This window comes from Halomonas bluephagenesis (assembly GCF_054790765.1).
Map to the genome: position 1 here is coordinate 3,915,480 of NZ_CP133631.1, position 57,318 is coordinate 3,972,797.

General features: G+C 50.3%; 53 protein-coding genes and 1 tRNA gene. 30 read left to right on the top strand and 24 right to left on the bottom strand.

All coding sequences use genetic code 11. The features are described from left to right. The first annotated feature begins 40 nt into the window (after positions 1–40). Together REH51_RS17810 and REH51_RS17815 are read left to right on the top strand one after the other, a co-directional pair. Positions 41–313: a non-specific DNA-binding protein Hbs gene (locus tag REH51_RS17810; protein WP_009724302.1), complete on the top strand. Its 273-nt coding sequence runs from the start codon at positions 41–43 to the stop codon at positions 311–313. A 112-nt stretch (positions 314–425) separates the two neighbouring features. Continuing rightward, positions 426–2,243 (top strand): SurA N-terminal domain-containing protein, encoded by a 1,818-nt coding sequence (locus REH51_RS17815; protein ID WP_009724303.1) that lies wholly within the window; start codon positions 426–428, stop codon positions 2,241–2,243. A gap of 92 nt (positions 2,244–2,335) precedes the next feature. Here REH51_RS17815 and REH51_RS17820 read toward each other — a convergent pair whose 3' ends face one another. Together REH51_RS17820 and REH51_RS17825 are read right to left on the bottom strand one after the other, a co-directional pair. Next, complete coding sequence (locus REH51_RS17820) at positions 2,336–3,106, bottom strand: UDP-2,3-diacylglucosamine diphosphatase (protein WP_009724304.1); 771 nt, start codon at positions 3,104–3,106, stop codon at positions 2,336–2,338. A gap of 13 nt (positions 3,107–3,119) precedes the next feature. Beyond that, positions 3,120–3,620: a peptidylprolyl isomerase gene (locus REH51_RS17825; protein ID WP_009724305.1), complete on the bottom strand. Its 501-nt coding sequence runs from the start codon at positions 3,618–3,620 to the stop codon at positions 3,120–3,122. Between the two features lie 156 nt (positions 3,621–3,776). Here REH51_RS17825 and REH51_RS17830 point away from each other — a divergent pair, with 156 nt between their 5' ends. The 10 genes from REH51_RS17830 to REH51_RS17875 all read left to right on the top strand — a co-directional run bounded on the left by REH51_RS17830 (position 3,777) and on the right by REH51_RS17875 (position 16,362). Further along, positions 3,777–5,456 carry a glutamine--tRNA ligase/YqeY domain fusion protein gene (locus REH51_RS17830; RefSeq protein ID WP_498936482.1) on the top strand — a complete coding sequence of 560 codons (1,680 nt, stop codon included), beginning with the start codon at positions 3,777–3,779 and terminating at the stop codon, positions 5,454–5,456. 11 nt (positions 5,457–5,467) lie between these two features. Then, a complete protein-coding gene (cysS, locus tag REH51_RS17835; RefSeq protein WP_009724308.1) occupies positions 5,468–6,859 on the top strand; it encodes a cysteine--tRNA ligase in 1,392 nt (463 codons plus the stop codon). Positions 6,860–7,009: 150 nt separating this feature from the next. After that, positions 7,010–7,918: a glycine betaine ABC transporter substrate-binding protein OsmF gene (gene osmF, locus REH51_RS17840; RefSeq protein WP_498936484.1), complete on the top strand. Its 909-nt coding sequence runs from the start codon at positions 7,010–7,012 to the stop codon at positions 7,916–7,918. Between the two features lie 3 nt (positions 7,919–7,921). After that, positions 7,922–9,115 carry an ABC transporter permease gene (locus REH51_RS17845; RefSeq protein WP_498936486.1) on the top strand — a complete coding sequence of 398 codons (1,194 nt, stop codon included), beginning with the start codon at positions 7,922–7,924 and terminating at the stop codon, positions 9,113–9,115. Continuing rightward, on the top strand, positions 9,112–10,077 hold the full coding sequence (locus REH51_RS17850) for an ABC transporter ATP-binding protein (protein ID WP_009724311.1): 966 nt from the start codon (positions 9,112–9,114) through the stop codon (positions 10,075–10,077). The genes REH51_RS17845 and REH51_RS17850 overlap by 4 nt, the downstream gene beginning before the upstream one ends. Positions 10,078–10,099: 22 nt before the next feature. Beyond that, positions 10,100–10,843 carry an ABC transporter permease gene (locus tag REH51_RS17855; protein WP_498937769.1) on the top strand — a complete coding sequence of 248 codons (744 nt, stop codon included), beginning with the start codon at positions 10,100–10,102 and terminating at the stop codon, positions 10,841–10,843. 164 nt (positions 10,844–11,007) lie between these two features. Continuing rightward, entirely contained in the window at positions 11,008–12,207 is a 1,200-nt protein-coding gene (locus tag REH51_RS17860) for a thiamine pyrophosphate-dependent dehydrogenase E1 component subunit alpha (protein ID WP_498936487.1), read from the top strand. Between the two features lies 1 nt (position 12,208). Further along, positions 12,209–13,186 carry an alpha-ketoacid dehydrogenase subunit beta gene (locus REH51_RS17865; RefSeq protein WP_009724314.1) on the top strand — a complete coding sequence of 326 codons (978 nt, stop codon included), beginning with the start codon at positions 12,209–12,211 and terminating at the stop codon, positions 13,184–13,186. A gap of 17 nt (positions 13,187–13,203) precedes the next feature. Beyond that, on the top strand, positions 13,204–14,448 hold the full coding sequence (locus REH51_RS17870; protein ID WP_009724315.1) for a 2-oxo acid dehydrogenase subunit E2: 1,245 nt from the start codon (positions 13,204–13,206) through the stop codon (positions 14,446–14,448). 48 nt (positions 14,449–14,496) lie between these two features. Then, entirely contained in the window at positions 14,497–16,362 is a 1,866-nt protein-coding gene (locus tag REH51_RS17875; RefSeq protein WP_009724316.1) for a serine/threonine protein kinase, read from the top strand. Here the strand turns inward: REH51_RS17875 and REH51_RS17880 are convergent. The 5 genes from REH51_RS17880 to REH51_RS17900 form a co-directional block, all read right to left on the bottom strand. Next, positions 16,336–16,956: an ABC-type transport auxiliary lipoprotein family protein gene (locus REH51_RS17880; RefSeq protein ID WP_009724317.1), complete on the bottom strand. Its 621-nt coding sequence runs from the start codon at positions 16,954–16,956 to the stop codon at positions 16,336–16,338. The genes REH51_RS17875 and REH51_RS17880 overlap by 27 nt on opposite strands. After that, positions 16,953–17,894 (bottom strand): MlaD family protein, encoded by a 942-nt coding sequence (locus REH51_RS17885; RefSeq protein ID WP_009724319.1) that lies wholly within the window; start codon positions 17,892–17,894, stop codon positions 16,953–16,955. The genes REH51_RS17880 and REH51_RS17885 overlap by 4 nt, the downstream gene beginning before the upstream one ends. 7 nt (positions 17,895–17,901) lie before the next feature. Continuing rightward, positions 17,902–18,726: an ABC transporter ATP-binding protein gene (locus tag REH51_RS17890; protein WP_009724320.1), complete on the bottom strand. Its 825-nt coding sequence runs from the start codon at positions 18,724–18,726 to the stop codon at positions 17,902–17,904. Then, positions 18,720–19,829 (bottom strand): MlaE family ABC transporter permease, encoded by a 1,110-nt coding sequence (locus tag REH51_RS17895; RefSeq protein ID WP_009724321.1) that lies wholly within the window; start codon positions 19,827–19,829, stop codon positions 18,720–18,722. Before REH51_RS17895 ends, REH51_RS17890 begins: the two co-directional genes overlap by 7 nt. A 91-nt stretch (positions 19,830–19,920) precedes the next feature. Further along, a complete protein-coding gene (locus REH51_RS17900) occupies positions 19,921–21,627 on the bottom strand; it encodes a SulP family inorganic anion transporter (RefSeq protein WP_498936489.1) in 1,707 nt (568 codons plus the stop codon). Between the two features lie 230 nt (positions 21,628–21,857). Between REH51_RS17900 and REH51_RS17905 the strand changes: the two genes are divergently transcribed. Next, positions 21,858–23,516: a methyl-accepting chemotaxis protein gene (locus REH51_RS17905; protein ID WP_009724323.1), complete on the top strand. Its 1,659-nt coding sequence runs from the start codon at positions 21,858–21,860 to the stop codon at positions 23,514–23,516. Here REH51_RS17905 and rarD read toward each other — a convergent pair. Beyond that, positions 23,487–24,395, bottom strand: coding sequence for an EamA family transporter RarD (rarD, locus tag REH51_RS17910; RefSeq protein WP_009724324.1), 909 nt, complete (start codon positions 24,393–24,395; stop codon positions 23,487–23,489). The genes REH51_RS17905 and rarD overlap by 30 nt on opposite strands. Before the next feature lie 72 nt (positions 24,396–24,467). On the opposite strand from rarD, the gene REH51_RS17915 reads away from it, so the two are divergent. Together REH51_RS17915 and REH51_RS17920 are read left to right on the top strand one after the other, a co-directional pair. Continuing rightward, complete coding sequence (locus REH51_RS17915) at positions 24,468–25,283, top strand: amidohydrolase (protein ID WP_009724325.1); 816 nt, start codon at positions 24,468–24,470, stop codon at positions 25,281–25,283. Beyond that, a complete protein-coding gene (locus tag REH51_RS17920) occupies positions 25,283–25,987 on the top strand; it encodes a pseudouridine synthase (protein WP_009724326.1) in 705 nt (234 codons plus the stop codon). Before REH51_RS17915 ends, REH51_RS17920 begins: the two co-directional genes overlap by 1 nt. A gap of 200 nt (positions 25,988–26,187) precedes the next feature. Here the strand turns inward: REH51_RS17920 and REH51_RS17925 are convergent, their stop codons facing one another. The 6 genes from REH51_RS17925 to gloB form a co-directional block, all read right to left on the bottom strand. Then, positions 26,188–27,786 (bottom strand): ABC transporter ATP-binding protein, encoded by a 1,599-nt coding sequence (locus REH51_RS17925; RefSeq protein WP_009724327.1) that lies wholly within the window; start codon positions 27,784–27,786, stop codon positions 26,188–26,190. Next, on the bottom strand, positions 27,779–28,852 hold the full coding sequence (locus REH51_RS17930) for an ABC transporter permease (protein ID WP_009724328.1): 1,074 nt from the start codon (positions 28,850–28,852) through the stop codon (positions 27,779–27,781). Before REH51_RS17930 ends, REH51_RS17925 begins: the two co-directional genes overlap by 8 nt. 2 nt (positions 28,853–28,854) lie before the next feature. Beyond that, positions 28,855–29,928, bottom strand: a complete 1,074-nt coding sequence (locus REH51_RS17935) for a microcin C ABC transporter permease YejB (RefSeq protein ID WP_498936491.1) — start codon at positions 29,926–29,928, stop codon at positions 28,855–28,857. A gap of 69 nt (positions 29,929–29,997) precedes the next feature. Continuing rightward, positions 29,998–31,878, bottom strand: a complete 1,881-nt coding sequence (locus REH51_RS17940) for an extracellular solute-binding protein (RefSeq protein WP_009724330.1) — start codon at positions 31,876–31,878, stop codon at positions 29,998–30,000. 205 nt (positions 31,879–32,083) lie between these two features. Then, entirely contained in the window at positions 32,084–33,289 is a 1,206-nt protein-coding gene (locus tag REH51_RS17945) for a transglycosylase SLT domain-containing protein (protein WP_009724331.1), read from the bottom strand. A gap of 29 nt (positions 33,290–33,318) precedes the next feature. Then, complete coding sequence (gene gloB / locus REH51_RS17950) at positions 33,319–34,086, bottom strand: hydroxyacylglutathione hydrolase (protein WP_009724332.1); 768 nt, start codon at positions 34,084–34,086, stop codon at positions 33,319–33,321. A 112-nt stretch (positions 34,087–34,198) separates the two neighbouring features. Between gloB and REH51_RS17955 the strand changes: the two genes are divergently transcribed. The 4 genes from REH51_RS17955 to nudC are packed head-to-tail and all read left to right on the top strand — an operon-like array spanning position 34,199 to position 36,980. Next, positions 34,199–34,996: a methyltransferase domain-containing protein gene (locus REH51_RS17955; RefSeq protein WP_498936493.1), complete on the top strand. Its 798-nt coding sequence runs from the start codon at positions 34,199–34,201 to the stop codon at positions 34,994–34,996. Continuing rightward, positions 34,989–35,468 carry a ribonuclease HI gene (gene rnhA, locus REH51_RS17960; RefSeq protein WP_498936495.1) on the top strand — a complete coding sequence of 160 codons (480 nt, stop codon included), beginning with the start codon at positions 34,989–34,991 and terminating at the stop codon, positions 35,466–35,468. Before REH51_RS17955 ends, rnhA begins: the two co-directional genes overlap by 8 nt. Continuing rightward, positions 35,456–36,208 (top strand): DNA polymerase III subunit epsilon, encoded by a 753-nt coding sequence (gene dnaQ / locus REH51_RS17965; protein WP_009724335.1) that lies wholly within the window; start codon positions 35,456–35,458, stop codon positions 36,206–36,208. The genes rnhA and dnaQ overlap by 13 nt, the downstream gene beginning before the upstream one ends. After that, complete coding sequence (gene nudC, locus REH51_RS17970; protein ID WP_009724336.1) at positions 36,201–36,980, top strand: NAD(+) diphosphatase; 780 nt, start codon at positions 36,201–36,203, stop codon at positions 36,978–36,980. The genes dnaQ and nudC overlap by 8 nt, the downstream gene beginning before the upstream one ends. A gap of 23 nt (positions 36,981–37,003) precedes the next feature. On the opposite strand, the gene REH51_RS17975 is transcribed toward nudC, so the two are convergent. Then, positions 37,004–37,315, bottom strand: a complete 312-nt coding sequence (locus tag REH51_RS17975; RefSeq protein WP_009724337.1) for an SCP2 sterol-binding domain-containing protein — start codon at positions 37,313–37,315, stop codon at positions 37,004–37,006. Positions 37,316–37,448: 133 nt separating this feature from the next. On the opposite strand from REH51_RS17975, the gene sohB reads away from it, so the two are divergent. Continuing rightward, positions 37,449–38,495 carry a protease SohB gene (gene sohB, locus REH51_RS17980; RefSeq protein ID WP_498936496.1) on the top strand — a complete coding sequence of 349 codons (1,047 nt, stop codon included), beginning with the start codon at positions 37,449–37,451 and terminating at the stop codon, positions 38,493–38,495. A 40-nt stretch (positions 38,496–38,535) separates the two neighbouring features. Here sohB and REH51_RS17985 read toward each other — a convergent pair whose 3' ends face one another. After that, positions 38,536–38,856, bottom strand: coding sequence for an ArsR/SmtB family transcription factor (locus REH51_RS17985; RefSeq protein ID WP_009724339.1), 321 nt, complete (start codon positions 38,854–38,856; stop codon positions 38,536–38,538). Positions 38,857–39,142: 286 nt separating this feature from the next. On the opposite strand from REH51_RS17985, the gene REH51_RS17990 reads away from it, so the two are divergent. The 3 genes from REH51_RS17990 (at position 39,143) to REH51_RS18000 (ending at position 42,710) form a co-directional block, all read left to right on the top strand. Then, a complete protein-coding gene (locus tag REH51_RS17990) occupies positions 39,143–41,059 on the top strand; it encodes a propionyl-CoA synthetase (protein ID WP_498936498.1) in 1,917 nt (638 codons plus the stop codon). 159 nt (positions 41,060–41,218) lie between these two features. Then, entirely contained in the window at positions 41,219–41,887 is a 669-nt protein-coding gene (locus REH51_RS17995) for a 7-cyano-7-deazaguanine/7-aminomethyl-7-deazaguanine transporter (RefSeq protein WP_009724341.1), read from the top strand. A gap of 16 nt (positions 41,888–41,903) precedes the next feature. Then, positions 41,904–42,710 (top strand): alpha/beta fold hydrolase, encoded by an 807-nt coding sequence (locus tag REH51_RS18000; protein ID WP_009724342.1) that lies wholly within the window; start codon positions 41,904–41,906, stop codon positions 42,708–42,710. 13 nt (positions 42,711–42,723) lie between these two features. Here REH51_RS18000 and REH51_RS18005 read toward each other — a convergent pair whose 3' ends face one another. Together REH51_RS18005 and REH51_RS18010 are read right to left on the bottom strand one after the other, a co-directional pair. Continuing rightward, positions 42,724–44,109 carry a 3'-5' exonuclease family protein gene (locus REH51_RS18005; protein ID WP_498936500.1) on the bottom strand — a complete coding sequence of 462 codons (1,386 nt, stop codon included), beginning with the start codon at positions 44,107–44,109 and terminating at the stop codon, positions 42,724–42,726. A 27-nt stretch (positions 44,110–44,136) separates the two neighbouring features. Then, on the bottom strand, positions 44,137–45,297 hold the full coding sequence (locus REH51_RS18010) for an ABC transporter substrate-binding protein (RefSeq protein ID WP_009724344.1): 1,161 nt from the start codon (positions 45,295–45,297) through the stop codon (positions 44,137–44,139). Between the two features lie 147 nt (positions 45,298–45,444). Between REH51_RS18010 and REH51_RS18015 the strand changes: the two genes are divergently transcribed. The 6 genes from REH51_RS18015 to REH51_RS18040 all read left to right on the top strand — a co-directional run bounded on the left by REH51_RS18015 (position 45,445) and on the right by REH51_RS18040 (position 50,746). Then, the gene (locus REH51_RS18015) at positions 45,445–47,151 is read left to right on the top strand and encodes a potassium/proton antiporter (RefSeq protein WP_009724345.1); all 1,707 of its coding nucleotides are present in this window, start codon (positions 45,445–45,447) and stop codon (positions 47,149–47,151) included. A 58-nt stretch (positions 47,152–47,209) separates the two neighbouring features. Then, positions 47,210–47,300 (top strand) — tRNA-Ser (locus tag REH51_RS18020). 206 nt (positions 47,301–47,506) lie between these two features. Further along, positions 47,507–48,676 (top strand): DNA cytosine methyltransferase, encoded by a 1,170-nt coding sequence (locus REH51_RS18025; RefSeq protein WP_498936502.1) that lies wholly within the window; start codon positions 47,507–47,509, stop codon positions 48,674–48,676. Continuing rightward, complete coding sequence (locus tag REH51_RS18030) at positions 48,676–49,581, top strand: NotI family restriction endonuclease (RefSeq protein ID WP_221927893.1); 906 nt, start codon at positions 48,676–48,678, stop codon at positions 49,579–49,581. The genes REH51_RS18025 and REH51_RS18030 overlap by 1 nt, the downstream gene beginning before the upstream one ends. A 359-nt stretch (positions 49,582–49,940) precedes the next feature. After that, a complete protein-coding gene (locus REH51_RS18035) occupies positions 49,941–50,558 on the top strand; it encodes a hypothetical protein (RefSeq protein ID WP_009724348.1) in 618 nt (205 codons plus the stop codon). 8 nt (positions 50,559–50,566) lie between these two features. After that, positions 50,567–50,746: a hypothetical protein gene (locus REH51_RS18040; RefSeq protein ID WP_009724349.1), complete on the top strand. Its 180-nt coding sequence runs from the start codon at positions 50,567–50,569 to the stop codon at positions 50,744–50,746. An 8-nt stretch (positions 50,747–50,754) separates the two neighbouring features. Here REH51_RS18040 and REH51_RS18045 read toward each other — a convergent pair whose 3' ends face one another. Beyond that, the gene (locus tag REH51_RS18045; protein ID WP_143759773.1) at positions 50,755–51,198 is read right to left on the bottom strand and encodes a hypothetical protein; all 444 of its coding nucleotides are present in this window, start codon (positions 51,196–51,198) and stop codon (positions 50,755–50,757) included. Positions 51,199–51,320: 122 nt separating this feature from the next. Between REH51_RS18045 and REH51_RS18050 the strand changes: the two genes are divergently transcribed. Further along, positions 51,321–52,474, top strand: a protein-coding gene (locus REH51_RS18050; RefSeq protein ID WP_143759676.1) for an IS3 family transposase whose coding sequence is annotated in 2 segments (ribosomal slippage) — positions 51,321–51,564 and positions 51,564–52,474 — 1,155 coding nt in all. Because the reading frame shifts where the segments join, the coding sequence is not laid out codon by codon here. Positions 52,475–52,489: 15 nt separating this feature from the next. Here the strand turns inward: REH51_RS18050 and REH51_RS18055 are convergent. The 5 genes from REH51_RS18055 to REH51_RS18075 form a co-directional block, all read right to left on the bottom strand. Beyond that, positions 52,490–53,278, bottom strand: coding sequence for a relaxase/mobilization nuclease domain-containing protein (locus tag REH51_RS18055; RefSeq protein WP_009724351.1), 789 nt, complete (start codon positions 53,276–53,278; stop codon positions 52,490–52,492). Further along, the gene (locus REH51_RS18060) at positions 53,268–53,648 is read right to left on the bottom strand and encodes a plasmid mobilization protein (RefSeq protein WP_009724352.1); all 381 of its coding nucleotides are present in this window, start codon (positions 53,646–53,648) and stop codon (positions 53,268–53,270) included. Before REH51_RS18060 ends, REH51_RS18055 begins: the two co-directional genes overlap by 11 nt. Before the next feature lie 153 nt (positions 53,649–53,801). Then, complete coding sequence (locus REH51_RS18065; protein ID WP_009724353.1) at positions 53,802–55,310, bottom strand: tyrosine-type recombinase/integrase; 1,509 nt, start codon at positions 55,308–55,310, stop codon at positions 53,802–53,804. Between the two features lie 246 nt (positions 55,311–55,556). Continuing rightward, positions 55,557–56,576, bottom strand: coding sequence for a tyrosine-type recombinase/integrase (locus REH51_RS18070; protein ID WP_009724354.1), 1,020 nt, complete (start codon positions 56,574–56,576; stop codon positions 55,557–55,559). Further along, complete coding sequence (locus REH51_RS18075; RefSeq protein WP_498936504.1) at positions 56,573–56,794, bottom strand: DUF4224 domain-containing protein; 222 nt, start codon at positions 56,792–56,794, stop codon at positions 56,573–56,575. The genes REH51_RS18070 and REH51_RS18075 overlap by 4 nt, the downstream gene beginning before the upstream one ends. Between the last annotated feature and the right edge of the window lie 524 nt (positions 56,795–57,318).

Below are 57,318 nucleotides of genomic sequence, written 5' to 3' on the forward strand. Positions count from 1 at the left end.
CGTTCAGAGCCATTTTTTTGAAACAGTTAAGGGGTGAAGTGTGAATAAGTCCGAGCTGATTGAAGCTATTGCCGCATCTGCTGATATTCCGAAAGCAGCGGCAACCCGCGCATTGGATGCCATGGTGGAGTCTGTCACCGATAGCCTCAAAAAAGGCGAAAGTGTTTCCCTGGTAGGTTTTGGTACTTTCGCAATTAAAGAGCGTGCCGCACGTACTGGCCGTAACCCGCAGACGGGTCAGCCGATTGAAATTAGCGCTGCAAAAGTTCCCAGCTTCAAAGCCGGTAAAGCGCTGAAAGACGCCGTCAACTAATTGGCTCGCGTTTGCTGTAAGCTAATGGGCGCATCGCATCCGCGATGCGCCCATGTTTTTTTCTGGCCCGCTAGGTTGGGGCGATAGATAGCTGTGATGATCTGAGGCTAGCATGCTGCAAAGTATTCGAGATGGCTCCAGAAGCTGGGGTGCCAAAATAATTATCGGTGTTATGGTTGCTGCCATGGCGCTTTTTGGCGTGGAGTCGCTGTTTAGTGTTTTCGGCGATGACCCGAATGAAGTGGCGAGCGTTAATGGCGAGCCAATTATGCGACAGCAGGTTGAGCTTGAGGTGCAACGTGCACTTCGCTCTGGGCAAGTGCCACCAGAGCAAGAGCGGGCGCTTCGCAATGACGTGCTTGATCAGCTGATAACTCAGCAGCTGCTAACGCAGTATGCTGAAGATGGCGGTGTGTTCGTCTCCGATGCCCAGCTAGATCAAATGATTGTTGGTTTACCAGAATTTCATGATCAAGATGGTCGGTTTTCAGCTGAGATATTCCGGAATCGTCTCGCTGGTGCGGGATATACCCCAGTGGCGTTTCGGGAAGAGCTACGGGCTGATATCAAGCGTCAGCATTTGCAGCAAGGCCTTGCTTTTAGCGACTTCAGTTTGGAAAGCGAGCAGGAGCGTTTAGCTGAGCTACAGCGTCAGCAGCGCAGTTTTCGCTATGTTTTATTAGATGCTAACGATGTAAGCGTTGATGTGGATGTTACTGAAACGCATATGCAGGATTACTTCGACGCAAATCAAGAACGTTTCGAGCGCCCTGAGCAGGTGCGTGTTGAATATGTGCTAGTTGACCGTCAAACCATGGCGGAAAACGTTGAGGTTGACGAACAGCAGTTGCGCGATGCGTGGCGCGAACAGAATCGCAATGCTGATCGACGTGTTTCTCATATCATGGTGACGTTTGGCGACGAGCGCAGCCGCGAAGAAGCGCAAGCACACGCTAACGAGGCCCTAGAAGCCTTGAACAGTGGTGAGTCGTTTGCCGATACAGCACTGCGTTACTCAGATGACACGGCAAGTGCTGAAGAAGGCGGTGACTTAGGAGTTATCAGTCGTGGTTTCTTCGGTGAAGCCTTTGATGAAGCAGCTTTTGCTCTTAATGAGGGTGAGACATCACAACTGGTGGAAATGGATGGTGCATTTCATATCCTTCAGGTAACTGAGCTTGCAGCACCCGCCTTTGAGGAGCAGCGCGAGGCACTTCAGCAAGATGTTGCTCTGCGTGACGTCAGTGATGAGTTCAATCAGCAAGTGCAGCGCTTAATTGATGAGAGTTTTGCTGCCGATGATCTACAAAGCGTAGCGGATGACCTCGGTCTAACGCTTAACCAGACTGACTGGTTAGCACGTGGTGAAGGCGAGGGCGTACTTTCAGAGCCAGGTGTGCTTGATGAGGCCTTTAGTGCTGACGTATTACAGGAAGGCTATAACAGCGAAGTGATCGAGCTTGATGATGATCGGCGTCTCGTGCTGCGTGTTGCGGAGCATCGCGAAGCGACTCAGCTGGCATTAGACGATGTGCGTGATGAGGTCGCGAGTGCGGTTGTTGTTCAACAACGCCAGGAGGCGATTAAGCAAGAGGCATCTCGTATAATAGCGTCTTTGGAAGCTGGTGAGGCCAACGACATTGATTGGCTTGAAGCTAGCAATATCTCACGCCAGTCTGAAAGTGTGCTTCCCCAAACGGTTGTACAGGAGGTGTTTCGTATGCCGCGTCCGCAGGAGGGCGCTAGCATTTATCGCTCTGTGTCACTGCCGGAAAGCGTTGCTATCATAGCGCTTGATAGCGTGTCAGTAGGCGAAGTTGACGAACAGCTTACCTCTTTTGTAGCACAAATGGCTGAGCAACTCCGCGCGCAGTCTGTCATTCAGGGCTTGGTAGACGACCTGCGTAGTGATGCGGAAATTGAACGTTAATTAACGCGTCATCATCACTCCAAGAAAAAGCCGGCCAAGTTAATTTGGTCGGCTTTTTTGATGGCTTTTTCGTGATGTCGCAGCGTTAGGTATTAGGGTGGGTTAGCTAAGGTAAATTGGCGCAGAATAGGCATGGTGTTATGTTCTGTCGTGCGCTCAACCACAATGTCCCAGCCATGTTTGTCATCCCAATCACCAAGAACAAATCGTTTTGCGGGCACATCCTCGACCGTCAAATCATGTACCTTAGGCCGGTGGGTGTGACCATGAATCATGGTAGTGACACCGGAGCGCGCCATCAGCGTTACTACTTCTTCAGGTGTCACGTCCATGATTGCTTCCGCTTTATTCGCGTTAGCATCGCCTGACTGCATGCGCAGGCTCTTGGCAAGTTCCAGCCGCTGATCAAGGGGTAAAGATAAGATCTGCGTTTGCCACTGAGGATCTCTCGACTGTTGGCGGAACGCCATATATGCATCATCTCTGGTGCAAAGGCTGTCGCCGTGCAGAATAACGGCTGGCACGCCCTGGAGTTCCACTGTTTGGCTTTCGGGTAGCAAAGAGGCTTGGCACTCATGGATGAAGCGCTCGCCAATCAGAAAGTCGCGATTGCCGTGCAGGAAGTAAATGGAGGTTCCGTTGCTGCTTAATTTACGCAACCGTTTGATCACTTCCCAGGCAATGCCGCTAAGAGGATGTGGTGTATCAAGGAGGTCATCCCCAATCCAGGCGTCAAATAAGTCGCCTAGAAGATACAGGGCATCAGCCCCTGCAGCGGTGCGCTCTAAGTAACGATAAAACCCCTGATTAATCTCAGGGGTATCACTGCTTAGATGCGTATCAGCTATCAGCAGAGTGCGCATAGAACTCCCAAAATTAGTCGGCTTCTTTAACGTAAGCGCGCTCAATGATGACATCGTCTGCGGGCACGTCAGCATGCATTCCTCGGCGCGTGGTGCTTACACCACGGATGGCGTCTACCACGTCCATGCCTTCGATAACCTCTCCAAACACAGCGTAACCCCAGCCTTGTAGGCTTTTACCACTATGATTCAAGAAGCTATTGTTTCCAACGTTGATAAAGAACTGTGCCGTGGCAGAGTGAGGGTCTTGGGTGCGCGCCATCGCAAGTGTGCCAACAGTGTTTTGTAATCCATTGTCGGCTTCGTTTTCGATTGGGTCACGCGTCGGCTTTTGGTTGAAATCTTGATCGAAGCCACCGCCCTGAACCATGAAGCCATCGATAACACGATGGAACAAAGTGCCATCATAAAAACCATCGCGGACATATTGCTCAAAATTGGCGGCAGTTTTGGGCGCTTTTTCATGATTAAGCGCAATAGTGATGTCACCGTGGTTGGTCTGTAATACGATCATAGATAAATTCCTGTTCAATAAAGGCGTTCGCCTTGGCGCTGTGCATCGGCGTCACGTTATAATAGCGGTTTTGCTTGGCACCGCGAAGCGCAAACCCTAATAGCGTAGGCATTCGTTGCCTAGCCCGCCATCCACCATGAGGTTATCAACACCACCATGACCAACGAGACCACCCCAGCGCCGAACTTTATTCGCAACCAAGTACGCGACGAAATAGAGGGCGGCCAGGTCAGCAAAATTGTGACGCGCTTTCCTCCCGAGCCCAATGGCTTTTTGCATATCGGTCATGCAAAGTCGATATGTTTGAACTTCGGGTTGGCGGAGCAGCTAGGTGGTGAGTGTCATCTGCGCTTTGACGACACCAACCCAGCGAAGGAAGAGCAAGCGTATATTGACGCTATCAAAGAGGATGTCAGCTGGTTAGGCTTTAACTGGGCAGGTCCAGTTCGCTTTGCTTCTGATTATTTCGACCAGCTTTATGCGTGGGCACAGCATTTAATTCGTGAAGACAAAGCCTACGTTGATGACCTTTCACCGGATGAAATTCGTGAATATCGTGGCACACTCACAGCGCCAGGCAAGCCTAGTCCATACCGTGAGCGCAGCGTTGACGAGAACCTCAACCTGCTTGAGCGGATGAAAAACGGCGAGTTTGGCGAAGGTGAAAAAGTGCTTCGGGCTAAAATTGATATGGCATCGCCCAATATCAATCTTCGTGACCCGATCCTTTACCGGATTCGCCATGCCAGCCACCATCAAACAGGCGACAAGTGGAAAATCTACCCGTCGTACGATTTTACCCATGGCCAGTCTGATGCCATTGAAGGCATTACCCATTCAATTTGTACGCTGGAGTTTGAAGACCACCGCCCGCTTTACGAGTGGTTTTTGAATAACTTGCCGGTTCCCGCTAAACCGCGCCAAATCGAGTTTGCTCGACTTAACCTGGACTACACGCTGACCTCGAAGCGCAAGCTAAAGCTGCTAGTTGACGAGCAGATTGTCGATGGCTGGGACGATCCGCGTATGCCAACCATTTCTGGTATGCGCCGCCGCGGCTATACGCCGGCATCCATTCGCAAATTCTGTGAGATGATTGGTGTTACTCGCGCCGATGGCGGCTTAGTGGATATTTCCATGCTAACGCATGCAATTCGCTCTGATCTTGAGGACAATGCGCCGCGAGCAATGTGCGTATTGAAACCGCTTAAGGTGGTACTGACGAACGTTCCTGAAGATCATGAAGAAGTGTATGACGTGCCTGGGCACCCTGCGCGTGACGACATGGCTGTACGTAAGGTGCCGTTTAGTCGCGAGCTGTATATCGACCAAGACGACTTCATGGAAGACGCGCCCAAAAAGTTTTTCCGTTTAGCGCCTGGCAAAGAAGTCCGTCTGCGTAATAGCTATGTGATTCGTTGTGATGACGTTATTAAGAACGAAGCTGGTGACGTGACGGAACTGCATTGTTCAGTGGATTTCGATACCCTGGGTAAAAATCCTGAAGGCCGCAAGGTAAAAGGCGTAATTCATTGGGTGAGTGCTGCCCATGGTGTACCGATGGAAGTACGCTTGTATGACAATTTGTTCACGGTTGAGCAGCCAGATCGTGACAAAGATGTCGACTTTCTCGAGCACCTGAACCCGGACTCTTTGGCGGTGTGCTATGCCATTGGCGAGCCCAGTTTAGCGGATGCTGTCCCAGAAGATCGCTTCCAGTTTGAGCGGGTAGGTTACTTCTGCGCTGACCGTCATGCGTCTAAGCCAGGACAACTAGTGTTTAATCGTACCGTTGGGTTGAAAGATAGCTGGGCGAAAATCAAACAGAAGGGCTAAGGAATCGTCATATGCACATTTATAATACGCTGACACGTCGCAAAGAACCGTTTACCCCGCTGGTGGCGGGGAAAGTTAGCATGTATGTCTGCGGCATGACGGTGTATGACTACTGTCACCTTGGCCACGCGCGGGTCATGGTGGCCTTTGATGTGATAACCCGCTACCTACGTTATCGTGGCTACGACGTTACTTATGTGCGTAACATCACCGACATTGACGATAAAATTCTCAAGCGTGCAGAAGAGAATGGCGAATCGATTAGCGCACTAACTGAGCGTATGATCCAGGCGATGCATGAAGACGAAGCTCGTCTGAGTGTGTTGCCGCCAAGCCATGAACCACGGGCGACAGGACATATCGGTGATATCGTTGCCATGATTCAGACGCTGATTGAGAAAGACTTTGCCTACGCCGCTGCCAATGGTGATGTGTACTACCGAGTACGTAAATTCGCCGACTATGGAAAGCTAAATAATCGTCAACTTGATGATATGCGTTCTGGTGCCCGGGTTGAGGTTGACGTTCATAAAGAAGACCCGCTCGATTTTGTGCTTTGGAAAGCCGCTAAACCGGGCGAAGCACACTGGCATTCTCCTTGGGGCAATGGCCGCCCAGGATGGCATATTGAGTGTTCAGCAATGTCGACGTGCTGCTTAGGCGATACCTTCGATATTCATGGTGGAGGCCCTGATCTTACGTTCCCTCATCATGAAAACGAAATTGCCCAATCAGAGGCAGCGACGGGCAAAACCTACGTCAACACCTGGATGCATGCCGGGGCTGTACGGGTTAACCAGGAAAAGATGTCAAAATCGCTGGGTAACTTTTTTACTATCCGTGATGTGTTGGCTGAGCATGATCCGGAAGTCGTGCGTTTCTTGCTAGTGGCTAGCCACTACCGCAGCCCAATTAACTACTCGGTGGATTCTCTCCATGAGGCTCGCAAATCGCTGACACGTTTTTATACAGCGTTAGAGGGGGTGGAAGTGTTGTCTGGCGGTGGCGGTGATGAGACAGGCTATGCCGAGCGTTTCACCACGGCGATGGATGACGACTTTAATTCGCCTGAGGCGTTAGCGGTGTTATTCGATCTGGCGCGGGATCTTAATCGCGCTAAGAGCGAGTCATCAGAAAAAGCGCAGCATTTAGCATCGGAATTAACACGTCTAGCGGGTGTGTTAGGGCTTCTGCAGCAAAATCCTCAGACCTTTTTGAAAGGTAATCAGCAGCAGGTAGCGCTGAGTGAGGCTGAGATTGAAGCCAAAATAGCGCAGCGTAAGGAAGCAAAAGCGAATAAAGATTTTGCTCAGGCGGATGCTATTCGAGATGAATTAGCGAGCATGGGTATTATCCTGAAAGATTCTCGTGAAGGGACAACGTGGGTGATTGAAGCGCCCTAAGCGTTATCAATGTTAAGCGTGAACACGATGGGGGCATCGAATAGAAGCGTTGTGGACGTCAGGCGCCGTTGATATGGCGTCTGACGTTTACGTGGTTGGCTCTTATACTGAGATGATACCTTCAAGATGCTAACTAATAGGATGACTACTATGCGCTTTACTATAAAATCGACCATCGTCGCTTGTTTATCAGCCATTACTTTTTCAACTGCTTACGCCAGCGCCCCAGTGGTCGTGTCATCTAAAATCGACACCGAAGGGGCCGTGCTGGGTGAGCTGATTATTCAAACGCTAGAACGTGGCGGCGTGCCTACGGAAGATCGCTTACAGCTGGGTGGCACCAGCGTTGTGCGCAGTGCGCTTGAAGCGGGAGAAATCGACCTTTATCCGGAATACACAGGTAACGGCGCTTTCTTCTTTGATATGACCGATAGCCCTGTCTGGAATAGTGCAGAGGATGCTTACCAGACTGTCAAAGAGCGCGACGTGGCGCAGGGGCTGGTGTGGCTTGAGCCTGCTAGCGCCAATAACACTTGGGCAATGAGTATTCGTAAAGATGTTGCGACGGCCAACGGCTTAACGACACTTGTTGACCTTGCGGACTACTTAAACGACGGTGGCGAGTTTAAATTCGCGGCTAGTGCAGAGTTTGTTGAATCCGCTCAGGCACTGCCTGCGTTTCAGGACGCCTATGGTTTCGAACTCAACGATGACCAGTTGCTAGTGCTTTCAGGCGGTAATACGGCGGGTACCATGCGCGCCGCTGCACAGCAGACGAGCGGCGTTAATGGTGCCATGACGTACGGAACCGATGGCGGCTTAAGTGCGTTGGGTCTCGTTGTTTTGGAAGATAATAAGGGCGTACAGCCGGTATACCAGCCGTCGCCGGTAGTGCGTGCCGAGGTACTAGAGACCTACCCCGAGATTGAGACGCTCCTCAACGATGTATTTACCACGCTTGACCTTGTGACGTTGCAAACTCTGAACGCTGATGTAGCGGTGAATGGTTTCTCTCCTGATCAAGTCGCAAGTGACTATCTTGATAGCCTGGATGACTAATGAATGTCACTGATAGACGCTTTGCCAACGCCAACTCGACAGTCCGGGCATTTAAACGCAGTACTGATATGTTTAAGTGCCTGCATGTTAAGCGCTGTTTGGCTGCTGGGCCTTGTTAGCGTTGCGCCTAACCGAATTGTAGCGGGTATATCGTATGGCTTAGTAACGGCGATAGGCTGGCCCGGAGCGCTACTTGTTTCCTTGCTATTTGTCGCCATGGGTGGCTTGGCTATCAGACCAAGCCGCCTTCATTACTGCGCTCAACTATGCATTGTCACCCTGACACTATTATTGATGCCATTCGGGCTGATGGTGGCAGACCACTGGCTGATTGCCCCGACACTACCGCAAGCGCGCTTAGGGATTGGAGCTGCCCATTGGGTGGTGCTTTTTTTGCTTTTGCTGTGCTTGGTAGAACTGCGTTTACGCTTGGGGTTATCGCGGCTGTGGACCACGTTATTGCTCAGCAGCGTGGGGGCCGCGTGGTTGGTTTGTGCGGCGCTATGGCTTGATAACTTAGCTCTTGTGCAGGAGTTTCAGGCACGAGACCAGCAGTTTTATCGTGCCATGCAGCAGCATGTGGTGCTGGTCAGCACCGCGGTGAGTATTAGCGTGGTGGTCGGTTTAATTCTCGCTATGCTGATGCGGCGTTACCAACGGCTGCAACGAACAGCTTTTGCATTGCTGAATTTCCTGCAAACGATTCCGAGCTTAGCCCTGTTTGGGTTATTGCTAGCTCCGCTTGCCTGGTTAGCTGCTAACGTGCCTTTTTTAGCTCAGCTAGGTGTCAGCGGTATTGGAACCACCCCCGCGCTGATTGCGCTCATTGCCTACAGCCTGTTGCCGATGGTGCGCAATACCTATATCGCGCTAGATGAAGTCGACTCAAATACCTTAGAAGCGGCTAAGGCGATGGGCATGCGTCCGCGCCAGCGTTTTTGGCAGGTAAGGTTTCCTTTGGCGCTGCCGATACTGTTAGAAGGGGTGCGGATTACGGCTGTACAAGCCATTGGATTAACAGCAGTTGCCGCGTTAATTGGGGCAGGTGGGCTAGGCACGTTTATTTTTCAGGGATTGGGCCAAGCGGCCATGGACATGGTGCTACTTGGCACGCTGCCTATTTTGGTCTTGGCACTTATTGTAGATGCTAGTTTGGGGGCATTAGCCGACGCGCTACGCCCCGGAGGACATGAATGATAGAGCTTTCCCATGTGTCAAAGCACTTTGGAGAGGACACAGCGGTTGACGACATCTCCTTACACGTCGCGAAAGGAAAGTTCTGTGCGCTGGTAGGATCATCCGGCTGCGGAAAATCGACGACGCTACGTATGATTAATCGTTTGATTGAGCATAGTAGCGGCGACATTGTCATCGACGGACAGGCAATAGGGCACTATGACCCGGTTAAACTGCGCCGTCGTATTGGCTATGCGATTCAAAGCACTGGCCTGTTTCCCCACTGGACCGTAGCACGCAACATTGGGCTGGTGCCGCGTTTATTAAAATGGTCTGCCGCTGATGTTAAAGCACGTGTCGAAGAACTGATGCGTTTGTTAGGCCTCCCTACGGAAGAGTTTGCCCATAAGTATCCGCATCAGCTCTCTGGTGGCCAAGCGCAGCGGGTTGGCGTTGCCCGAGCATTAGCGGCAGACCCTGATATTTTGCTGATGGACGAGCCTTTTGGGGCGCTAGATCCGATTACCCGAGAAAAGCTTCAAGACGAATTGGCAAAACTTCAGGCGCAGCTGCATAAAACCGTGGTGTTCGTGACTCACGATATGGATGAAGCGCTTAAACTGGCCGATCATTTAGTCGTTATGCGCGAAGGACGTATTGTTCAGCAAGGGGCACCGCTGGCGCTGCTTCGAAACCCAGCCGACCCGTTTGTAGAGTCGCTACTGGGTGGGCTGGAACGTGGCCTAAAACAGGCAGCATTAACACGCGTGAAAGATCATATGTCATCGCTTGGACAGTCACTGCCTGCCCCTTCGCGTATTCCGGGTGATTTTTCACTGCGCCAAGCGCTTTCAATGATGCTGCGTGACCACTGCGACAGGCTGACGGTTGTCGACCAGCAAGATATGCCGATTGGTGAGTTATCGTTGCGTAAAGTGGTAAAAGAAGCCCAGCTAGACAAGGTGGGTCACCGTGAAGCGTGATCGTGTCTCAGATGATTTACCGATGGCAGCAGGCCCTCGGTGGTTTTGGCCTGTTGGTTGGGCACTATTATTGTTGATAGGCGTAGTGGGTATGCCAGCGTTAGAACCTGGATTTCGCTGGTTAGAGCCTGACGCCCGTCAGGTTATTTACTCCCGCGCTGATTTTGTTTCACTGCTGGCTAGGCACGTATTCGTTGTTGGAATAGCGGCTGTCGTCACGATAGCGGTGGGCGTATTGGCTGGCATCGCGGTAACTCGGCAGTGGGGGCGAGACTTTTTACCCCTTGCTGGGCAGTTAGCCTCGCTTGGTCAGACATTTCCGCCTGTGGCTGTGCTTGCGCTAGCGGGTCCTGTATTGGGTTTTGGAACGTTGCCCATTATCGTGGCGCTAATGCTCTATGGCTTATTGCCGATTGTTCGGAACACGCTAGCCGGACTACAAGATGTCGATGCCAGCCTTAAACAGTCGGCACTTGCCATGGGCATGACCTCCTGGCAGGTGTTGACTCGCGTTGAACTTCCACTAGCCACACCGGTGATTCTGGCCGGTATCCGCACATCGGTCACCATTAATATTGCGACAGCGGCCTTAGGGGCAACTGTCGGTGCCAGCAACTTAGGCGATCCGATCATCGCCGGTATCGTCAATGGCAATATGGCTTATGTGTTACAAGGCGCGTTACTGATCGGGTTACTCGCGTTGACCGTTGATAGTCTGTTTGATGCGTTGCAGCAGCAACTGCGCACTCGTCTCTCTGCGTCTTAAGTTGTATCCCTAAAAGTAGCGGACTGCGTTACTGTCCTTGTGTTGCGTTGATCGAGGTGGCACTTAACCTCGACGAGCTTGACCTATGCTAGATAAATCCACTGGCAAAAATGGTCAACACCAACAACACTGCCCTCAAAAGGGGTAATACAAGGATAATAAACATGACAAAGTATGCACATCAGCCGCTCTTTATGACCGGCGACGAATTCTCAATGGCTACCTTTAGCTTGCTCGACCCAGAGGGCGAGCTTTATGAAGGTGCTAAAGAGCCAGACCTACCTCGTGATCATGCCCGACGGCTTTATCAAGCCATGCTGGCCACTCGTATCTTAGATGAACGTATGATGGCTGCCCAACGCCAGGGGCGGCTTAGCTTTTATATGCAAAGCACGGGTGAAGAAGCGGCCGTTGTTGGTGCAGCTGCTGCGCTAGACGATACCGATATGATCATGGCGCAATACCGTGAGCAAGGCGCATTAATGTATCGCGGATTCTCCATTGATGAGTTTATGAATCAGCTGTTCGGCAACGAGCTGGACTACGGCAAAGGCCGTCAAATGCCGATTCATTACGGCTCCCGCAAACTGCACTATATGACCATATCTTCTCCGCTTGCAACGCAGATTCCTCAGGCGACTGGCTACGCTTACGGTCAGAAATTAGCAGGCGAAGGGCACTGTACCTTAACGTTTTTTGGTGAAGGTGCCGCCTCCGAAGGTGATTTCCACGCCGCGCTGAACATGGCATCAGTTCATCAGGTACCGGTGATTTTTTTCTGCCGTAACAATGGCTATGCCATTTCGACGCCATCAACCGAACAGTTTGCCGCCGATGGCATTGCCCCCAGGGCATTCGGCTATCACATGCATGTGATACGTGTTGATGGGAACGATGCACTGGCGGGTTATGAAGCGACACGCCAAGCTCGCCAAATTGCTGTTGAACAAAACAAGCCTGTGCTGATTGAAGCAATGTCTTATCGTCTTGCTGCTCACTCCTCTTCTGATGACCCTTCCGGCTATCGTGCTAAAAGCGAGGAAGAAGCGTGGCGGTTAAAAGACCCCATATTGCGCATGCAGAAATGGCTGGTTAAAAAAGGCTGGTGGAGCGAGGAAGAGGAAGCTAGCCAGCAGGAAACGCTGCGTCGCGAAGTACTGGATACCATGAAGCGGGCAGAAAAGCGTTCGTCCCCCTCCTTGGATTCACTGATTACCGATGTTTATGCCGATATAACCCCTGAGTTACAGCGTCAATTTGATCAGCTTAAGCGCCATATTCGCCGTTATCCAGAGGCTTACCCGCGTGGTGCGCGGTCGCTAGACCTTGAGGTGAATACGTCCACAGATTCCGGGGAGGCATAACATGCCCACAATGAACATGCTCCAGGCGATCAACAATGCGCTTGATATCGCCATGGCTGAAGACGAAAAAGTTATCTGTTTTGGTGAAGATGTGGGTGTTTTTGGCGGTGTATTCCGTGCCACTAGCCATTTGCAGGAAAAGTATGGTAAATCGCGCTGCTTTAACACACCGCTGGTAGAGCAAGGCATTATTGGTTTTGCCAATGGGTTGGCTGCCCAAGGCTCGGTGCCTGTTGCTGAAATACAGTTTGCCGACTACATCTTTCCTGCCTTTGATCAAATCGTTAATGAATCTGCGAAATTCCGCTACCGCTCTGGGGATTTATTCAATGTGGGTGGATTAACCATCCGCACGCCCTATGGCGGTGGTATCGCGGGGGGGCTCTACCATTCACAATCACCAGAGGCTTATTTCACACATACACCTGGCTTAAAAGTTGTTGTGCCGCGTAATCCTTACCAAGCGAAAGGGTTGCTGCTTGCTGCAATTCGCGACCCCGATCCGGTACTTTTCTTAGAACCTAAGCGGCTTTATCGAGCCTCAGTGGGGGAGGTGCCCCAAGAAGATTATCAGCTTCCTATTGGTGAAGCTGAGGTCACCAAAGAGGGTACTGATATCACGCTGGTGGGTTGGGGCGCGCAAATGGAAGTCATCGGCAAAGCCGTCGAGCTTGCCGAAGAGCAGGGCATTGCCTGTGAAGTGATCGATCTGCGCACGTTGCTGCCATGGGACGCGGATACCGTCGTTGAGTCTGTTCTAAAAACAGGACGTTTGATCGTCAGCCATGAAGCGCCGTTAACGGGCGGCTTTGCGGGTGAAATCGCCGCGACGATCCAAGAACGCTGTTTTCTCTATCTGGAATCGCCGATTGCTCGGGTAACGGGGCTAGATACACCTTTCCCGTTAGTGCTGGAGAAAGAGTATTTGCCCGATCATTTGAAAATTTTTGAAGCGATTCGCGAAAGCGTTAACTTTTAACGCCAGGGAGAAAAATAATGAGCGATTTCATGCTGCCGGATATCGGCGAAGGCATTGTCGAGTGTGAAGTGGTGGAGTGGCGCGTTGCGGAGGGCGATCGGATTGAGGAAGATCAGCCAATTGTCGAGGTGATGACCGACAAAGCACTAGTAGAAATTACCGCTCCCGAAGCAGGTGTCGTCACCAAGCTTTATGTTGCCCAGGGGAAAATTGCCAAAGTACACGCTCCGCTGTATGCCTACCAAGCAGAAAATGACACGCAAGAAGCGGACGCGACGGAACAAGTTAACGAGCCGCAGTCATCTGTAGCTGACGCTGCCAGTGGTTCAAAGGTGGTTGAACCAGCCGCTGTGGCGACCAGTACCAGTACTAGTAGCGGTAAAGTGCCTGCCAGTCCAGCAGTGCGACGTCTTGTTCGTGAACATCAGCTTGAGTTAAGTGCCATTGCTGGTAGTGGTAAAGATGGCCGGGTATTAAAAGAAGACGTGCTGGCGCACCTGAATCAGCCCACTACAGCTCCTGCTCAAGTAACAACGCCAGTAACGCAAAGTGCCCAGTCGCCTCGTGTTGAGCCGCTTCGCGGCGTGCGTGCGGTGATGGCGAAAAGAATGGTTGAGGCAGCCAGCTCTATTCCGCATTTTCACTATGGCGAAGAGATCGATGTGACCGATCTGCTGGCGCTACGTGAGCGCCTGAAGCCACGGGTAGAGGCTCTGGGTGAGCGGCTAACACTAATGCCCTTCTTTATGAAGGCAATGGCGCTAGCGGTTACTGAGGCGCCGATCATCAATGCCCAGCTAAACGCGGAAGGCAACGAGCTGCACTACTACGAACAGTGCAATATCGGCATGGCGGTGGATAGCAAAGCAGGGTTACTGGTGCCCAATGTGAAAAGTGTTGAGCGTCTAACGCTGCTAGGCATTGCCCGTGAAGTGGGTCGTTTAACCATCGCGGCACGAGAAGGGCGTGTCGATCAGGCGGATCTCAAAGGGGGCACCATTAGTATTTCTAACATTGGTGCGCTTGGCGGAACCTATGCAGCGCCTATCATCAATGCGCCGGAAGCGGCGATAGTGGCCATCGGCAAAACCCAATGGTTACCGCGCTTTGACGAGCAGGGTGAGGTTCAGCGACGGGCAATTATGACCATCACCTGGGCAGGTGATCACCGCTTTATTGATGGTGGCACCATCGCCCGGTTTTGCAATGCCTGGAAAGGTTACCTCGAAGCGCCTGAAACCATGCTGCTGCACTTGGGCTAGGGTAGCTAGACGTTGGATAGCCAGAGGTTGATTAGAAAGGAATGATGAATGTCTCAGGCACCACTCCAGCAGTTTTATATACCGGAAGAGCAATCGGTATATCTACTCAGCCATCACGATGCTCGTAAGCTTAAAGACTGGGTAGCACTGTGTCAGGCACAGCTCGCTCAGTTGGGCTATACGGGGATTGAGTTGGTTGGTAAAGGTGCCTATGGCTTTGTATTTGCGGGCAGCGCACAACACCAAGGTGTGCCTGCCCACTACGTGTTTAAATTCTCACGTATTACGCTGCCCACCCATTTACAAGAACGCCTTGAAGAAGAGGCGTTTATGCTTGATCAGGTTTCCCACCCGCGCATACCGAAGCTCGTGGCTTATCAGCGCTCCCGGGGCCAGTCAATCCTGGTGATGGAGCGTGCGCCTGGTTGGAACCTTGAGCAGGTATCACTAAAAGAAGGTCGCCTTTCCCCTCGTTTGGTGGTCCACATTGCCAACCAGTTGGCTGATATTCTCTCAGCATTGCGCCAAGAAACGGGCCCCAATGCACGTCCCGTAGTGCATGGTGACATCAAGCCGTCAAACCTAGTGTTCGATCCTGATACTGAGTCCATTGCGTTGATTGACTGGGGATCGTCTGTGTTTGCTCAGTTAGACGAAAAGCTACAGTTTGTTGGGGCAAACGTGATGGAATTAATGTCTGATAACTTGCAGCAAACCAATGCTCGGCTGGGCGATGTCTACTTTATTGGCGAAGAGCAGCTCAACGGAGCGCTATCATCGCCACGTTTCGACGAACAAGGAGCCGCAGGAACGCTGTACGCATTAGCATCTGCACAATCTTGCCGCTTTGGACACCGTGCTATTCCCGCCTGCTCACTGGGTCTACCTTTGGAGTTTGCCCGCACCTTGGATGGTATGCTCGACCCCGACCCCCAGGTACGCCATAAAGCAGGGGATTATTATTTACAGGCGATGTCCCGCATGGCCAAAGTGGTGATGGTAGATTTGCCCATCCCCCGACAAACATCGCTAGTGCCTGTCTGGGGCCGTCCGGCGCACCAAGAGATTGATACGGTCGTTTACAGCTCCCGGAAGGCGTTTCTGCGCGAAGCGAATGCAGAAGAAACACTTAATGATGTTAACGATGTGCAGCTAGATCGTTATTACAAGCAATTTATGCAGGGTATGGGGGAAACTGAAAAGGCCTTTTTGGCGTCGGTGAGTCGTTTGGGGAAATACCCGGTTGTAGGTGGTTTAGCGGTGCGTTGGGAGCGGGAGGGCGTGTATATAGACTCTTCGCTTAACCTACACGATCCCGCGTTAAAGCCAGCGTTTATTCAAGCCGTCAATAACATGGTGCACTTGGCGCGTGCCATTCACCGCCAAGGGGTGTTTAAAAGTTGCTTATTTAATGCGCGTCAAACGCTGCATTTAGAACGTGCAAATGCAGAAGAGCCTTTTAATTGTGACCCTGGTACCGCCATTGACTACGAGCTGAGCGCGGTTCCTGAAATGGAAGACCGCACACGTCAGCATAGCTACTTTGAAGACGGCCCTGATCCGGAAGAGCTACTCGTCCTGCCAGACACCATTATGCAAATACTCCAACGGCTTAATGAGATTCATCACACCGGCATGATTATATTTGAGGCGTTGCCGAAGCATCTTAAAATCCATAGCTATTACCGGCTTCTGGATCCTAGCCGAGAGTCAGAGTTTCGTGCCTTGCTGGCGCGTATGCTGGCGTCTGTAAGCCAGATAGAGGGGTTAGGCGTGTCCGGCTTTATGAAAATGCCTTACAAAGACACGCGATTTTTTACCCATTTAGAGTGCCAGCCTGAACATTTTTACCCAAAAGACCCGCGTGATTTTTTAAGAAAGACGCCGTCAATCGGCGGCTCTCAGACTGCTTGATTGCGTTGCGATCCATGCTGAAAGCTGCTCAGCTAGCGCGTCGCTGGCCTCACCAAAAGCATTCACGACGTCCGGAATCTCTACGTTATCCGCGCGGGTGCGGATGGTAAAACTGGTCGCTGCTAGCGGTTTTCGGTGTTGTGTATTCACAAGCTGCACATCTAACTGAAGATGAATACTGGGTGGAGAAGCGTCGTACTCACTTTGGAAATGGCGCAGCTCGCTAAGTAGCAGTAAATCATGGGGCAATCGGTCGCTACTCACGCTGGTGAATAGTTGGCGCTGCTGTAGGTCTGAAATTAAGCGCGCTTGAAGCATATCAGGGGCGTCTTCATGCCAGCGTGCACCCTCATACACATTCACTACATTACCTTCTGGGTATACCACAATACGGTTGCTGTTAAGCAAGTGACCTGCCCCCGGAGTGGCAATGCCCAGCCGTAAGGGGAGGGTGGCGGCCGCTTGCGCAGCTGGAGAGGCAGACGACGGCAACCGATAGAGCGTTGCGGGGGTGCTTTCGGGCAGTATTGAACAGCCTGCGTTTAATAAAAGCGCCGCTAATGTGATGATGCTAAACGTTGCGCGCAAGCTCATGGACGAAACTCCTCTACCTGATCCCGGCCCAGGAAAAAGTCTGCCGGACTCTCTTCAAGCTGGCGAGTAATACGATCAAGGTTGTTAAGTGTGGAACGTAGGGCTGAAAGGGCTGGAGCAATGTCTTGCGCCCCTTGCAGCGTGCTGTCGACAGCCCCTGCATTATCGTTAACTAGCTGTTCAATTCGTTGCGCGGCACTGGCCACATCGCGACTAGCGCTTTCAGCGCTTTGCATCATTTGCTGACCATCTTGACGTAATAGCAGGGTCGTCTCCTGGCTGAGAGTATCGATACTCTCAAGAGTAGCCGTTGCTTGTCGTGACACCTCGCCGAACAGTGCCATATTTTGATCAAGCGCTGTTTGTTGTGAAGCGATCATCTCTGTGATTTGCGCAATACTCGTCAAAATAGTGCCGGCTTGTTCGCGGTTGCCGTCATTAAATAGTTCATTAACGTTTATCAGAATAGAATTAATGTTTTGAACCATTGTTTCGCCTTCATCAAACAGAGTGGCGATCGGCGAAGGATCTGCGTTGATAAACGGTGCCATGCTGTCCGTTTGGTTTACAAGGCGAGGGCTTTCTGGGGTGCCTCCATACAGCTGAACCGACATGCTGCCAGTAATGCTTGCAAACGCAAGCTTGGCGCGGGTATCTGTCTTAACCGGCGTGTCCTCATAGACACGCACACTGGCAATAACTTGTCGGGGGTCGTCGGGGTTTAGTGTCAGTTCGGTGACATCGCCTACTTCAATGCCGTTGTACTGCACCTTACTGCCAATTGATAAACCACTAACACTGCGCTCGAACAGAATCCGGTAAGGCTGGTAGTTACGCTCTCCTGCGGCATAGCTCATCCACAGCGCAAACAGAAGTGCTGCTGCGGCAGATAATAGGGTAAATAAGCCTATGACGATGTGATGGGCACGGGTTTCCATTGATAACTTACTCCTTTAACCCTGCCGTTGATGCGTTAGCGGCGTATTGAGCGGCACGCCCGCGAGGTCCATTAAAGTAGGCTTGCACCCACTCATCGTCAGTATTGGCGACATTTTCAAGCGTATCTGCCACTAACACGCGTTTCTGAGAAAGTACGGCGACTCGGTCGCAGGTGGCATAGAGCGTATCTAAATCGTGGGTAACTAAAAAAACGCTAAAGCCTAATGCATCGCGCAGTGTGACTAATAGCTGGTCAAAGGCGGCTGCTCCGATAGGATCAAGGCCCGCGGTTGGCTCATCAAGAAACAAAATATCAGGATCAAGCGCCAGCGCACGAGCCAGTGCGGCACGCTTTACCATGCCGCCCGATAGAGATTCAGGAAACTGCAGTGCCGCCTTAGCGGGTAGCCCAACTAAAGAGAGTTTGATGCGTGCTAGGTATTCGGCATCTTTGCGCGACAGTTTGGCGTGCTCAATAAGCGGCAAGGCAACATTTTCTTGCAAATTCAGCGAGCTAAATAAAGCCCCCCGTTGAAACAGCACGCCAAAGCGGCGCTCTATCTGGCTACGTTGCTGTCCATTTAGCTCGTTAAGGCGAGATCCCAGGACATCGATAGTGCCTTCATTTGGGCGCTTCAAACCTACAATACTTCTTAACAGTACGGATTTGCCGGTTCCTGAGCCGCCCACCACGCCGAGAATTTCCCCACGCCTTAGTGTTAAATCGAGAGCCTCATGAACTACAACAGAGCCAAAGCGATTGACTAGCCCCAGAACGTTGATAACAGGTTGCTCGTTGTGTTCGGATTGAGCATGCGTCGTGGTTACCATCCCAGCTCCATAAAGAACAGTGCGGCGAGCGCATCAATAAGGATGACCATAAAAATTGATTGCACGACGCTAGAAGTGGTGTGAACGCCTACAGATTGTGCGCTACCGCTTACCTTAAAGCCTTCAAGGCAACCAATGACGGCGATAACAAACGCAAACACGGGTGCTTTGCTAAGGCCCACTAAAAAATGGCTGACGGATACATCTTTTTGTAACGTGGTCATGAACTGGCTAACCGATATATCCAACGAAAGCGTTGCCACCATGGCCCCGCCGACGAGTCCACTCAGCATTCCCACAAAAGCGAGCAGAGGCAGGCTAATAAGCAAGGCGATTACCCGGGGGAGTACTAAAAGTTCTATAGGATCAAGCCCTTGGGTTTGAAGAGCGTCAATCTCTTCATTGGACTTCATGGCGCCTAATTGGGCAGTAAAGGCGCTAGCAGTGCGACCCGCCAACAAAATTGCCGCCAGCAACACACCAAACTCACGTAAAAAAGAGAAGGCTACTAAATCAATCGTGTATACCGTGGCCCCAAAGTCTTGAAGCACGGTGGCTCCCAGAAAGGCCACCACCGCGCCCACCATAAAGGTCAGCAGCGCAACAATGGGTACTGCATTTAGTCCGCTTTGATGAATATGCGCGACTGTCGCAGTGAAACGCCAACGATGAGGGCGAAGTAGTAGAGAAAACAGCGTTGCCAGCACTAGCCCAATAAACGCTAAAAGCTGGCGCTGTTGCGACCACAGCCCCACCATTTGCTGGCCAACCGCCGCCAATGCATCGGTGATACGATTGTGACTTGGGGGCGTGATATCGAGAGGCGTCTCCATTGCCTCAGCAACACGCACTAATAGCGCCTGCTGTTTTTCGGATAACGAACTTGCCGCTTGTTGCTTGGCGTTCTCGATGCCCAGTAGCTCAACGATTAACGCAGCACCCGCCGTGTCTAGCTGAGTAATACCGCCCAGCGAGATAGCGTGATTATTGGCGCTGCCACTATGCTTAGCCACCAACGATTTTAGTGTCTGGTAATGAACAAGCGTCCACTCATGTTGGAGCGATAGGTCGCCACTTTCGCGTGTTATCCATTCGTTTGGCATCCCTGCTCCTCATCGGCATTCACGACAGTGGTAACACTATGATGCATTCAAACAAGCGTTAGTTAAAGGTACATCGTTAAGCTTATGAAAATCATGCTGACGAAAATTCGCGCCACGCGGCGTAAGTACTTAGAAATACCCGTCCGGTAAGTGCTTCTAGGAAGTCACTCTTCTTGAGTTGATCCATCACCGGTCCCTTTACTTCGGATAGGTGAAGTTTGACATCGGAATCTTTTAAACGGGCGTTGATGGCATCCAGGCTCTCGAGCGCTGATGCATCAATTAAATTAACGGCTGAACAGATAAGGACGACGTGTTCAAGCTCAGGATAGCTGGCGACCAAATTATAGACGGTATCTTCAAGGTAGCGGGCATTCGCAAAATACAGACTTTCGTCGATTCGTAATAGCGCCACATTACTGACGGTTTCAACATCATGGCGCTCTGTATTGCGGAAGTGTTCGGTGTCCGGTACTCGGCCCACCAGCGCGCTATGGGGGCGGCTGGTGCGATACAAAAATAACGCGATAGAGAGGCTTACACCGCCAATGATGCCGGCTTCAATGCCTTCAACCAGGGTCAGTAGAATTGTTACCGCCATCGCGGCGAAATCACTGCGAGAGTAGCGCCACGTTTGGCGCAGCATGGGGATATCAACCAGGGTCAAAATAGATACGGTAATTGTCGCGGCCAACGTGGCAATCGGCAGGGAGAAGACCCAGCCGGTAAAGGCCATCGTCACCAATGCGATCCCCAGTGCTGCAAAGGCCCCGGCAGCAGGCGTTTGTGCCCCGGCGTCATAGTTAATCACCGTGCGCGAGAGGCCGCCGGTGACCGGCATGCCACTGGTAAATCCAGCGGCTAAATTAGCGGCACCTAGGCCGATCAGTTCCTGATTGGGGGAAATACGCTGGCGCCGTTTCGCGGCCAACATTTGGCCCATGGAAACAGACTCCACAAACCCCACCAAACTAATGAGTAGCGCCGGGATCAACAGCGCGCGCCAAAGTGAGGTATCTCCCCATGGAAAGCTTAGCGCAGGCAGTCCGCTGGGAATGGTGCCGACAACAGCGACGCCTTGGTCGGCCAACTGCCAATGCCAGGTTGCCAGTGTTGTGATAACCACTGCAAAGACAGGGCCCGCTTTGGTGATTAAATCGGCGAGCGATCTAGGCAAACCAATGGCACAAAGGCTCTGCTTACCAAAGCGCCGCATCATGACCAGAAAAAAAAGCGTGCCAGCGCCGATAACAACTGTATAGGGATTAAAGGTGGGGAGGTTAGGTAAGAGCGTTATCACGCGCTCTACCAACGTAAAGCCACTGCTGGAAACGCCCATCAGGCTACCCAATTGACTGACGGCAATCAGAATGCCCGACGCTGTTAAAAAGCCAGAAATAACTGGATGGCTTAAGAAATTGCTAAAAAAGCCCATTTTAAGTGCACCCATCGCGACCAATATGCCGCCAGAGAGTAGCGAAAGCACTAGTGCTGCTTGTAAATAATCAGGGCTGCCGGGCGTTGCCACAGAAGAGAGTGCAGCCCCCGTCATTAATGCAATGATGGCCACCGGGCCAACCGCCAGGGTGCGGCTTGTGCCTAAAAAGGTGTATAGGAGTTGCGGCAAAATACTGGCATATAAGCCCACTACCGCAGGCAAGCCAGCTAGTAGGGCATAGGCCAACGACTGCGGAATCACCATGACGGTTACGATGAGTCCCGCTAATACATCAGCACCTAACAGGCGCTTATGGTAGTGGGGCAGCCATGTAAGAATAGGAAAATAGCGCTTAAACATAAGCTCCTGCGTCAGCTTCGTTGTTTTAAAAACCCAACCACTGGTGAGTCCGTCAGTTTAACGCGTTGCGTGGACAATGATGGTCTTTGCTTTCAAACAAAAGCATGTTCTGACCCGAAAGTGCTACTTCATTCATTAGCATAACCCGTTAAGCTGGCTGAGGAGCGGCTAATCGCTTCTTCTCTATTGATCGACTGCTCAATAACGTCAAATAAAAAAGAGTATCCCGCATGCGACTACTTCAGCTGTTAGTGCCTTTGGCAGTGCTAGGCGTTTCTGTTTGGATGATGACTGAACCTGGTGTTTTTCCCTATATTGCGCTGCTGCTGGCAACGGGGGCTGGCGCGAGCTTGATGCTTGTTACGATCACTACTGTTTATTCAGCAGATCGAGCGCGTTTGGCGAAGCCCATTCACGGCCTCAAACCCATTCGCGACTATGCTTCACTTCGTGCGATGGCTTACCGATTGATGAACCGAGCCAGCAGCACCGCTATCGCTTCCGCAGAAGTATCGCACTATGCTGATCTTATGGCTCAACGCCTCACCAAACAGGAAACCATGGCCAGTGATGCGTCATCGAGTATGAGCGCCATTAATACCGCCATCATGCAAGTGAGTGCTAGCGCTTCTCAAGTCGCCTCGCTGGCCGAGAGCGCTCGTCAGGCAAGCCACCATAATCATGATGAGTTGGCCGATATTATTCGCGATATGAGCGATGTTTCTGAGCGTTCTGATCAGGCGCTCGAGATGCTGTCTGCGCTAAATGACAAAATTGAGCGCGTGCGCAACGTAACGTCGATGATTGAGGGAATTGCAGAGCAAACGCACCTTTTATCACTCAATGCTTCTATTGAAGCAGCTCGGGCGGGAGAGCATGGGCGAGGATTTGCTGTTGTCGCGGGAGAAGTGCGCAACTTGGCATTGAAGACGTCAACGGCGACACAAAGCGTCGATGAGCTTGTCAAAGATATGCACCAGAGTGGTCAGAGTGTTGTCGGTACGATGGGAGCGTTAATGAACCGTATTCGAGAGCGCTCTCAAGGGATGCAGCAAGTGGGGAGCAGTCTTGCCACTATTACGGGGCAGTTCGATCAAGTTGAGCAGGAAATCACCAGCGTCGCAGAGGCAATGGAAAGCACTAAAGCTCATAGTCAAACGGTTGCTGATAGCTTACGCCAGCTTGAAGATGATGTGGATGAGGGCAATCGCGATATGCGCGATTTAGCCCAGCAAGCACGGGCGTTAATGGAAGCCGCTGAAGGCGTTGACGGCGAGCTGGCGCAGCAGCGTTTACAGGGGCGTCATCAGCACGTATTTAGTGCTGCTCGCCAGGCCGCTGACCGTATTGGTAAATTGTTTGAAAAAGCCATAGCCGCCGGTGAGTTATCTGAAACTGCACTGTTTCAGCCTGATTACAGAGCCATGCCAGGGACACGGCCACCGCTTTATCACACCAGCTTTGATGCGTTCACAGACCTACAGCTACCCAGCCTGCAAGAACCTTTACTGACAGAGTATGGGTTGAGTTATGCCATTGCCTGTGACCGCAACGGTTATGTTCCTACCCATAACGCAGCCGTCAGCCGCGAGCCTAGCGGTGATTATGATCACGACCTGAAGTACTGCCGCAGCAAACGCATTTTTGATGATCCAACTGGCAGCCGTTGCGGTGCTCATGAGAAACCGCTGCTGCTACAAACCTATAAGCGAGACACTGGCGAGATCATGCACGACCTTTCAGTACCCATTTACATTAAAGGTAAGCACTGGGGAGGCTTTCGCGTGGGCTATCAGCCTGAAAAGCCAAACGACACCAGTGCGCTGATTGTTGAAAAATCAGTGGAGACAGCCTCAGATTCAGGTAACCGCCTTCTGGCGCGGACGTGACTGCCAAGAAGACCAAGAATATAGTGCTAAGCCTGCCCAGATCATCACAAAAGTGACCAACTGAATGAGACCTAGCGGCTCGCCAAAGATGACGATCGCAATCAAAAATTGAATACTGGGGTTGATGTACATCAGAAACCCCAGCGTAGCCAGCCGTAAGCGCCGTGCAGCCCCAGCAAATGCCATCAATGGCAGTGCGGTTAACACGCCGCTAATCATTAGCAGGGCGCTCATCGGCACATTATGAATAAAGTGAGACTCCCCCTGCCAACTAAGCCAAGTGAGCGCTATTAATGCGAGAGGGAACAGCAACAGCGTCTCCACAAACAGACCTGAAAGCCCATCAAGAGGCACTTGCTTGCGAAACAATCCGTAGCTGCCAAAGCTGAGTGCTAGCAACAAGCTGATCCAGGGCAGTTCACCCAGCATCACGAACTGTATGGCAATCGCTAAACTCGCCAAACCAAGAGCAACCAGCTGAAGACGTGCCATGACTTCACGTAGCACCAGCACTCCCAGGGCAACGTTTACCAGCGGGGTCAGAAAATAGCCTAAACTGGCTTGTAAGACCTGCTTACTTTCAACAGCATAAATATACAGGCCCCAATTAAAGGCAATCAGTAACGCGCAAGCGAGTACGCGCCCCAAGCGCTTAGGTTCTACAAGTGCGGCGACCACTGGACGCCATCGGCGTAGAAGGCTGATTAAGCCCACCAAGAAAAGGCACGACCACAAAATCCGATGTATCAGGATTTCAAATGCCGGGATGCCATCAAAAAGAGCGAAAAAAAGCGGGAAACAGCCCCACATAGTGTAAGCAGTTAGGCCGAACATTACGCCTTTAACCGCTTCAGGATCTCTTGATGCAGGTGGAAGCATAGCAGCCTCATTAATTAAAAATGTTAATCTAGCACACTATTGACGAACACACTGATGCAAAGGAGACGAGGCATGAGCCAACTGAAAACGAGCTTGGTGCAGTGCGATTTGCGCTGGGAAGATCCTCAGGCCAACCATGCGCATCTTGAACAGCTATTAGGGGAATTGGATAGTCGCGATACAGATTTAATTGTGTTGCCAGAGATGTTTGCCACTGGCTTCACTATGAATTCACGGGAAATGGCCCAGCCCATGGCCGCGAGCCAAAGCGTTGCTTGGTTGCAGGCGCAGGCAAAAGCGAGAGGCTGTGTAATGACCGGCAGCGTGGCGATTGTTGATGAAGGGCAGTACTTCAACCGTATGGTGTGGGCTACTCCCGACGGTGACTTGCAGTACTACGATAAACGTCATTTATTTCGTATGGCCGGAGAGCATGAGCGCTATGGCATGGGCGACCGCCGGAAAATTGTCGAGCTGAAAGGCTTCAGGTTGCTATTGAGCGTCTGCTACGACCTGAGGTTTCCCGTTTGGATGCGCCAGCAGCCAGCAGAAGGCGAGCATTTCGAGTATGATGCGGCACTGTGTGTGGCCAACTGGCCCGCACCCCGGCGGCACCCATGGCGCACGCTTTTACAAGCTCGTGCAGTAGAAAACCTAGTTTACGTAGTGGGTGTAAACCGCGTCGGTGAAGATGCCAAAGGACTCGCCTATAGCGGCGACTCCATGCTGGTCGATTTCAAAGGGGAACCGCTGATCGACCATCCTGCAAACTCTCCGTTTATTGAAACGGGGACGCTAGATAAAACGGACTTAGATGCTTTTCGTGAAAAATTTCCTGCCTGGCAAGATGCCGACCGCTTTTCGCTACTGCCAGGAGTGGGCCAATAATGCGCCTTGATCGCTTTTTGAGTGAAACAACCCCGTTGACGCGCAGCTTAGCAAAGCGTGCCCTAAAAAATGGCGAGGTGACCCTGAACGGCGAGCCCATTAAGCAGTCGGCGACTCAAGTTGACACCCAGAGCGATGAGGTGAAACTCAACGGTGAGAGGCTGGCGCTGGTTGGGTTGCGTTATCTGATGATGCATAAACCGTTGGAAGTAGAGTGCACCGCCCGACGTGGACTCTACCCAAGGGTGATTGATCTAATTGACTTACCCAAAGTAGAACGGCTGCAGCCGGTAGGGCGCTTGGATGTTGATACCACCGGTTTGTTATTGCTCACTGATGATGGTCAATGGTCCCATCGTGTTACCTCTCCGCGCCATCGTTGTGCCAAGGTATACGTGGCAGACTTGGCGGAGCCTATGGAAGGTGACGCTGCTCAGTGGGCGATTAACCAAGTAGAAGAAGGGCTTCTACTCGATGGTGAAGAAACGCCAACGCAACCCGCCGCGCTGAGGTTTATTACTCCGCAGCAAGCGGAGTTAACCATCACCGAAGGGCGCTATCATCAAGTAAAGCGTATGTTTGCCGCCCTAGGTAATCACGTCAGTGCACTGCATCGCCGTTCGATTGGCGATTTAGCCCTGCCAGATGATCTAGCGCCTGGCGAATGGCGTGAGCTAACGCCTGAAGAAATTGCCAGTTTCTAAACACGAATAGTATTGCTAGTGGCGTCATTACTAGCGGCGTGAGCGCTAGTTGATAAAACGCCCCGGTCAGCACGTCTGCGCCAAGGCCGGGGCGTTTTTTATGGATGATTAAAATTTATACCGTTATCTTGCGTATGTGCTTACATCACCCATATATAGCTTAAAAATTACCGATACAAACTCATATGTTAACCAAATAGCTAGTGCAAGTGGGCGGCCTCTATCAGCGCTTTGGTGTAGTGATGCTGGGGGGCGGCGAGCACTTCCAGACAATCCCCTTGTTCTACCACGTCGCCATCCTTTAGCACCATAATGCGGTGGGCCATAGCACGCACCACGGCAAGGTCGTGGCTGATAAATAAATAGCTTAGTTGGCGGCGTGCCTGAAGTTCGCGCAATAGCGTCACCAACTGTTTTTGTACCGTACGGTCTAGTGCCGAGGTTGGCTCATCCAGTACCAACAGTTCAGGTTCTAGGATAATAGCCCGTGCCACCGCAATGCGCTGGCGTTGCCCTCCCGAAAACTCATGAGGGTAACGGGCAGCACAGCTTTCCGGTAAGCCCACTTCCCGCAGCGTGCGATGCACGCGTTCGGTGACTTCCGTACTGGTCAGAGTAGGGTAATGAAATCGTAGGCCCTCACTGACAATATCAAATACCGGCATACGCGGGGAAAGCGCCCCGTAAGGATCTTGAAAAACCATTTGCAGCCGATGGCGCTGGCGTCGAAGTGCATCGCCAGAGAGCTGACTTAAGGTGGCGCTGCCCAGTGTCACCTCACCCTGGCTAGCGACTAATCGCATGATCGCTGAAGCCAGCGTTGTTTTTCCAGAACCTGATTCGCCAACAATACCGAGCGTTTCGCCAGGGGCAATAGTCAGGTCGGTAGCTTTTAGGGCCTCAAAAGCGGGTGGCTGGCGCTGAAAAAGACCTGTCCTTGGACGCTTGAAGCTCACGCTAAGCTGACGTGTGGTTAACAGCGGCGTGGTGTCGGTAGGTGCAGTAGGTCGGCCTTCTGGTTCGGCGGCAATGAGTGCTTTGGTGTAGTCGCTTTTGGGAGTGTTAAATACGTCGGCAACGCTACCAGTTTCCTGAATTTTCCCCTGATACATAACGCATACACGGTCTGCATGGCGACGTACCAAGTTTAAGTCGTGGCTGATCAACAGCACGCCCATGCCGTGATGATCGCGGAGTTCTTTCAGTAGGGCTAAGATCTCTTGCTGAACGGTCACGTCGAGTGCCGTGGTCGGTTCGTCCGCAATCAGCAGCGCCGGATTATTGGCAATGGCCATGGCAATCATTACCCGCTGGCGCTGGCCACCAGAAAGTTGATGCGGCCAAGCGTCAAGTAATTCGTCAGGTCGCGGTAGTTTGACTTGTTCTAGAAGTGCTTTCGCTCGGGTGCGTGCAGCCTGCCCGCTAAGGCCCTGGTGTAAACGAAGAGTTTCACCGATTTGCTTTCCAATACGATGCAGTGGGTTGAGCGACGTCATCGGCTCTTGAAAAATAAATCCCACCCGGTTGCCGCGTATACCATTCCAATCACGTTTGCCGAGCTGATTGAGATCGGTTTCTTCTAACCAACGCTGGCCGCTTACCGTGGCGTTGTCAGGTAGCAAATCAATCGCACCCAGTGCCGAAACTGACTTGCCAGAGCCAGATTCCCCTACGATAGCGAGCGTTTCACCCGCATTGACAGTGAGCGAGAGGGAATCGACAACTAGGTTGCCATCGAAGGAAACCGAAAACTCGTTTAAGCGCAGTAGCGGCTTAGCGTTGTTTGCGTCATTAGGCATGCTTGGTTTCCTGGGCAGGTGACTGATGCTGCTTCACATGGCGTGGATCGAAGGCGTCACGCAGCCCTTCACCAATAAACACCAACAGTGAGAGCATAATGGCAAGCGTCATAAACGCGGTGATGCCTAACCACGGTGCGTGCAGATTGTTTTTGCCCTGCGCCGCTAGTTCGCCAAGTGACGGCGCGCCGGGTGGCAGGCCAAAGCCTAAAAAGTCCAGCGCGGTAAGCGTGCCAATGGCACCGGTGAACAGGAAGGGGATAAACGTCAGGGTGGCTACCATAGCGTTAGGTAACACATGCCGCCACATAATCAGCCGAGAAGGTAGCCCCATTGCCTTGGCCGCACGTACGTACTCAAGATTACGCGCGCGCAAAAACTCGGCGCGCACAATATCGACCAACCCAAGCCACGAAAACAGCAGCATGATCCCTAGTAACCACCAGAAGCCGGGCTGCACAAAACTGGCCAAAATAATCAGCAGAAACAGCACAGGTAGCCCAGACCATATTTCAGTGATGCGTTGTCCGATGAGGTCTACTTTGCCGCCGAAGTAACCCTGCACACCGCCCACTAGCACGCCCAGCACCAGAGAGCCGGCGGTGAGCACCAGGGCAAAGGCAACCGACAGTCGAAACCCGTAAATGACTCGCGCTAGCACGTCACGCCCTTGATCATCGGTGCCTAGCCAGTGACGGCTGTCCGGCGGTGCAGGCGAAGGTTGTGTCATCAGCATGTCGAGCGTTTGATAGGAGTAGGGAATAATCGGCCAAAGCGCCCAACCGTTATCGCTAATTTGCTGTTGGACAAAGGGGTCTAAGTAGTCGGTGCGGGTAGGTAAGAAACCACCGAATTCGGTTTCTGGATAATCGACCAGCAGCGGTACATACCACTGCCCGTCATAGTTCATCACGAGGGGCTTGTCGTTGGCGATGAGTTCGGCAAATAAGCTGACAATAAACAGAACGCCAAATAACCACAGTGACACCCTAGCGCGTCGATTGGCTTTAAATGCGGCTAGGCGGCGCAGCGTAATCGGTGAAAGACGCGAGCTGATAAATGTCATGTTTATGACTCCCTCGACGCAAAATCAATCCGCGGGTCAACCCACACATAGGTCAAGTCAGATACTAGCTTCAGCAGTAGACCGATCACGGTATAAAGAAATAGCGTTCCGAAAATAACCGGGTAGTCCCGCTGCATCACTGCCTCAAAGCCCAGTAAGCCAAGACCATCTAAGGAAAAAATCACCTCGATGAGCAGTGCACCGGTAAAGAAAATACCAATCATCGCAGAGGGCAATCCAGCTATGATAATTAGCATGGCGTTGCGGAAAACATGGCCATACAAAATACGTTGCTCATCGGCACCTTTGGCCCGGGCTGTCAGTACGTACTGTTTATGAATTTCATCTAAAAAACTGTTTTTAGTCAGCATGGTGAGCGTGGCAAAACTGCCAATCGCGCCAGCCAGTACCGGCAGGGTGATATGCCAAAAGTAGTCTTTAATTTTTCCCCATACGGATAGCTCTGAGAAATCGGGCGAGGTTAAGCCGCGCAGAGGAAACCAGTCCAGGTAAGTACCACCAGCAAATACGACAATAAGAAGAATAGCGAACAAAAAGCCGGGGATCGCATAGCCGACGATCACAAGGCCTGAGGTCCAAACATCAAAACGAGATCCGTGACGTAGTGCCTTGCTAATGCCCAGAGGTATAGAAATGAGATATACCAGTAGTGTTGTCCATAAGCCTAATGAAATAGACACAGGCAAGCGTTCGATCATCAGCTCAATGACCGGTCGATCACGAAAAAAGCTGGTGCCGAAATCAAAGGTGAGATAGTCCGCCATCATGCCGATAAACCGCTCGTGAGTGGGTTTGTCAAAGCCAAACTGCTGCTCTAACTGCTCGATAAAGCGTGGATCGATTCCCCGCGCGCCCCGAGAATCATCGCTAACTTGCACATCCGCGCCACCCATATCCAGGCGTGTGCTTGCCATGGCATCAGCTCCCTCAAAGCGGGCCAGCATTTGATCAATGGGGCCGCCGGGAGCAGCTTGAACGATCATGAAGTTAAGCAGCATGATGCCGAACAGGGTCGGGATCATCAGTAGCAATCGGCGTAATGTATAGCGTGCCACAGTGCGCTCCATGAGTAATTGGGGGCCACGAATTATTGCAAATAAGTCGTTGTCAGTAGTTATTCAAAATTAGCGACGTCGATGACGGCGTTGCAGCTCTGCTTCGCGATCGGTATTCACCCACCAAGCGTCTAAGTCCATGGCATAAGCAGGGAACGGCTCTGGGTAGCCAAATTTATCCCACACAGCAATCCGCGTCTCGCCGGAATGATAGTGAGGAATGACATAAAAGCCCCAGCGCAGTACTCGATCAAGGGCTTGCGCAATAGTGTCCAGCGTTTCACGGTCGTCAGCGCGAATAAGCTGCTCTACCAGTGCATCAACAGCAGGGTGGGCAAGGGCCATACGATTGCGGCTTTGTGGCGCCTCTGCGGCAGCACTGGTCCAATAATCGCGTTGTTCATTGCCAGGGTTATTAGACTGTGGAAAGTGGCTAATAACCATGTCGTAATCGTAGCTGCGTACTCGGTTAAGGTACTGGTTGATATCGACAATGCGCAGCGACGTTTGAACTCCAAGGCGCGCCATATTGCGCAGCATCGGCTGCACAACACGCTCTAGGCCCGAGTCGTAAAGCAGTACTTCCAGGCTGAGCGGCCGGCCTGTCTCACCGTGCACCAGCACGCCATCTTCTACCCGGTAGCCAGCGTCACGCAGCAGATCAAGCGCGAGTCTCAGGCGTTCACGCAGCTTGGTTGGGTGTTCGATGGGCAGTGAGTCGGTGAATAGCCGTTCTGAATGATGGGAGTCGAGCAATGCTTCGCGGAACGGTTCGAGCAGTGCAAGCTCTTCTTCTGATGGCGTGCCGATAGCTTCCATTTCAGAGTTTTGAAAGAAGCTTTCCGTGCGCCGGTAGGTGTCATAGAAAATATTGGTGTTGAGCCAGGGGAAATCGAAAGCGAGGCTCAGTGCTTCTCGAACTCTTGGGTCCTGAAACTTCTCTTTGCGTAAGTTGAAGACAAATGCCTGCATCATGGAAGGGTTAACATCGGGTACGGTAATTCGCTTGATCAACCCGTCTCGGTAAGCCGGAAAATTGTCATAGCCAATAGCCCAAGTGGCGGCGCGAGCATCGGTTCTAAAGTCGGTAAGGCCTGCCTTGAAGGCTTCCCAGGCAATATCGCGGTCTCGGTAGTACTCATAAACGACATGATCGATGTTGTAGCGACCAACATTGACGGGCAAATTCTTACCCCAATAGTTGTCATCTCTTTGGTAGACAATTCGCCGCCCTGGGTCTACCTCGCTAATGCGATAGGGGCCTGACCCTGGGTGTGCATCTAATGTTGGAGAAGTGAAGTCGCGGGGTTCCCAGTAGTGGCGAGGTAAAATGGGTAATTGGGCCACAATTAGTGGCAGCTCGCGTGACTCTGTGTCGTTAAATTCAAAGCGTACTTGATGATCGTTTAAAGCGACAGCGCGTTCGACACCGGCATAGTAGCTGCCGTAGAAGGGGTTGCCTTCTTCACGTAGTAGGTTTAGCGAGAACACCACATCGTAGGCCGTTACCGGTTCACCATCCTGAAAGCGTGCCTCTGGGCGCAAGTCGAACTCTATCCAGCGGCGTTCCGGATCCAGGCGAACACCTTCTGCGAGCAGCCCGTACAAACTAAACGGCTCGCCTGGGTTACTCGCCATCAGCGAGTCGTAAATCTGAAAAATACCGGTAACAGGTGTGCCGCGGATGATAAACGGGTTGGTAGAGTCGAAACTGCCACCTACAGCAGTGTGGGTAATCGTTCCGCCCTTGGGTGCGGACGGATTAACATGGGGGAAATAGGCAAAATCGGTAGGTAGCTCTGGACTATTGTAGAGTGATAGCCCGTGCATGGTCTCAATGGGGCTAGAGGTGTTGTTTTCGACGACGTTTTCAGAAGCCAACAGCGACGCGCTCAACAGCAAGCCGCTGGTTAACAAAAGTGCTTTGGTAAACAACACACCGCGTGGCATTGGTAACTTCCTGTAGCAACGAAGGCTTAGTAACTGAGGCACAGCTGCTGAGTCTCAGTAATTGGGTCACAGTAGTTGAGTCACGGTTACTGAGACACAAGCTGGGACACAGTAACCGCGATATAGTAACTGAGACATAGCCGCGAAGGGCCAATAAAGACTACGTTTTAAACCTAGTTAACAAAGCCGGGTTAAACTCTCCATATTACTGTCCAGAAAGAGACAGCAGTTGGCCTGGCTTTAGTGCCTCCGGGCGTTCAATAGCATTCCATCTGATTAAATCTTGCTGATTGACATTATAACGCGCTGCAATCAGCGACAGGTTATCGCCTCTTTCAACGCGGTGAACGCTTGGCGTGTTGGTCGACGCTAATGCGGTACTGGTTGACTGCGAAAGCTGAGCTAACACCTGAGTGTCGACTTCTTCAGGCACAAGTAACGTCTGTGCGCTGCGTGGGTCGAGGCTGCCATTCAGCAAGCCAGGGTTTAGCTCGGCCAGCGCGGATTGGCTGACATCGAGAAGCTGAGAGGCTTGCGTCAGGCTAACTGGCTGCGCCAACTGAACTTTGGCAAAAGCGGGATCAGGATGGATATCAGGAAGTGCAACGCCGTACTGCTCTGGGTCGTTGATGATCGTCGCAATTGCTTTAAGTTTAGGAACATACTGCATCGTTTCGTGGGGCAGTGACAGTTCCCAGTAGTCGCCTGTAAGGCCTTGGCCCTGAGCTTGGCGTTGCGCACGGTTAACGGTGCCAGCCCCGGCATTGTAAGCGGCCAGCGACAGCATCAGGTCGCCTTCGTACCACTCATCGGCTTGCATTTCTAGGTAGTCAAGCGCTGCTGCGGTAGACGTTACTACGTCTAAACGGCCATCGTAGTTTCCGTTTCGAACCAGGCCTAATGCATCTCCAGTTCCCGGCATGAACTGCCAAAGTCCAGCGGCTCCTCGGTGGCTTCGGGCGCTTGGATCAAAAGAACTTTCGACAAACGGAATCAGCGCAATTTCACCCGGAAGGCCGCGTTCACTAACTTGCTGGGTGATCCAGGCAAGCCAGGGGGTTGCTCGTTCGGTGATAGCAACAATATTCTGCGGACTGGAGCGGTAGTGTTCTATCCACTTATCGACACGTGCTTGAGCATCAGCGGGTAAGTGTTTTTCCTGCCACTGGAAACTGTCACGCAGTGTGCTCCAGGCATCTTGGGGTTGCAGCTCAAGCGCTTCCCAGAAGTGATGCTGAAAGGCATTGGGGCGGAAGTTGGGTGAAGCAGACGCGTCACTGTGGGCGCTGTCAGGTTGGTATGCTCCGGTTGTAGAGGCTTGAGAGCTGGCCGCTGCGGCTAAAAATAGGCTCACAATGAGAGTGCTACCAGCGCTTAGTAGTAAGCGCTGGCGAATCGTTCGATAGGTCATAGTCGGTTCGTTTTTACTCGATAGCGTTCTTAAAAACGGTTCTTCCACTCGCGTAAAGTGGAGAACGTGGCGAGATCATTATCATTGGCCCCTTGGGTACCTACAGCTTGGCGCACACTATCAGTGCCCACGCGCAAGTAGGGGTTGATCTTCAGCTCGCGTCCTATCGTGCTGGGTAAGGTAGGCCGGTCTAATGCCCGAGCCTTCTCACACTCCTGCAAGGCATATTTAACGTCTTCGTTATCAGGGTCTGCAGCACGAGCAAATGTCAGATTCGCTTGCGTATATTCATGCGCAGCAAAGACCAGCGTATCCTCAGGGAGTTCCGCTAATGTTTTAAGAGACGTAAACATTTGTTCCGGCGACCCCTCAAATAGGCGGCCACATCCAGCGCAAAATAGAGTGTCGCCGCAGAAAAGCAGTGCAGGAATTCCTGGAGTGAAGTAACTCACGTGATCTAACGTGTGCCCTGGCGTCTCCATAACTTCGAAAAGACGCCCCATGATGCGCACTTCATCGCCATGCCCTACCTGTTCATTTATGCCTTCAATGGTAGGGTTGGAAGGGCCAATTACCCAGGGCGAGAAGCGTTTAACCAGCTCCGCAAGTCCGCCGGTATGATCATGGTGGTGGTGAGTGATTAAAATCGTATCAAGCGTTAAGGATTCACGCTCAAGAAACTCAATGACAGGCGCTGCTTCACCGGGATCCACCACGCAAACGCTTTGACTGGTATCCTGTCTTAATAGCCAAATGTAATTATCGCTAAGTGCGGGAATCGGTGTCACGCTCATCATGGGCGAGATCCTTTGAAGTTCAAAATAGACGCTTAATTAGGCGCTTTTTATATGCGCTAACGCTGGCGTTCAAAACGTTAAAAAGCATTTACTGTGGAGGGAAGCGCTGTTCATGTCAACTTCGTCAACGGCAACACGGCTCGCCCAGCAGATGGCGGAAAGCCAAGCGTACTGGCAAACAGAGGCTGGCCGTTCGCTATGGGAAACGCAGCGAGCGTGTCTGGGGCCGCTGGTTGAAGGGCGCAAAGGTGGTCACAGTTTAGAGATGAGCATGGGGCCCGCGTTGATGACGATGTCGGCAATTCCCCATGTCATTCGATGGTCACCGACGAGAGCAACAGCGGAGTCCTCGTCCACGTTAGTTTGCCCACCAGATCACCTTGCTTTACCAGACCGAAGTTTAGAGGTAGTGGTTATTCATCACTGGTTGGAACATTTGCCCGATGCCCATCACACCTTACAAGAGGCTGCCCGGGGCACATCAGATAATGGCGTGTTAGTCCTATTCGGTTTTAATCCGCTGGGGTTGAACGGGTTAACCCAGCGTTGGCGTAAGCAGCGAGCGAATTTCCCTTGGAGTGGGCAGTGGCGCGCGGCGAGCCGTTTGCGCGACTGGCTGGCGTTTGTCGATTTTGACGTGGAACGCGTAGACTATTGCTGTTTTCGGGGGCCGATGAGCACCACCTGCGGAGAACGCTGGGAGGCGTTGGGGCGCAGGCATAATTTACCGTTGGGTGAAAGTTACATGATTCAAGCGCAGCGGCGACAGCGCCATGCGCCGGTAGAGCGTCTTAAGTTTGGGTTGCGAGCACCGGTTACACCCACCTCTTTGGGTGCCACACGAAGCGGTGTTTCTGCACGATACCACTCGGGTCAACGTCGTCTAGAAAAGGATAGTGAAAGTGAGTAAGCAAGCAACCGATGGGTTGCCTCGCGTTACGGTGTATACCGATGGGGCCTGCCGAGGAAATCCAGGCCCAGGCGGCTGGGGTGTTGTGCTGTCAAGCGGGCAGCATGAGAAGACACTAAAAGGTTACGAGGCGGAGACTACCAATAACCGCATGGAATTAATGGCGGGCATAATGGCGCTTCGGACGTTGAATAAGCCGTGTGAAGTGGCCCTCTGGACCGATTCCCAGTATGTGCGCCAGGGAATTACCCAGTGGATTCACAACTGGATTAAGCGAGGCTGGAAAACAGCGGCCAAGCAACCAGTTAAAAACGCTGAGCTTTGGAAAACCCTCCACGAAGAAACACAGCGGCATCGTGTTGAGTGGCATTGGGTAAAAGGGCACAGCGGGCACCCCGGCAATGAGCGTGCCGATGCGTTGGCCAACGAAGCCATTGATGAGCATAACAGGAGAGCAGCATGCGCCAAGTGATCTTGGATACGGAAACGACCGGCATCGACCCTAAAGATGGCCACCGATTAGTTGAAATTGGTGCCGTCGAAATGATTAACCGGCGTTTTACAGGGCGCTCCTATCATCAATACATCAACCCCGAACGGCATATTGATGCTGAAGTCGTGGCGGTTCACGGTATTGATGATGCAAAGGTTGCTAACGAACCGGTGTTTGCCGAAATAGCGGACGACTTCTGGGCATTTATAGAAGGTGCCGAGCTGGTGATTCACAACGCCCCCTTTGATGTGGGGTTTATTGATCATGAGCTAACAATGTTAAACCAACGGCGACGGTCACCCGCATTAGGCCCTGTTAGTGATCATTGCCGTATTCTGGATACGCTGGTGATGGCCCGTCAGATGCACCCAGGCCAGCGTAATAGTCTCGATGCGTTATGTAAGCGCTACGATATTGACAACGGTCATCGCGTACTGCACGGCGCATTGCTTGATGCTGAGATCTTAGCCGACGTCTATTTGGCGATGACGGGCGGGCAAACGGCGCTGACGCTTGATTCAGAAGCTTCGTCAGGCGAACAGCAAGATAATCAAGCCAGTGAAGGACTGTCGGTACAGCGTTTATCGCTAACGCCAGGACAGCTGAGGGTAGTCCAGCCTAGTGATGAAGAGCGCGCCGCCCACCAAGCTAAGTGCCAGGCGCATCAGTTACGTTGGTTTGATGGTGGTTGGTCTGAAGGTAATAGTGCCGATGCTTAGACGTGAAATTCCCCATCATGCTCGAGAGGGGCGAGTTATTCGCGTGTCCCGCAGCCATTTGGCGCCCGCGCTGCTGGCTGATAGCAGTGAGTTAACGCCGTTACAGCCGATGCAACCTTGGGACGAACGGATGCAACCGTTGTGCTATTGGCACGACGAGCCGGTGGCGCTCTCAGTGGAAAGTAAGCCGGGTGAGGGCTGGATTGATGGACGTCAATGGCTAGGAGAATTGCCTGCTTCGTGGTTCAGCTTGCTTTCGACTGCGCTTCAGGTAGGTGCTTGGTTAGAGAATCATCGCTTCTGTGGGCGTTGTGGCGAGAAGGCAACCAAGTTAGAAGCCGAGTTTGCTATGCACTGTCATGCTTGCGGGCACCGTAACTATCCGCGCATTTCACCCTGCATTATCACGCTGGTCACTAGCGGGGAAGCGATGCTGTTAGCGCGAAGCCCACGATTCCCACCTGGTCGTTACTCTACGCTTGCTGGCTTCATTGAGCCTGGAGAGTCTGCTGAAGAAGCGGTACATCGTGAGATATACGAAGAGGTAGGCGTGCACGTGGAAAAGCTTCGTTATCATCAAAGTCAAGCATGGCCATTTCCACATTCGCTAATGTTTGGATTTTTTGCAGAAGCGACGACGCGGCGCATTCATATCGATGGTGTGGAGATTAGCGATGCCGCTTGGTTTTCGCCAAGGCAGTTACCTTCGCTTCCGCCACCTTACTCAATTTCACGTGATCTTATCGAAACACATCTCGCCCGCTGGCGTTGAACGCTCGCGGGCGAGAACGGGCGTTATTTGCTGGGAAACAGGCTGGTCAGTTTTGTGGCCAGCATGACATTTCCGGTAGCTTTCAGTTTACCTGTCATGAAGGCAGTCATGCCGTTGACATCGCCACTCATGATGCCTTTTAGCGTATCTGAACTCATGCTTAGGCTGACAGAAGGATCGTCGTGCTCGCCTTCGTGTGCGTCCAGAGTTCCATCTTGGATAACCATGTAATGGCTGCCCGCGTCAGAGAAATGAAATTGAAATACCTCATCCATTCCTTTGGCAGCTTCTGGATTAAAGCGAGACTGAAGCTTATCTAATGTGTTCGATGACATAATAAATTCCCGAAATTATTTGGTCGTAACCAAGCAGTTGTAAGGCGTTAGGTGAGTTTATCACGACGCTGTAAACGAGGTTATTTTAAACAAGTGTTTTAATCAAGCTGGATTGTCGAGTAGGAGATAACGTATGAGCGAATGGATTGTAGAGATGGGCACGTTTTTGATTAAAGCCACTTTATTGATGGCGATGGTAGGCATCGTGCTGGCGGTAGTGTTGCGTAATAAAGAGAGTGGTGATAATAGCCTTAAGCTAAGCGTTGAGTCGCTCAATGACCAGCGGCGCTCTCGTGGTCGCAGACTGCAAGTTACTACCACAGAACAAGGTGCACGGAAAAAGCTGGTAAAAGCGTTTCGCCAAGAAGAGAAGGCAAAGCAAAAGGCCGCTAAGCAAGGCAAAGGAAAGGCTCAAAATGCTCAGAAGGTATGGGTGTTGGACTTTCATGGCGACCTCAAGGCTTCGCAAACTGAACAGTTTGCCCAAGAAGTTTCTGCCATTATTGATGTTGCCGCGGCCGAGGATGAAGTTGTGGTGCGATTAGAGTCGGCGGGTGGGCTCGTGCATGCCTATGGTTTAGCAGCAGCACAGCTAGACCGTCTTCAAGCGGCAGGCTTAACAACAACTGTGTGTATCGACAAAGTAGCCGCCAGCGGTGGATATATGATGGCGTGTACGGCTAACCATATTAAAGCCGCGCCGTTTGCCGTGATCGGTTCTATTGGTGTTGTCGCTCAGGTGCCTAATATTCATCGTTTGCTAAAGCGCAATGATATTGATGTCGAACTGCTGACGGCGGGGAAATACAAGCGGACACTGACCGTACTAGGGGAAAACACCGAAGAGGGCCGTGAAAAATTCATTGATGATCTGGAAAATACTCATCGGTTGTTTAAAGAGTACGTTTCTCAGCATCGTCCTGACATGGACATTGATGCATTAGCGACGGGAGAGATCTGGTACGGCAGTGAAGCACTAGAACAGAAGTTGACGGACAGTGTAGGCACCAGCGAAGCGTATTTGGTAGAGCGCATGGCGCAGGCTCAAGTGTATTGCGTGAAGCTTGAGCCGCCGAAAACCTTGAGCCGTAAAGTGGGCTTGGCTGTGTCGGCGGGAGTCGAGCAAGCCATTGTTAAGGGGCTTGGTTTAATCGATGCAGCTGGCTGGCAGCGTCGATAGTCATTGGCTAATATTAATAGCCGCTTGTGTTAATAGGTGGTTAGGCGGCGTAGTGATGCGCCAGGGTGTCAATAATCGCCTTGGCGCTTTCACTGCTTAATGAGTAGTAAATGGTTTGTGATTCGCGGCGGGTGTTAACCAACTGATCGCGGCGCAAAATTGCTAGGTGTTGACTCAGTGCTGATTGGCTTAACGCCAACTGCTCGTTGATCTGAGTGACTGATAGCTCTTTTTCGGCCAGAAGGCAGAGTATTTGGAGACGTTTTTCATTTGCCAGAGCTTTAAGCAGATTAGTGCCCGCCTCAATGGCGTGGCAATCATGGTCGAGCAAACGGGCAGCGGAGCTAGTAGAAGCAGACATGAGGATCTCCTTGCCTACACGGTTGTGGCAGTGTTGTTATAGGTTATTTAGGCATCGTCGCGACGCGAGGATTAGTTGTTAAATGATCAGTAATTTAGCGGTGTTTGTCCAAACGCTGGTTTAACGATCTATCAATGGTAGTGACGTAGTATTTTGTCGACAATGTTGTTGGGTGTGTAGCGCTTTAGTCGCGATTTATCCCATAGTATGAGGGTGCGAAGGCTTTTTACTTTATAGAGTGTCAACAATTGGCTGCTTTCATTGACACAATAAAGGCAAGCTCACCATGAGCCTCTATCAGCAAACGTATCAGCAATCTGTCGAAACCCCCGAAACATTCTGGGCTGAGCAGGCCAAGCGGCTACCTTGGTTCAAATTTCCCTCCACTATTCTTACCTATGATGATCAACAACACGCTCGCTGGTTCGACGATGGTGATTTGAATATCTGCTACGCGGCGATCGATTATCACGTAGAGCAAGGCAGGGGCGATCAGCCGGCCATCCTATGGGATTCTCCCGTTACTCAAACAAAACAAACCATTACCTATCAAGCGCTGCGTGATCGCGTCGCGCAGTTTGCTGGAGGGCTTGCTCGCCTCGGGGTAACAAAGGGTGATCGAGTGGTTATTTACATGCCGATGGTGCCAGAGGCACTGATCGCGATGTATGCATGTGCCCGATTAGGAGCGGTTCACTCGGTAGTGTTTGGTGGCTTCGCCCCCCACGAGCTAGCAGTGCGCATTGAAGATGCTGAACCAAAAGTAGTGATTGCCGCTTCCTGTGGCATCGAGGTAGATAAAGTCCTTCCTTACAAGCCTATTGTTGACCAAGCTATTTCGCTAAGCAGTTTTAAACCGGATGCCTGCGTGGTTTTTCAACGTGATGCCCACCGTGCTGAACTTCATGAGAGAGATCATGATTGGCAGGCGTTGGTAGCGGATGCTCCGTTTGCTGACTGCGTGCCCGTGAAAGCGACTGACCCACTCTATGTCCTTTATACCTCTGGCACGACAGGCAAGCCCAAGGGAGTCATGCGAGACACCGGCGGCTATGCCGTTGCGTTAGCCTATTCCATGGAAGCAATTTATGCCCTGAACCCTGGCGATGTTATGTTCACGGCTTCGGACGTGGGATGGGTAGTCGGGCACTCTTATATTGTGTATGCGCCGCTGCTAAGAGGGTGCACTACAGTGGTCTATGAAGGAAAACCGGTTAAAACACCTGATGCAGGCGGCTTTTGGCGGTTGATTGACGAGTACAAGGTAAAAAGCTTTTTCACTGCACCGACTGCATTCCGTGCAATCAAAAAAGAAGATCCTGACGCCAAGCTACTGGCTAATTACGACATCAGCAGTCTTGAGCATTTATACGTAGCGGGCGAGCGCTTAGATCCACCGACGTTTCATTGGCTCGATGACCTGCTGGATGTGCCGGTGATCGATCATTGGTGGCAAACTGAAACCGGCTGGCCTATTGCAGCAAACTTGCCTGGCATTGAATCCGCACCAACCAAAGCCGGCTCGGCAACCTTCCCTGTGCCTGGTTTTAACGTACAAATTTTGGATCGTGACGGTGAACAAACAGACTCAATGCAGCAGGGCAGCGTGGTCATAAAGCAACCCCTTCCGCCTGGCTGTCTTACCGGTATCTGGCGTGACCCTCAGCGTTTTCATAGTGCCTATATGGCGGCCTACCCCGGCTATTACCTTACTGGCGATGGTGGCTATTTCGATGAAGAGGGGGATTTGTTCATCATGGGTAGAACCGATGACGTGATCAACGTTGCCGGGCATCGTCTTTCTACCGGTGAAATGGAAGAGATCGTCGGCGCGCACCCGGCAGTGGCAGAGTGTGCGGTGATCGGTATTCACGACGAGCTGAAAGGCCAACTGCCCATCGGGCTGGTGATCACCAAGGATGGTTTCGATGGCGATGAAGCAACCCTGGAAGCAGAGCTGATCAGTCGGGTACGCGAGCACATTGGGCCGATCGCTTGCTTTAAGCAGGTGTTGGTCGTGAACCGGCTTCCGAAAACCCGCTCAGGTAAAATATTACGCAAGTTGCTGCGTAATATTGCCGACGGTAAATCGTTCGGGATTCCCTCAACCATTGATGATCCAACCAGCTTAGAAGATGTGCATGCAGCGATGCGCGAGCGCTCTGTTGGGGCAGCGGATCAAGCTAAATCGCTAGACGTTTAAATTAAATTATTACCAATAGTGTTGTTAATAAAGTCGCCCAGGCAGGTGGGCGACTTTAATTACCTAACGGAAGGCGTATAATGCGCGCCCCAGTGGCGTTAACCGCGCTTTAATGAGGGTTCCCTAACCCCTCGGACTTGCAAAAAAAGGCCAACCTGTATGTTTGCATTAACCGATACCCAGCACCGCCGTTGCCTTCTGGTAATGGTCGCGTTTCATATTGGCATTATCGCCGCCAGTAACTACTTGGTTCAGCTCCCATTTACCTTGTTTGGCTTCCACACCACGTGGGGCGCATTTAGTTTTCCTTTTATCTTTCTTGCGACGGACCTAACGGTTCGTTTATTTGGTAAAGGGCCCGCGCGGACGATTATTTTGCGCGTTATGTTTCCGGCGCTGGTAATTTCCTACCTCGTTTCGGTAATTTTTCCGCGGGGAAGCTTTGCGGGTATCGAAGCTCTGGGTGAATGGAATTTATTTGTTGCCCGTATTGCGTTAGCCAGTTTTCTTGCCTATGTGCTAGGCCAGCTACTCGATGTGCAAGTGTTTGATCGTCTTCGGCAGTGGGCCTGGTGGGTTGCCCCGGTTTGTTCTACCGTACTGGGTAATCTAGCGGATACCTTTGCTTTCTTTGCGACTGCGTTCTATAACAGCCCAGACCCTTTTATGGCGGAACATTGGGTAGAAATAGCGGTTGTCGACTACGCCATTAAGCTGGGCATTAGTCTATTGTTCTTCCTACCGTTATACGGCCTGTTGTTAGCGTGGCTAACGCGCCGGCTAGTCGTGTGGACAGGGCAATCCGACGCATCACCTCGAACCGCATAACGGCTGAGGAGCCTGCATGACTGAACATGCCAATGTTGATCTTTATGTTATCGATTTACCCGCCGAATCAGGTGGCGACGATCAACTGCCTGTCGTGGTGATCCACGGTCTATTGGGTAGCGCTGATAACTGGCGTTCGCACTTAAAGGTGTGGCAGCGCAGCCGACGGGTCATTGCCGTTGATCTTCGTAACCATGGCCGTTCTCCCCATGTGGAAGGCATGAGCTACACCGCTATGAGCCAAGACGTGTTGGCGGCACTTGATAAGCTTGGAGTTGAGCGCGCGCATGTGTTAGGCCACTCCATGGGTGGAAAGGTGGCTATTACGCTGGCGTGTAGGAGCCCTGAGCGTTGTGCGTCACTGATGGTGGCGGATATCGCCCCAGTGGCATATCAGCATGGTCACGACGATGTATTTGCAGCACTTGAGCGGGTAAGAGTGGGTAAACCCACCAACCGCCGTGAAGCAGACGCCTTATTGGCTGAACACGTCGACTCCCGTCCAACTCGGCTGTTTCTGGCGACTAATTTAGTGCGCAATGAGCAAGGTGAAATGGAAGTGCGGGTTGGGTTGGATGAGATTCAACGTGGTTATGAAGCGATTATTGGAAAGCCTGATGGTGATCGCGCTTTCGAAGGGCCGACATTGGTGCTTAAAGGCGCTGATTCGCACTACATCGCCGATGATATGCTGCCAGCGCTGCGCGAAGTGCTGCCACGCGCCAGAGTCGTGACGCTTAAAAACGCCGGGCATTGGCTTCATGCGGATCAACCAGAGGCGTTTCAACAAGCCGTTGATACGTTTATTGCTGCCCAACCGTAGCGGGCCGGTAAGGCTAGAGTGGCGATACCGTGAGGTTATGCCGCTCAGGCTCACGTAAAAAGCGGTTTAGGATGCGATAGGTATCCACATCAAATGTGGCAGCGACTCCCTTCAGTCCCAGGGCACGCTGTTTGGTCGAGGCGCTGCCTAAATAACACCAGTGGTCGACCACATGATGGCTGGTTGGGCCGTTTTTACGGCTTTTCTCGCGAATAATGATTCGCCCTGGCCAGGGCCATGTTTTTACTTGAAATGCTGCCAGTGCGTCCTGGGCACGTTGCGTGTGACTTTCAAGTGGCTCCTGCCCACAGCAGGCACCCCAACACTTGCCTAGCTGGTTAGCAAAACATCGCCCTGTTCCCTTATCTAGTCCCAACTCTTGCGGACAAAGCTGATGTGCCTCGGCAATACTGCGCAGCGCATCTTTAGCTTCTTTGGCACTGCGAAACAGCCCAAATAGCTTTCCCGGCTGAGGCTGGCTGATCGCTTTGCCGCTAACCAGCGTTGGGCAAGATTGGTCGGTTGGCCAATACCACGTTTTTAAATGCCCTTGGCGGCGTAGTTGGCGGTTCATAATCGGCATCAGCTCTTTGACCAGTTGAGCTTCCCTTAGCTGGGCACTTAAATCGCCAGCGGTTTCCTCCCACTCAATATGCTGTATTTGCTGGGCAAGTCGCATCTCTTTGTCGTCTTGATGGTCGCGTTGGAAATGGTCCAGCACGCGGCTGCGTAAATTAATGCTTTTGCCAACGTACAGCGGAAGGCGGTTGTGGCCATAAAATAAATAAACCCCTGGCGAGGCGGGAAGCCCAGTCAACTGTTCGCTAGGTAAGTGTGCGGGGAGGCTTCGGTGGCGTTGCTCATCGGCAAGTGCGGCTTTCCAGCTAGCATCGTCATACTGCTGCTGCCAAGCTTGCCACAGCTGCCAAAGCGCAGTTGCATCATCTTCTGCTCGATGCTGTCGCGCCTGTTGAATGTTGAAGTGAGCTAATAATGCCTGGAGATTGTGTTTGGGCAGTTCAGGCATCAAACGACGAGAAATACGCAGTGTGCAGCGGAGCAGCGGCTGATAGGTAATATCCGCACGCTTAAACTCGTTGCGCAGAAAGCTGGCGTCAAATCGTGCATTGTGGGCCACGAGGCAGTCTTCACCGAGCCATTCGCGCAAGCTTTGCGCAATGGTCTGAAAAGAGGGCGCATCAATCAGCATGTCATCATAAATGCCAGTGAGCTGGCTGATGTGGGAGGGCATGCTGATGCCTGGGTTAATCAGGCTGACCCAGCGATCCGTTAGGTAACCGTCCACTACCTTCAAGGCAGCAATTTCGGTAATTCGATCACGCGTCGCACGGGTGCCTGTCGTCTCGACATCAATAAAAATCAGCGGAGTATCACTCATGGTGCTTTCGTTTTTGCTACCTTTTTGTCAGCGTGTATCTATCAACGCATGAGGATTAACGGCTAATCGCGAAACTGGTAATGCTGCTCCGGTAATCCCCGATCGCTGAAGATAGCGTTCAAAGGCTGCATAGCGTCGAGCATCAAGTGCCGCCGGGCTAATGGCAATACGACGCAGTAGATCGTCCCAAGCGGCTTCGTTAATTGCATTATCCATTGCAGGATGGCTGCTAATCAGCAGCGACCACGTTGCTTCCGGGTTCTCGATAATCCAGTTGCTGGCTTCTTCCAGGGCAATAAGAACACGCGACCAAGTGGCTGCTCGTCTTGTTACTGTGTCGCTATTTGCCAACAGTATCAAACCGTCATGACGCGGCATGTCAATATCGTTATAACGCACGGTGTAAGTGGCAATGCCATCTGACGCCAGTTGTTGTGGCAACGTGTGATAAAAGCCATCGGCGATGGCATCAACGCGACCTTCCCGCAGGGCGCTGGCAGCATCGAAATGGACGCTTTCAGGCGGGTTGAAATCGTCGATTTGGCGAAGAGAGGTGGGTACCAGTTGGTCCACCAGTACATCACGCCCTTCGCGGGTGGAAAAGCCATAATGCAAGCTAGCGAGTTGGTCGGTAGTTTCGCTCGACGGGGCATCTCCTGCCACGATGACGGCATTTAGCGGTGTCTCAATTAGCGTGCCAATACGGGTAATGGAGGCACCATCATGGGCGTGTAAATGCAGCAATGGCTGACGCGTTAACGCTAGATCAACTTCGCCTGCAGCCAATAACTTAATGGCGATGGATGGGTCTGCGGGGGTCAATAATTCAAGTTCGAGCCCTTGAGCAGCAAACAAGCCGCGCTGCTTCGCCACAATTAAGGCAGCGTGCTGAGGGCTGATATACCAATCTAGCATTAGAGTGAGCTGCTTTAGGGGCGGCGGTTCTAATGGCGGGGGTGGTGTCAGCGCCATGCTGGGTGCTTCTTCCGGCCCATCTTCTGTTGCGTCATTGCCCCTAGGTGGCCATAGCCCAATGGGCAATGATACCTCGCTCTCAAGCGTCAGCGGCTCACTGCTATTAACTGTTTCGCTGTCTTCATTTGCGTAAGTGGCTGAAATTGAAAATAATAAAAAAATGCTTAATGTGAAGAATACAAGTGAACCGACACGCCAAAAAGCGTTCAACATAACCTTAACTCCAGATGGTATGACGCCGGAGTTTAGCTGTGAGATGAAGGATCTGGCTAGCCCCTGTAAGCGACAAGCCTAACAAGCTCAGTAAATTGTACGGTGGCATGTAATAATAGAACGGCATTGATGGTGAGACGGAGAAACATGGACGCAATTTACACGTTCTTCTTAGTAGGCGGTTCCCTGATGGCGCTCAGCATTTTAGCGAGCCGCCTTTCATCAATGATGGGTGTACCACTGCTACTGATTTTTCTAGGGCTTGGCATGCTGGCGGGGGAAGAAGGCCTGCTAGGGGTTGAGTTTGACGATTACACCATGGCGTTCACGATTGGCCATCTAGCGCTCGCGATGATTCTGCTGGATGGCGGCCTTCGCACTCGATTAAAAACGTTCCGTGTCGGCTTTAGGCCAGCGCTCTCGCTAGCCACCTTTGGCGTCTTTATCACCAGCGCTATTGTTGGTGTTATTTCCATGTGGGTGTTTGACCTTTCCCTAGTACAAGGATTGCTCGTCGGAGCAATTGTTGGCTCCACCGATGCCGCGGCCGTGTTCTCAATGCTTAGCGGCCGCGGGGTTAACCTCAACGAGCGAGTAGGGGCCACGCTTGAAATTGAATCGGGTACCAACGACCCGATGGCCATTTTCCTAACGCTGATGTTGGTCGAGCTGTTGGTTGGCGATATTGGCGGCATTGGCGAAACACTACTGTTCTTCATTTCCCAGTTTGGCATTGGTTTAGTTGTTGGTATTGGCGGTGGCTGGCTAAGTGCTAAGCTGCTGCGTTGGTTAGATTTAGCCCCCGGCCTTTATGCCATGTTAGCGCTGGCGCTTGGGTTTAGCGTGTTTGGATTAACCAGTGTGCTAGGCGGAAGCGGCTTCCTGGCCATTTATTTAGCAGGGTTGATGATTGGTAATCAGCCTGGGCGGCACCTTAACTTTATTCTTCCGGTACACGATGGGTTGGCTTGGCTGAGCCAGATTGGCTTGTTTCTGGTGCTGGGTTTGCTCGTCACTCCAAGCCAGTTGTGGGACGTGGCATTGCCAGCAGGGCTAGTTGCTCTAGCACTGATTTTTGTTGCGCGGCCCCTAGCGGTGTTGATCACTATTAAGCCGTTTTTCAAATTCCGCTGGCGAGAAACCTTCTTTATTGCCTGGGTTGGCCTGCGGGGCGCGGTGCCTATTGTATTGGCTATCTTCCCGCTAATCGGCGGGGTAGAAAACGCTTCGTTGTACTTTAACGTAGCGTTTGCGGTGGTACTGATGTCGCTGCTTATTCAGGGCGGTTCGCTAACATTTATGGCCCGATGGCTGAAAGTAGAAGTACCTGTAGGCACCACGCCGAACCGCCGAGGGCCGCTGGGCATAATGCCGGAAAATGATTTTGAGATGTTTGTTTACGTGGTCGAAAACGAAGACTTAGAAGATGTTCCTATCCGGCTACTGCGTTTCCCTTCAGGCGCATTGATTTCGGCGCTATTTCGCAACCACGTCATGCTCCACCCCAAGGGGAGTACGCGGCTTAAGCTTGATGATGTTATTTGTGTCATTGGCCGCACCGAAGACCTCGTTGCGCTCAACCGCCTATTCAACGGCGATGCAAAGCTCAAACAAGAGCGTGCCTTCTTCGGTACCTTCACCTTGGATGGCGAGGCGCAAATGCAAGATATTGCCCAAGCCTATGGTTTAACCTTAAGCCCTGGCGAGCAGGACATGACGCTGGCGGAGTTTATCTCGCTACGCGTCGGTGGCCACCCAGTAGTCGGCGACGATGTCGACTGGCATGGCATTCACTGGGTGGTCAGTGAAATGGAAGGCGGGAATATTACCCGTGTCGGCTTAAGGCTCTACTAATTAACCGGAAAGGCGTTGACTTCCAAGGGAAAGCTGTTATTATACGCACCCATAAGCCGGAGGGATGGCAGAGCGGTTGAATGCACCGGTCTTGAAAACCGGCATAGGTTAATAGCCTATCCAGGGTTCGAATCCCTGTCCCTCCGCCATTTATTGAAAAAGCCCGTAAGTCAAAGACTTACGGGCTTTTGCTTTTGGGGATTTGTCCCAACAGTTTGTCCCAATGCATAGAGTAAATATCTCTAGTCTGTTATCATTATTATTCGATAAAAGCTATTGAAATATCTTGATTGATAGTATTCGCTTATCAATCTAAGAGGTGTGAAAGTTAACCATAACCATGGTAGCTCTTAGGATGAAAAGTATTGATTTATTTTGTGGTGCTGGCGGTCTTTCTTGTGGCTTGAAAATGGCCGGCTTCGATACCATCCTAGCCAATGAGCTGAAAGCAAGCCATGCAGAGACATTTAAACACAACCACCCTAATGCTGAGATGGTGATAGGCGATATCCGCCAATTGTGTGCTGTAGATCTCAAGGGAAAGCTTAACCTAGAAGAAAATGAGTTAGACCTTGTGGCAGGCGGTCCTCCTTGCCAGGGTTTCTCTGTAAATGCTCCTATAAGAGATTTGGATGATGAGCGAAATCATTTATTCAAAGACTTTTTACGGATAGCATTTGAGTTAATGCCTAAGGCAATCCTTATTGAAAATGTTCCTGGTATTGTATCACTTGGAAAAGGAACAGTTGTTAAGCAAATATATAAAGAATTAGAAAGTAGGGGCTATAGAGTAGAGCATCGTATTCTGTATGCAGGTCATTATGGAGTGCCCCAACTACGGTTCAGAACTATAATTATCGCGGTTAAAGGCAGGGAAAAAGAAATATATTTCCCACAGCCTCAATACAATTCAACAGCAAGAGCTAATTTTGCTGGGGCAAAAGAACTTTGCTTAAAGCTACTCCCCTTGTTTGCTTCTGAGTTAAAAAAACAAACAACCGTTTGGGATGCTCTTTCTGATTTACCACCCATAGAAAGCGGATCAGTTAATACTTTAATGAATTATGAAGCACCCCCTCAGGGTGAGTATCAGAAATACTTGAGGAAAAACTCAGATAAAGTAACTAACCATAGTTGTAATGGCCTCGGTCCAGTCAATTTAGAACGTTTGAAGCACATTCCTCAAGGAGGGAGTTGGCGAGATATTCCGTTCGATATGTTGCCAAAAGGCTTACAGAGAGCTCGACGTAGTGACCATACCAAGAGATATGGCAGGCTCTCACCTGACTCGCTTTGTTCAACGATACTAACTAAATGCGACCCACATTGGGGAAGTTTTTTCCACCCAATTCAAGATCGAGTTATTTCTGTTAGAGAGGCTGCACGTATCCAGTCTTTTCCTGATGACTACAGTTTTCTAGGAAGTTTACAAGAGCAATATGAACAGGTAGGAAATGCTGTTCCTCCGCTAATGGCTAGGGCTATTGGGGGAGAGATTAGAAAAATGATTCAGGAGAGCATATAGTGGTAAACAGGCCAAATAAAGATCTTATAGAAATATTCGGCTATGCCCCGGATGATTTAAGTACGGAAGCAAGGTCCCTTTGGAACTTGGAAGCTTGCCCTTTTACACAATCAAAATGCACAAAAGCAAATCATGACAAGAGCATTGTTTATGGAACCTGTAGTGTAACTTCTCCATATGGTGACTGTATAATTTGCCCAAATCGCTTGTATGAAAATAACTACTCTTCACTTAAAAGAATAGCTGTAGATGCTTTTGGCCATGATTTTGATTTTATAACTTTCAACGAATATATACCTAAGAGAAGTGACGGAAAAGAATACATTGTTGCATTAGGAATGTCGTCAGGAAAAGAAGTAAAACTAGCTAGGAAACTATCAATGGATTGGGTCCTGGCAAAAGTAAAAAATGGTAAATTACAGCAATATGTTGGTGTGGAAGTTCAAAGCATCGACATTACAGGAAACTATAGAGATTCCTGGCATACCTATAAAAATCTGAATACCTCCTTTAGTGGTGACATACCTCGCTCAGAGCACGGACTAAACTGGGCAAACGTGCATAAGCGACTAATTCCCCAGCTTATTCGAAAAGGGGTTGTATACTCTAATTCCAAGCTAGTGCCTTCAGGACTATACTTTATTGTGCCTGATATTGTTTATAAAAAGTTTGAAGATATCATTGGGGAAGATATACCCTTAGTGAATTATAAATCACCCGAAGTTATGACTGTGCATACTTATTCTTTATCTGATCCTGTGCCTCATGGTCAGCAAAGGGAGATATTGCTAAATAGAAACATTCGTTTTGAGCTTAGCGAGTTTTCTGAGCGGTTTATTACAGGAGCAAGCCTTCCCTCAGGGGAAGAGTTAGACGAAGCTGTGCGACGAGTGCTTGGCATGTGAGTCACCTTATTCATTTTTCACTTATTAAAGAAGCTGATACTCCCTTTCTCAATAGCTGTGAGTGAGCGAAGCGAATGAGAGCCCGTAAGGGCGGTAGGGTAGAAAACAAAGAAATGCCTGCGAGAGCAGGCTGGGTGTGGTTTTCAATAAAAAAATGGTTCATAGAAGACTATATAAATAGGTCGTTTTAAAAAAAAGCCATTCTTCAAGTAGTTTAGCAAGAAATATGGGTTTCATGACTTGTAAGGTTTACAATATTACTTGTAAACCTTACAAGTTTTGTTTTTTGTGATATAATAAAAAAGCACTCTTGGTGGGAGTGCTTTGAACTTACTACATTTTAATAAGGAAAACCTTGCATGGATGATTATAACATAAAAGAAGAAAAAGACAATAATGAAGTTAATGGGGAAAGCAAGCTAGGTGGGTTTTATAGTGGCTTTTTCCTTTATGGACAAAACAAAGGAGGATTCAGTATGGGGCTACAAAAATACGAAACAAGAATAAGAAAAAAAATACTTAATTTAAAAGAAAAGAAGAAATTATCAAATAATTTAAATGAGCAAAAAAGTATAGAGAAAGAGGTGTTGTTCTTAAAAACTCGCCTTATCAATAATACCGATAATGCCATATATAATTACTTAACAGATAGGGTTTCAAAACATAATGTTGTTAATATGAATAGAGTCAAAAAAACACAAAAGGCAATAGCTGAAGAATTGGCTCTTGATGCGACAGCAGTATCAAAGTCATTCAAAAAGCTAAAAGAACTCCATATTATCGATTTTACAAAGTCTGGAAGTGCATTTGAGAAAATATTTATATCACCTCGAATTCTGTGGAAGAAGGATGTGCATATTCACAGTAAAGTTATATATGACCTAAACCATCTTGGTGGGTTTGATAATTTCAGAATAAATCCTTTTGAAGTTGATGATGAATACTTAAATCCACCTGAGAAAAACAAAGCAGCATAGGGGACGATATGGAAAATATGCTCTGTGATTTGTTCAGTGAAAAACCAAGCGATACCGCCAGGGTTGTTGAAGGCGGTATTGTGTTAAAGGTGGAAGGGGATGGCTTCGTGTATTACAAAAAGCAAGCCATTTTTGAAAGCAAGAATGAGTTATTGAAAGAAGAAATGCTTAATATAGGGGGCGAATAATGCCCCTTTCACATTGAATAGCCTTGGTCGTTTTTTGGGCTTTTCTTTTTGTTTTTTATTTTAAGCGAGTTGTTAATCTCTCTAACTCGCTCAATAATTCGCCCGAGTGGGTTAGATGTGCTTCTAAACTGATCGACATTTCGTTTAAATCTTTTGATACTGCTATCCTGACGTCGCTCAGCTTGTTCTCGTAGGCTATTGCTAGTTGCTCTGAATGTTTCCTCTCTCTCAATATCTCGTCTTTCAGAAGTTTGTTCTCTTGTTCTAGCTTTGTCATTCTCGCTTCTTGATTCGTCATAAAGTTTGAAATCATTTCTTTGATGTGCTGTTCCATTGCAATTCTCCTTATTGTATTTATCCATCAACTTTTCTTTTTTATATTTCATGTGCTCTTTGTATGTTTCTTTTTTCTTGTTTATTTTTTGAACCCGTTCTTCTTCATATCGCTTCATAAGCTCGTTTCTGTAATCTTCGCTTGAAAAGTGTTTGTAATCTGTTCCTTCTTCAAATATTGAATCGCCCCAGGTTTCATAGACACCTCCAGGCCCTATACTAAAGGTATCTAGGAGGAACCATGAGCCATCCCCGCTACACTGAAGAATTCAAAATCGAAGCCGTCAAACAAGTGGTAGAGCGCGGCCATCGCGTGGCCGAGGTCGCTGAGCGGCTAGGCGTGTCAGGTCACAGCCTGTACAACTGGATTAAGCGATACGATAAGCCGGTAGAACAACGGCAAGAGGATGATGATCTCCAAGCTGAAAACCGTCGTTTGAAGGCCGAACTCAAACGCGTATTAGAAGAGCGAGACATATTAAAAAAGGCCACCGCGTACTTCGCCAGGGAGTCCGACTGAGGTACGCGTTTATTCAAAATTATTCGAGCCAATATTCGGTACGTCGCTTGTGTCAGATGATGGCAGTGCACCCCAGCGGTTACTACGCATGGTGTAAAAAAGCGCTCTCTAATCGAGCGCGGGAAGATGAGCGCTTGCTGGGATTGATCAAGCACTCCTGGCTTGAAAGCGGCGGTGTATATGGCTATCGCAAGGTCTACCAGGACTTGCGTGAAGCTGGCGAAGCTTGTGGGAAGCACCGTGTGGCGCGTCTTATGAATAGGGAAGGTTTACGCTCTCAGACGGGCTATCGACGACGCCCTGGCGGCTATGGCGATGGGAAACCGACTGCCGTATCCCCTAACCATTTAGACCGTCAGTTTGAAGTAACAGCGCCAAATATTGCTTGGGTGACGGACATCACGTACATCCGCACTTACGAAGGCTGGCTTTACCTATCGGTAGTTATCGACCTGTTTTCCCGTCAAGTGATTGGCTGGTCGATGAAGTCTCGCATGACTACGGAGTTGGCACTGGATGCTTTGTTATCAGCAGTCTGGCGACGCAAGCCACAAGGAACGGTGATGGTGCATTCGGATCAAGGGAGCCAGTTTAGCAGTGGAGACTGGCAAAGCTTTCTGAAAGCGAATTGCTTGGTAGGCAGTATGAGCCGACGTGGTAACTGTCATGACAACGCCGTTGCTGAAAGCTTCTTTCAACTTCTCAAGCGGGAGCGAATCAAGCGACAGATTTATTCAACACGCGAAGCGGCTAGACGTGACGTGTTCAATTACATTGAAATGTTTTACAACCCAAAGCGCCGACACGGCACAAGTGATAACTTGTCACCGGTTGATTATGAAAGGCGTTACTTTAAGAGCCTAACGGGTGTCTAAAATATCCGGGGCGATTCATATCGAACCTGTAAGCCTTACGGGCTTGTGTGTTTCAGGGTTGATTACAGAAATAGACTTTTTAGTGGTTCTTGAGACTTTGTATTCTGCCTTGTTTAGAAGCTCTATAACATCATTCCTGTTTTTACATAGCCCATCTTCTACACACTGCACAAGGTTTTCAGTCAAAGCTTGTTTTAAATGCCTCCTATTATGCTCAGGGCTTGCTTCATCAACTGGCTTATAGGCACTAAAAAACTCCGGTGTAAAGCTTCTTTTTTTATCTGGAAGAGTGGGGTCTGAAAATCCATTTTCGAAGTTGACAATATCTTTCCAAGCATTAACACGTTTTAAATCAGCCCCATGAAAATAAGGGGTTAATCCTTTTCCACTCCTAAGCTCTTCTTTGGCGAACAGGAAGTTAAGTTCTATGTTTTCTTTGTCTTCGTGTAAAATCCATACACCACAATATTGGTCTTTATCTAAACCCGGAAATAAAGTTTCTTCAAAGCCATCCATCACTTCTTGAAGCTTTTTGTTGACTTCTGTTTCACTGCCAAATCTCTCTATTAAGTCCTTTCTACTTTCTTCAAAATACAGTCCGCCACTGGTGTATTTTCCTGCATGATTGCCATACCCAACAATCTGCTCGAATTCGTCAGGCGAACCATTTAATAGAACGGGCTGAAAGCCTCTCTCACGGCCTTTGTGGTCTTTGTTGCCTAACAGGTAGCCTGTTGCCCCTTTCGCGGCTCTAAGTGGGTTTTTAGGCAATCCTCGCTTTTCTTTTCTAAACTTAACTATCATTGTGTGCCTCCCTATGCTTTTCTTTCAGTTCTCCTGTCTCTGCTCTGATATTGTGAAGCACATCGATTAGTTCTAATATGTTAATAGCATCACCAGCCTTGGCTGTGCTATTAACTTGTTTAGCAATTTGGTTTAAGTTGTTGCCTATTCTTGCTATACCTCTTATTAAAGAAGGATCTGCTCGTTGAGTTTTGCGACCACCTTTATGTGATTTGGAACTAGATAAGGCTGACTCCCTGAAAATGTCAGCCATAGGCTTGCCGTATAGGTAAGCCAATTCCTTAATTTTTTTATACTCAATATCATTTACACGAACCTTCATTTCAATGGTTCGCTTTAGTTGCTTTTCGTTTTCTTCAATAACATCCATGTTATATCTCCTTTTATTGTTTTTATTCCGGTGTTGATTTGGGGGATTGAAGGGGGCTTGCCCCCTCACCAGCAGTGGAGTCCCCGCAGGGGACGGAACGATATGCTGGCTTCAATCCAACTTCAATAACTACATTATAACATATAGTTAGATTTAAATGTCTGGTAGAGTTTTAATTGCCTCTAATTTCTGTTTGGCACTTGCTCCTTCGCTGTATATATCGAAAGTGACAGTCCCGGTTTCGTGCCCGACAATAGAAGCGATAACGAGAGGCTTAACATCGTTGTGTTGCAGTGCAGTTATAACTGTTTTGCGGATGCTGTGAAATACATAGCGAGCATCATAGCCGAGCTCTCTCTTGATACGACCAAAAGCCTTGCTTATTGAGTCGGAGCGGATGCCATATTTATTCCCGCCCGATGTGTGTATTAAATAGCCATCGGAATCGGCATTTTTCACCAACTGTTCAACAAGCGGTTTCAAGCTTGAATGAATCGGAATTTTTCTAATGCTCGCATCTGTCTTGCCTTCCTCGACATATAAGCTCTGAATGCCGTTTTCAGCGACGATATGACTTTTCTTGAGCCTACATACCTCTTCGATACGACAGCCCGTTAAGCCCGCTATTTTGATAGCATAAGCCACATGATGCTTTTGCTTGGATATAGCGAACTCATACAGTTTTTTCACTTCTTCAGTTTTGAAGGCTAGTCGTTTCTCTTCCTTCTTCTTGCCTTTCTTCTTATCGTTTGGCATTTCATGACCCAAGAACGGGTTGTCTCTTGTGTCATATCGGCTTTTATAGTCTTTGTCGTATTTTGAAGCCCATTTGTGGAAGCTTGAGCCTGCATGGATGTGGTTTTTCTTCGTTTTTGTGCTTACATTCAAGCTATCTAGAAACTGCTGGTAGCTGTCGAACGACAATTCAAGACCATTGCTTTCGAGATAATTTTTAAGCACTTTCAACTTAGAGATGAAAGTATCAACGGTTTTCGGAGCTAGCTCCTTGATTTCGACTTGATGCTTTTGGAAAGCTTCAAGTCGTTGAGAGGTAAAAGGTGATTTTGGTTTAAAATCTTCTGGATTATTTATCATTTTAATCAACTCGTTGGCCTGTGTTTCACTGAAACCTTTATCTTTCAAGCCCCAGTATTCTATAAGGTTGCGAATATCTTGGCTAATCTGCTGATATTCAAGGACAAGCTCAGCACTTGCTCGACTATCTTCAGGAAAGCGATTCTCTATATCGTCTAGCTTGTCATTCCATTTTTTTAGTCCATCTTCATCATTTTCGAAGATATAAGCTATATGCTTTTTATTTAACTGATTGTTATTTCTGACAATTTTTTTTGTAAAATCAGAATGGCCATAAATGTGGTTCATAAGGATGTCTTTATATATTTTTTTGAGCCCCATCCCACCCGAGTGATATGAATGCAGCTCATTCTCAAAATCATCCTGTTCAACACCTTGTCTTGCCATCCTTATGCGAGACTTCCATTCAGACAAGATTGTAAGCTTGCGGAGGTGTGCTTCTGCTTTGTTTCCAGTCTTCAAGGATTTCGTTAGCTTCCGACGGTTTCCGAATGCATGTCGTACATCGGTAGGCAGTTCAAGGCGAACGTGCCAGGTTGAGCCTTTCAGTATGAGATTGTCTGCCATATGATTCCTGCTAATTTGTCCCAGTAATTTGTCCCAAATTAGCAGAAAATCAACGTATATCAAGTATTTCAACGGTTTAAATGAAGAATCGGATAGTCCCTGTCCCTCCGCCAAAACATTAAGGGAATCAGCTACTTAGCTGGTTCCTTTTTTTGTTTCTAGGCATCAAAAAAGGGCGAAAATATAACGAGGGGAACACCTACCGTTATACTGCTTTCGCTAGACCAGTGCACAATAGACGAATGTCTAGTCTTCTAAGAACTCTTCCGCTCCTAACGTATTTACTGTCAGCACCCGCTTTGCGCGCAGATAGACCTCAGTCGTTCGACGGTCGCTGTGCTGTAAGTTGGTCATTGCGTCATAGCCTTGGTCATCCGCATCGGTCGCGTGCTTGGCGCGGATGTCATGCTCGGTAAATCGCTCGACGTGACCTTCATGCATCGCCTTCCGCATTCCGTATTGCCAGCGACTGTGAAACTTATCCTTGTTGTAGGGCATACCGTCCCGCTTGCAGAACAGCGTGGGGCCTTGCTTGCCACGGCCTAGATTGTCGGCCTTTATCTCCTGCACTAATCGCCTCAGCTCATCGTCCCACGGTATCAGCGCCTGCTTACCTGCCTTACTGCTGCGTAAAACGATGCCGTCCGGTGTAAGCTGATCCAGACGAAGAGTGAGAAGATCGCGTTGGCGTAAGCCGGTTTTGTATTTCAGTAGGGCGTACCGGCGTACCCACGGGGAAGTGAATTTCAGGAAGCGGCTAAACTCTGCGTGGGTGATATAGCGGTCACGTGGCTTTAGTTTAAACTTGGTTACTGGATCGGCGGGGTTGTGTTCGACAATTCCCCAGCGCTGGGCGTACCTAAATATGTGCTTGAGCAATGCCAGCTCATGGTTGGCCTGCGTTTTAGACTGAACGCCGCGGGCGTCCATATAGCGATAAATGTCGTGAACCGTTATATCGCCTGGCTCACAATCGGCAAACACGGCGCGCAGCTTTTTAAGCTCCTGCAGGTTGGAACGCCGTGTTGCCTCTGCTGGTTTAGCGGGGATGATCTCAGCTTCATAGCGTTCGAATATGCGGCCCATGCCTGCCTTGGGGAATAGCCGCTCTTGCCACTGTTCGTACGCGGCTTGAGCTTCCTTGGCAGTTTCTCCTAGTCGTATCCAGCTTTTGCCCACCAGTGCTTTCTGGCGGGCGTTGCATTTATAGCGCCATGCGCCACTTTTCCAATACACCCTGGGGATGCCTGGGTTTTCCTGCGTCATGCGTGTAAGGCCTCAAAATTAGGTCGTTTGGTTTCTGGCGCCTGACTGAGATCTTCGCCGCAAAGCACTTGCTCAACATGCCGACGGCCTACAATAAGTGCGCCACTGGCATTAACCTTCCAGCGCCCCCCCATGGCATCAAGCGAGGCGCATTGCTCCTTGGTTCGCTTGCGGCCAGTTAGTGTCTCTATCTCACCTAGCGTTAATAACAGGTCCATGATGGCGTCTCCCTTGGTGGACAGCGAGGCCCAAGCAGGGCCTGCGGGCACAAAAAAACCGCCAGCAGGCGGTAATATTGATAATGTTTTTTAAAGTCTATGGAGAAGTATGTAGATGCTTATCGACTATGACATCGAAACCTACGATGGGACTCAAAGAGTATTTGCTAGAACCATAAAAGCTGGAACTGTAGGTGTAAGAAAGCTTGATGAAATGATGCGCTGTCTAACGGCTAGTTATGCACAATTAACTGGTGATGAGATAGTTAACTCCTTTTTGAATAAGAACGCTAAGCCCCATCACGACCTTTTACCCGTTAGCCGTACATCGTCTCCCAATGGAGTCACTTACTCATGCGGGGACTCTGTTTATACAATAGTGCGGTCTAAGGCTAGAGTGTAATGCTTAAACAGGTGCGTTGATAATCGCCATTGCGGTGTGTTAGGGATAGACCGCCGTTTGCAGACTATCACGACTATCCGCTTGGCGTTCGGGAGCAGATCGAGCATCTAGGTACTCCGTG

What these genes read in the sequence shown, in the direction of transcription:
- REH51_RS17815 (WP_009724303.1), top strand. Translation starts at nt 426, where the DNA reads ATGCTGCAAAGTATTCGAGATGGCTCCAGAAGCTGGGGTGCCAAAATA.
- REH51_RS17820 (WP_009724304.1), bottom strand. Translation starts at nt 3,106, where the DNA reads ATGCGCACTCTGCTGATAGCTGATACGCATCTAAGCAGTGATACCCCT.
- REH51_RS17825 (WP_009724305.1), bottom strand. Translation starts at nt 3,620, where the DNA reads ATGATCGTATTACAGACCAACCACGGTGACATCACTATTGCGCTTAAT.
- REH51_RS17830 (WP_498936482.1), top strand. Translation starts at nt 3,777, where the DNA reads ATGACCAACGAGACCACCCCAGCGCCGAACTTTATTCGCAACCAAGTA.
- cysS (WP_009724308.1), top strand. Translation starts at nt 5,468, where the DNA reads ATGCACATTTATAATACGCTGACACGTCGCAAAGAACCGTTTACCCCG.
- osmF (WP_498936484.1), top strand. Translation starts at nt 7,010, where the DNA reads ATGCGCTTTACTATAAAATCGACCATCGTCGCTTGTTTATCAGCCATT.
- REH51_RS17845 (WP_498936486.1), top strand. Translation starts at nt 7,922, where the DNA reads ATGTCACTGATAGACGCTTTGCCAACGCCAACTCGACAGTCCGGGCAT.
- REH51_RS17850 (WP_009724311.1), top strand. Translation starts at nt 9,112, where the DNA reads ATGATAGAGCTTTCCCATGTGTCAAAGCACTTTGGAGAGGACACAGCG.
- REH51_RS17855 (WP_498937769.1), top strand. Translation starts at nt 10,100, where the DNA reads ATGGCAGCAGGCCCTCGGTGGTTTTGGCCTGTTGGTTGGGCACTATTA.
- REH51_RS17860 (WP_498936487.1), top strand. Translation starts at nt 11,008, where the DNA reads ATGACAAAGTATGCACATCAGCCGCTCTTTATGACCGGCGACGAATTC.
- REH51_RS17865 (WP_009724314.1), top strand. Translation starts at nt 12,209, where the DNA reads ATGCCCACAATGAACATGCTCCAGGCGATCAACAATGCGCTTGATATC.
- REH51_RS17870 (WP_009724315.1), top strand. Translation starts at nt 13,204, where the DNA reads ATGAGCGATTTCATGCTGCCGGATATCGGCGAAGGCATTGTCGAGTGT.
- REH51_RS17875 (WP_009724316.1), top strand. Translation starts at nt 14,497, where the DNA reads ATGTCTCAGGCACCACTCCAGCAGTTTTATATACCGGAAGAGCAATCG.
- REH51_RS17880 (WP_009724317.1), bottom strand. Translation starts at nt 16,956, where the DNA reads ATGAGCTTGCGCGCAACGTTTAGCATCATCACATTAGCGGCGCTTTTA.
- REH51_RS17885 (WP_009724319.1), bottom strand. Translation starts at nt 17,894, where the DNA reads ATGGAAACCCGTGCCCATCACATCGTCATAGGCTTATTTACCCTATTA.
- REH51_RS17890 (WP_009724320.1), bottom strand. Translation starts at nt 18,726, where the DNA reads ATGGTAACCACGACGCATGCTCAATCCGAACACAACGAGCAACCTGTT.
- REH51_RS17895 (WP_009724321.1), bottom strand. Translation starts at nt 19,829, where the DNA reads ATGCCAAACGAATGGATAACACGCGAAAGTGGCGACCTATCGCTCCAA.
- REH51_RS17900 (WP_498936489.1), bottom strand. Translation starts at nt 21,627, where the DNA reads ATGTTTAAGCGCTATTTTCCTATTCTTACATGGCTGCCCCACTACCAT.
- REH51_RS17905 (WP_009724323.1), top strand. Translation starts at nt 21,858, where the DNA reads ATGCGACTACTTCAGCTGTTAGTGCCTTTGGCAGTGCTAGGCGTTTCT.
- rarD (WP_009724324.1), bottom strand. Translation starts at nt 24,395, where the DNA reads ATGCTTCCACCTGCATCAAGAGATCCTGAAGCGGTTAAAGGCGTAATG.
- REH51_RS17915 (WP_009724325.1), top strand. Translation starts at nt 24,468, where the DNA reads ATGAGCCAACTGAAAACGAGCTTGGTGCAGTGCGATTTGCGCTGGGAA.
- REH51_RS17920 (WP_009724326.1), top strand. Translation starts at nt 25,283, where the DNA reads ATGCGCCTTGATCGCTTTTTGAGTGAAACAACCCCGTTGACGCGCAGC.
- REH51_RS17925 (WP_009724327.1), bottom strand. Translation starts at nt 27,786, where the DNA reads ATGCCTAATGACGCAAACAACGCTAAGCCGCTACTGCGCTTAAACGAG.
- REH51_RS17930 (WP_009724328.1), bottom strand. Translation starts at nt 28,852, where the DNA reads ATGACATTTATCAGCTCGCGTCTTTCACCGATTACGCTGCGCCGCCTA.
- REH51_RS17940 (WP_009724330.1), bottom strand. Translation starts at nt 31,878, where the DNA reads ATGCCACGCGGTGTGTTGTTTACCAAAGCACTTTTGTTAACCAGCGGC.
- REH51_RS17945 (WP_009724331.1), bottom strand. Translation starts at nt 33,289, where the DNA reads ATGACCTATCGAACGATTCGCCAGCGCTTACTACTAAGCGCTGGTAGC.
- gloB (WP_009724332.1), bottom strand. Translation starts at nt 34,086, where the DNA reads ATGATGAGCGTGACACCGATTCCCGCACTTAGCGATAATTACATTTGG.
- REH51_RS17955 (WP_498936493.1), top strand. Translation starts at nt 34,199, where the DNA reads ATGTCAACTTCGTCAACGGCAACACGGCTCGCCCAGCAGATGGCGGAA.
- dnaQ (WP_009724335.1), top strand. Translation starts at nt 35,456, where the DNA reads ATGCGCCAAGTGATCTTGGATACGGAAACGACCGGCATCGACCCTAAA.
- nudC (WP_009724336.1), top strand. Translation starts at nt 36,201, where the DNA reads ATGCTTAGACGTGAAATTCCCCATCATGCTCGAGAGGGGCGAGTTATT.
- REH51_RS17975 (WP_009724337.1), bottom strand. Translation starts at nt 37,315, where the DNA reads ATGTCATCGAACACATTAGATAAGCTTCAGTCTCGCTTTAATCCAGAA.
- sohB (WP_498936496.1), top strand. Translation starts at nt 37,449, where the DNA reads ATGAGCGAATGGATTGTAGAGATGGGCACGTTTTTGATTAAAGCCACT.
- REH51_RS17985 (WP_009724339.1), bottom strand. Translation starts at nt 38,856, where the DNA reads ATGTCTGCTTCTACTAGCTCCGCTGCCCGTTTGCTCGACCATGATTGC.
- REH51_RS17990 (WP_498936498.1), top strand. Translation starts at nt 39,143, where the DNA reads ATGAGCCTCTATCAGCAAACGTATCAGCAATCTGTCGAAACCCCCGAA.
- REH51_RS17995 (WP_009724341.1), top strand. Translation starts at nt 41,219, where the DNA reads ATGTTTGCATTAACCGATACCCAGCACCGCCGTTGCCTTCTGGTAATG.
- REH51_RS18000 (WP_009724342.1), top strand. Translation starts at nt 41,904, where the DNA reads ATGACTGAACATGCCAATGTTGATCTTTATGTTATCGATTTACCCGCC.
- REH51_RS18005 (WP_498936500.1), bottom strand. Translation starts at nt 44,109, where the DNA reads ATGAGTGATACTCCGCTGATTTTTATTGATGTCGAGACGACAGGCACC.
- REH51_RS18010 (WP_009724344.1), bottom strand. Translation starts at nt 45,297, where the DNA reads ATGTTGAACGCTTTTTGGCGTGTCGGTTCACTTGTATTCTTCACATTA.
- REH51_RS18015 (WP_009724345.1), top strand. Translation starts at nt 45,445, where the DNA reads ATGGACGCAATTTACACGTTCTTCTTAGTAGGCGGTTCCCTGATGGCG.
- REH51_RS18025 (WP_498936502.1), top strand. Translation starts at nt 47,507, where the DNA reads ATGAAAAGTATTGATTTATTTTGTGGTGCTGGCGGTCTTTCTTGTGGC.
- REH51_RS18035 (WP_009724348.1), top strand. Translation starts at nt 49,941, where the DNA reads ATGGATGATTATAACATAAAAGAAGAAAAAGACAATAATGAAGTTAAT.
- REH51_RS18040 (WP_009724349.1), top strand. Translation starts at nt 50,567, where the DNA reads ATGGAAAATATGCTCTGTGATTTGTTCAGTGAAAAACCAAGCGATACC.
- REH51_RS18045 (WP_143759773.1), bottom strand. Translation starts at nt 51,198, where the DNA reads ATGAAGCGATATGAAGAAGAACGGGTTCAAAAAATAAACAAGAAAAAA.
- REH51_RS18055 (WP_009724351.1), bottom strand. Translation starts at nt 53,278, where the DNA reads ATGATAGTTAAGTTTAGAAAAGAAAAGCGAGGATTGCCTAAAAACCCA.
- REH51_RS18060 (WP_009724352.1), bottom strand. Translation starts at nt 53,648, where the DNA reads ATGGATGTTATTGAAGAAAACGAAAAGCAACTAAAGCGAACCATTGAA.
- REH51_RS18065 (WP_009724353.1), bottom strand. Translation starts at nt 55,310, where the DNA reads ATGGCAGACAATCTCATACTGAAAGGCTCAACCTGGCACGTTCGCCTT.
- REH51_RS18070 (WP_009724354.1), bottom strand. Translation starts at nt 56,576, where the DNA reads ATGACGCAGGAAAACCCAGGCATCCCCAGGGTGTATTGGAAAAGTGGC.
- REH51_RS18075 (WP_498936504.1), bottom strand. Translation starts at nt 56,794, where the DNA reads ATGGACCTGTTATTAACGCTAGGTGAGATAGAGACACTAACTGGCCGC.